Origin of the sequence: Paraburkholderia sp. GAS448 (genome assembly GCF_050435685.1) — a bacterium.
Classification (GTDB): domain Bacteria; phylum Pseudomonadota; class Gammaproteobacteria; order Burkholderiales; family Burkholderiaceae; genus Paraburkholderia.
In genome coordinates this window covers 511,908-566,985 of record NZ_JBNDKT010000001.1, presented here as the reverse complement: position 1 = coordinate 566,985, position 55,078 = coordinate 511,908, and the positions used below count along the sequence as shown (strand labels likewise).

Here is a 55,078-nt window from a genome sequence, read left to right as displayed (position 1 = left end):
ATTCGACGTTCGTCTGGCTAAAGCACGCACACAACGAAGAAGACGCCGCACACATTGGCCGTGCCCTCGTCGAACGCATCAATCAGCGCTGGAAAAGCGACCTGCAGGAGCGCTTTGGCCTTGAGAGCGCGCTTGAACTGCAGTTCGAGCGGCACTATCGGCGATTTTTCATGCCCACGATCCGCGGCACGGAAGAGGGAAGCAAGAAGCGTTATGCCGGACTCACCGTCCTGCCTGACGGCAGCGAGGACGTGGTCTATAAGGGACTCGAAACAGTTCGCACCGACTGGACCCCGCTCGCTCAACGATTCCAGCAGGAGCTGTATTTGCGCATTTTCAAAGAGCAGCCGTATCAGGAATACATCCGCGACTACGTCCATCGTCTGCTGACTGGCGAATTCGACGAGCTGCTGGTTTACCGGAAGCAGTTGCGCCGTCCGCTTGGCGAATACGAACGAAACGTGCCTCCGCACGTACGCGCGGCGCGCGCCGCCGATGAGTTCAATCGCAGGCAGGGACGCCCTCTTCAATATCAAAGAGGCGGCTGGATAAGCTACGTAATGACCGGTGCAGGACCGGAGCCGCTCGAAACGCTAAGCTCAGAGATCGACTACGAGCACTATCTGACCCGCCAGTTGCAGCCCATTGCAGACGCGATCCTTCCTTTGTTGCGTGACGATTTCCTCACGCTGACCTCGGGCCAGCAGCAACTCTTTTGAAGCGAGGTACGCACTGGGTCGTCAACAGCGCGTCGAGTCAGCGGAACAAGGCAGCCGTGAACGGCATCGATATGATTTGGCTCCGCTATAGTCTGGGCTTCACCGCCAACATCGAAGCCCCATGTCCCTCTCACTCCGAAACGTGCGCTATTTCATCGCCGTGGCCGAAGCGGAATCGATCACGGGCGCGACGCAGTCGCTCAATATTTCGCAATCGGTGATCACCGACGCCATCAAGGGCCTCGAAACCGAACTCGGTGCGCAGCTGTTCGTGCGCCACGCGCGCGGTATGGTGCTCACGCATGCCGGCCACCAGTTTCTGCGCCACGCGCAGCAGATTCTGGCCACCGTGCGCAACGCGCAGCAGGCGATGTCATCACGGCCCGACACCGTGAGCGGGCGGCTGAATATCGGCGTCACCACAATGGTGACGGGCTATTTCCTGCCCTATCTGCTGGACCACTATCGGCGGGTGTTTCCCAAGGTCCAGGTCAATGTGATCGAAGACCAGCGCGAATATATCGAGCATCTGCTGGTGAACGGCGAACTCGATGTGGCCGTGCTGATCGTGTCGAACATCGAGAACACTCAGGCACTCGAAACCGAGTCGCTTGTCACCGCTGCCTGGCGGCTCTGGCTTCCGGCCAATCACGCGTTGCGGGGACTCGGCAGTATTTCGCTGCGGGAGATCGCCGACGAAGCGATGATCATGCTCAAGGTCGACGAACTCGAAGACAGCACCACGGCCTGGTGGCGTGCCGCCGGCCTCAGGCCGAACGTGGTGATGCGCACGGCGTCGGTGGAGGCGGTGCGCAGCCTCGTCGCGACCGGCTCCGGACTGTCGATTCTTCCTGACGTGCTCTATCGGCCATGGTCGCTCGACGGCGACCGGCTCGAAGCACGCAACATCATGGAGGAAATGCCCAAGGTCGATATCGGGATCGCCTGGCGACGCGGACTCACACAGTCCGAAACGGCACAGAATTTCCTCGTCGTGGCCCGTGAACATACGCGCGGACACGCGAAATCTGCAATCTAGAAACGCGATATCACGCCATTCGCGTTCTGTTTTTTCGAATCGACGTGACTGCGTCGTGCCTGACTTCGGGGTAATCCCGAGGGTCTCAAGCTTTTTCGCAAAACGCTTCAATCTATGCCGGGTTCTGCCGCGTCAGTTGCATAGCGCTGCAAAAGCTTTACCCACATGGCTTCGGTCGACAAACCGGGCGGCTGCGACCCGCATCTGTGCATATCGGTGCGCGCAAATCATGCACATCGTTCGGATTTGCCGATGGCTCATATCTGCAATTCGGGCTAGCCGTCAAAAAAATCGTAACCCTAGAATCCATTCACGACCTCATCAATTGGCGCGTGTCTCGACAGCCAATCCGGCAAACGGTTCTTGCGCACCGAATACGCGTTAGCGCACACGCAGTACTTCACGACAGCGGCTGAAGCCTCGTTTCACTTTACGGCGATAACGCCACCAGGCGCCACCGTGGAAACAGCATTGACCGTGCAATATCGAAGCACACTGAAGCAGCGAACGGCAACAGCATGACCGGCAGCAAGACGCGCCGCCAAAGCGGGCGCGGCAGGCAACGCACTCATTTCCCAGTCAAGAGAGACAGATAGATGGAACACACCGTGCATACCAGCCTCCTGATCGGCGGCGATTTCGTTCCCGGTGAAGGCGCAGTCGAAGACGTTCTGAACCCGGCGACCGGAGACACCATTGCGCGTATCGCCGAGGCCTCGGTGGAACAGGTGCAGGCGGCTGTCAACGCCGCGAACCGGGCCTTCCCCGCGTGGGCGAGGACCGTGCCCAGGGATCGGGCCAACCTGCTGCTCAAGCTCGCCGACGCCATCGAGGCGTGCTCGACCGAATTCGCGCGGCTTGAATCGCTAAACTGCGGCAAACCTTATCTGGCCGCCCTCAACGACGAAATCCCCGCGGTCGCCGACGTGTTCCGTTTCTTTGCAGGCGCGTGCCGCACGCAGCACGGTCAGGTTGCCGGCGAATATTTGCCAGGTTATACCAGCATGGTGCGACGCGATCCGCTTGGCGTAGTGGCGTCGATCGCGCCGTGGAACTACCCGCTGATGATGGCCGCATGGAAGCTTGCGCCAGCCGTCGCGGCCGGCAATACCGTGGTGCTGAAGCCGTCCGAGCAGACGCCGCTCACGACGCTCAAGCTTGCCGAGCTCGTCGCGGCGATTTTCCCGGCGGGCGTCATCAATGTTGTCATCGGGCGCGGCGAAACGGTCGGCGCGCCGCTGATCGCGCAGCCTCAAGTGCGCATGATCTCGATCACCGGCGATATCTCGACCGGTCAAAGAATTCTTGAGGCGGCATCGCGGTCGGTCAAGCGTACCCATCTGGAGCTGGGCGGCAAGGCGCCGGTGATTGTCTTCGACGACGCCGACCTCGCGCAGGTCGTCGAGGGACTCCGCACGTTTGGTTACTACAACGCCGGGCAGGACTGCACTGCCGCCTGTCGCGTGTACGCAGGACCCAGGATCTACGAGAAGCTCGTCGCGGATCTTTCCAGCGCGGTCAGCACGATCCGCTTTGGAGAGCAGCATATGGAAGGCGTCGAAATGGGCCCGCTCATTTCGGAGCGCCAGAGAAACCGCGTGGCCAGTTTCGTCGAGCGGGCCGCGAGCCAGAGCCATATCGAAGTCACGACAGGCGGCAAGGCTGCCAGTTCACGCGGCTTCTTCTATGAGCCCACGGTAATTGCGGGCGCACAGCAGACAGACGAGATCGTGCGGCGCGAGGTGTTTGGTCCGGTGGTCTCGGTGACCCGCTTCGACGACACCGAGCAGGCGATCGCATGGGCCAACGACTCGGACTTCGGGCTCGCGAGCTCCGTGTGGACCCACGACGTCAACAAGGCGTACAAGGTCGCGTCTGAATTGCAGTACGGCTGCACCTGGATCAACACGCATTTCATGCTGGTCAGCGAAATGCCGCACGGTGGGATGAAGCGCTCGGGCTACGGCAAGGACATGTCGGTCTACGCACTCGAGGACTACACCTGCGTGCGTCATGTCATGGCGAAGTTCGAGTGATGCTCGCGTAGCGTTGCCTGGATGATTCAACGGCGACGACAGCGAGTGCCCCTGTCGTTAGCCCGAAGCAATGGTATTCCGCGCTCCGGTCGTTTTCGCCGGTGTCCTTTTTTGTCGCTCTACCTTCGCAGTCCAACCTAGCAAGAGGAAAATCATGGAACCAGTCCATAAGGCCGGCGATCCAGCCGCGCTTGATCATGACGCCAGGCAACTGCAAAGCATGGGCTACAAGCAGGAGCTCGCGCGCCGCATGAGCGGCTTTTCGAACTTCGCAATTTCGTTTTCGATCATCTGTATCCTCGCGGGCGGCATCACCGCCTTTCCGCAGGCGTTGAGCGCTGCCGGCGGTGCGTCGATCGGCATCGGCTGGCCGGTGGGCGCACTCTTCGCGATGGTCGTCGCGGCTTCGATGGCGCAGATCGCTTCGTCCTATCCGACGGCCGGCGGCCTTTACCACTGGAGCTCGATTCTCGGCAACAAGGGCTGGGGCTGGGCGACGGCATGGTTCAATCTGCTGGGTTTGATTTTCGTCGTCGCGTCGGTGAATTTCGGCGTGTACGATCCGTTCTTCAAAACCCTGATTGCGCCACTTCTCGGCATCAATCCCGACTCGCTGACGTTCTGGCATCAGACCGCGTTCATTGCGGCGGTAACGCTGAGCCAGGCATGGCTCAACCACGGCGGCATCAAGATCACGACGCTCCTGACCGATATCTCGGGCTATCTGATCTTCGCGATCGCCGTGATACTGACGCTTGCGCTGCTCGGCTTTTCAAAGACGCCCTTCGACTTTGGCCGGCTTGTCGACTTCACCAACTTCACTGGCTTCGATGGCGGCGCATGGCCCAAGCAGGGCATGCTGGCCGCGTTTCTTTCCGGCTTGCTGCTAACGATCTACACCATCACGGGATTCGACGCCTCGGCGCACACCTCCGAAGAAACGCACGATGCCGCGCGCAACGTACCGAAGGGCATGCTGCGTTCGGTGTGGTGGTCGGCGTTGTTCGGCTACATCATGGTCTGCGCGTTCCTGCTCGTGATGCCGGACATCAAGGAAGGCGTCAAGGCCGGTGGCGGCTTCTTCAACGCGCTGCTGGGCACCTTGCCGACGTGGTTGCGCGTGCCGCTTGGTATCGGCATTTTCCTGTCGAACTATCTGTGCGGCCTCGCGTGCCTGACCTCGTGCTCGCGGATGATGTACGCCTTTGCCCGCGACGGCGGATTGCCGGCATCGAACTGGCTGAAGAAAGTCAACGACAGGCATTGCACGCCGGGCGCCGCAATCTGGACTTCGGCGATCCTCGCCATTGCGGCGACGCTTTATGGCGACGCGTTTGCGGTGCTTTCGACCGGCAGCGCGGTCTTCCTGTATGTGTCGTACGTGATGCCTGTCGCGGCTGGAATTGGCGCGGAAGGCAAGACGTGGGTGCGCAAGGGACCGTTCAACCTCGGCATGTGGTCGAAACCGATTGCGCTGCTTGCGGTGCTGGGTGGCGCGGTGCTTGTGTATGTCGGGATTCAGCCGCCCAACCAGAAGGTGCTGTACATCAGCCTGATGCTGATCGCCGTGATGGCCCTCTGCTGGTATGGCCTTGGCGTGCGCAACCGCTTCGCGGGGCCGCCTGAGGTCAAGAGCGATATGACAGGAAACGTGGAAATCGCCAACCCCTGAGGACATTTTTGCCGGCGCCCACCACGAACACGTAGAGGAGCGTGGCGGGCGGGCGGCGCCGGCCACCGCCGGAACCAGCGGTCTGCGTTTCTGCTGCATCCAGGTCTCCACGTCCTCCGTATATGCGGTCAGGGCAGCGCAATCACGCGTTGCATCTTCCGGAGACCTGCAATGAAAATCTCGACCCTGTGCTCTGCTGTCGCGTTATCGATCGCCATGTCCAGCACCTTCGCGGCCGGCGAGGCGGTGGTGGTGGGCGGACAGGCGATGTACCCCACGAAAGACATCGTAGATAACGCGGTGAACTCTGCCGACCACACGACGCTCGTCGCGGCGGTCAAAGCAGCGGGCCTTGTGGACACACTGAAAGGCGCTGGTCCGTTTACCGTCTTCGCGCCGACGAATGAAGCGTTTGCAGCATTGCCGCCGGGCACGGTCGAAAGCCTCGTCAAGCCTGAAAACAAGGCAACGCTGACCAGCATCCTGACCTATCACGTCCTCCCCGGGCGCTATGACTTTCGCAAGCTGGACCAGGCGATCAAAGCCGGCGGCGGCAAAGCCGAGCTGAAGACGGTCAACGGCGAGACACTCACGTTCTCTGAAAACGGCCCGCACAACATCGTCGTCGCCGATGCAGCCGGACATACCGCCGCCATTTCCACCTACGACGTCTTCCAGAGCAACGGCGTCATCATGGTGGTCGACAAGGTGTTGATGCCGAAATAAGCCTGCACCTCGCCTGAAGTCAGAGGTTGGCTTGCCGCACTGCGCTGTCATTTCGGGCATCGAACGACGACTGGCCTGTACGTCCCGCGACACGATCAGGTAGACGTTTCTTCTGTCTTCAGGGGCCTCGCTGCGCCTCGCCGCCGCGCAACGAGCCCTAGCCTGGCGGCGTATCAACCTTGACGCATGATTGCGCGAGGTTCGCCGGAGAAGCATCATGGAAAAGGTCACGTTTAAAGTCATGCTGGCCTGCGCTGCCGCTTTGCCAGTCTTCCTTTCGACAGCTGCATTCGCACAAGGTGGAGGAAACGGAAACGGAGGAACGGGTGGCGGAAACGCTCACGGCGCCGCGACGGCCGGCATGACCTACCACGGCGACCCTGTTTCAAGCCCGTGGACCGCGATGCCCGGCAAAATCACCGGCAGCGCATGGGACACCGAAACAGGTGCAAAAACGATGTCGCCTGACGATATCGCCAAACAGGCAAAAGCCAGTCAGTGAGATCCTGTTCATCTGCCGGGCCTGCTGCTACGAAAAGGAAATCGAATTGCGGTCTTGCCCGGCATGGTGGTTTGGTGGGTACGCCCGTCCTGTCATCCCGTGCGGCGGTCCGTCGGCGACGCGAGTCATGCGGATCGCGACAGTGCGCGCGCCGCTCGCCGCATGGGGATGCGAACGCTTCGACCTGCCTGTCGAGTATTCCGAACATACCGGGAGTGCCGGATGGACGCTCCGCGCCTGTCCTACCCCATGCGATACTCACTACGCACGGCACCGCGCGCAAATACGCATGCAGGCCGCGGCCGCGAAAACAGGAGTATCGCGCTTGATAAACATACCGTCGTCTGCGATTTCGACATGGGGTGCAGCGGCCGTTTTCCTGAACGTGCTTCTGACACGTCTCGGCGTTCCCCTACCCGTTATCCCCGTACTCCTCTTTGCCGGGTCCGCGATAGCCGGTGGCCTTCTGTCGTTCTGGTATGTCCTGCTCGCAGCAGCCGGTGGCGCGTTGCTCGGTGACGGCGCCTGGTTCACGGCCGGACGCGTCTATGGCGGCCAGCTCATTGCCGCCCTCGGGAGGGTGTCACCCTTCGTCGAGAGCAAGGTCAGGAAGGCGCGCTCGCTGTTTGAACGATTCGGCGTGCCGCTTGTGTCACTGTCCAAATTCGTGCCGGGCCTCGCGTTCATCACGCCGCCTCTGATGGGCACGACACCCGTCGATCCGAAAATCTATCTCTCCTGGGATCTTGCCGGAATCGCAGTGTGGTCGACCTTCTGGCTGCTCGGCGGAGCAGCCGCGGAAAGCCAATTCCGCATGCTCGAGTCGTTCGCCAGGACACATGGCGGGACGCTCATTGACCTGCTCGTCGCGGTGTCGATCGCATACCTGCTTTTTCGCCTGATTCGGCGCTGGCAGTTCCAGCGTTGGCTTGCGCGTGCCCGGATTTCGCCCGAGCAGCTTCAAACGATGATGCGTTCAGCTTCGCCGCCCGTCATTCTGGACGCACGGCCGGAAGCCGTTCGAAATCAGCAGCCACGACAAATACCCGGCGCGCTACCTCTGGATCTGGGTTCGCCCGACAGGGTGAACGACGCGCTGCTCGCGCACGACATCGTTGTCTACTGCGTCTGCCCGAACGATGCGGCTGCACGAGACATCACGGAACAGATGTACCGCAAGGGCTTCAAACGGATACGCGCGCTGAAGGGCGGGCTGGATGCGTGGCAGCGACGCGGATACCCTGTCGAGCCGTCGTGGCAGCCTGCGGGCAAACCTCCGGGCAGAGTGCGCGGAGCGCGGCCTGCCGATGAAAGCCGCGAGGAAGTGACGCTAAGAAGCTTTGCTCCCAGACAGGCTAAACCACGCAGCGTAAAGTAGCGGCCCACGCGCTGCGTTTCGCCGGAAGATGATGTCTGCAAGACCTATTGATAAGCCTTTCCGAGCCAGGGTCCCCAGCCGGCGCCTTCGACCCTGAAGCGCGAGTACGTTGCGCTTTGCCCCGTGGGCGTGTCCGACGTGTCGTCGAGGGCCTTTAGATCGGTCGTGTGAAGTGCGAAGGCCTGCTGGTCGTCCGTGTCGATCGTCACGCGTCCGATGGGCTCCGCGCCGCCTTCGTGTTTCGACTCAAGTATTGCGAGGTAAGGGGTCAACCGCCCCCAGAATGAGGTTAGTTCTTCCTGCCGATAATCTGTCATGTAGTTCCTGGAAAGTGAGGCGCAGTGTACCCTACTGTGCCCCTCTTCCCGTCCTCGGGCAGAAAGACGGCGCAAATGCGGGCTGCGCACTACCCGTAAACATGCTGATTGGCGTCTGTCACAAAGGCGTGGTACAACTCACGCTTCGCGATTCTGTCGCGCTGTGCGACAGGCTGTAAAACACGGTTTGTGAAACACGGCGCCCGCGAAAAACGCATAACATTTACTGGATTAAAAATGGCAACAGGTATTGTGAAGTGGTTCAACGATGCAAAGGGTTTTGGCTTCATCACGCCGGACGGCGGTGGCGAAGACCTCTTCGCACATTTCTCTGAAGTCCAGGGAAGCGGCTTCAAGTCGCTGCAGGAAAACCAGAAGGTGAGCTTTGAAGTGAAGCAGGGACCGAAGGGCAAGCAGGCCGCGAACATCCAGCCGCTGTAACCCGCCGAAACGCTCCTGTCAAAGCAGATGGCCCGCTTTTGCGGGCCATCTGCTTTTCACAACCTAGATCTCTTCGCCCAATTGCCGGATACGCCGGCCGGGCACATGGGACATAAGCGTTGCAATGATCTCCGCGGCCGTGCTTTCCGCCGGCACGACACGTCGACATGCGTCCGGCTCGGTCGGCAGCGACCATTCGACAACGCGGTACGGACGCCCCCAGGGCGGCTCAAACGCGTCGGATATCGTGCATGTCTGGGTCGCAAAGCCGCGCTGTGCGCTGGACATCGCACGTAACTGTTTCCGCACATCGTCCTGAACCATCGTCGACCTCCGTTTTGGCTACGCATCGTTTCACTTCGACCGCCCCATGGAATGCGCGCGTTGGATGAAAGCGCCGCCGGTGCGCTAGCGGCTCAACAGGGACCAAGGGATGGTCGCCGCAAACAATTAAGCCAGCCTTAAAATCATCGCGAGGAAGGCTATCGACGGCGCTATGCGGGAGATGTTACGAATCGTGACTTCAGCGTGAGCGGGTAAGTGCGCTATGCGGCCGCCTTGCCTGGCCAGGAGCACCCGCTTACCTGCGGCCGGAAGGTTGTGGTTCAGGCCGATGCCACACACAAAGGGGCGTTGCCCGGCGCGCCCTTAGGTGGACGCGCCGCGTACAGGACGACGCAGGTCAGGCCACCGAGCTGGCAGCCGCCTCCACCGTGCCCGAGGACTTGCTGGCAGCAGCCTTCTTCACGGCCGGCTTCCTGCCTTTGGCCTTGACTGCTGCTGTCGAGGGACCTTTCTTCGCAGCGGGCTGTTTGGCCTTCGGTTTGCCAGCCGCGCTCTTTCCGGCCGCAGCCTTTTTGGCTGAAGCACCTTTCTTCGCTGCCACTTTCTTCACCGCGCTCTTCTTTGCAGCGGTCTTCTTTGCAGCGGTCTTCTTTGTGGCAACTTTCGCCTTGGCAACAACCGCCGTATCGGCGGCAGCGCTTGCGGCATCAATCAGGAATTTTGACCTGTCCTTGACGTTCTTGATCCAGGCCGGGGGCCGGGCATGCCCACTCCAGGTAGCGCCCGTCTTTGGATCACGGTACTTTGGCGGCAACTTGCCCTTGGTCGCCGCGGCCTTAACCTTGCCGTTGACAACGCGTCCGCTTGCGGCCTTTACGCGCTCCCTGCGCGCTTTTGCCTTTGCCTCGATGTCCTCGGTCGTCAAGCCGTGCTTAAGCATGATCTCGCGAATCTGGTCGAGGGCCGCCTGTGCGCGTCTGGCGATAAGAGCTTCGGCCTGAACCTGAAGCTTCTTCATGCGTGCCTGAATCTGTTCGAGCGTGGCCATATGCGCCTCCTTTTTGGGTTGAATGGACGCACTATGCCACGGGTAACACTTAGGTAACAGAAAATCATCGAATTAATGGCGCTTTGACGCAACGGATTCGCGTCAATGTGCGTTCTGTCTCCAGCCAGATAAGACCTGCTTACGGACCGTTAACGCAGACCAATAAGGCATTCTGCTTTAAGGCGGGGGAAGTTAAAGCGAATTCCCTTGAACCCTGGCTTTGAATGAGAAACACCCGGTAATAAAGTGCTGAGCGCCATCGGGTGCAGATAGCGCTCCTGCTACTCGCCGTCTGAGACGTTCAAGCGATACGCAATCCGTGAGCGGGCAGGATTTCCTGCGTGACGACAAAGCGGTGCTCTTTCACTGCATCATGAAAGCGCCGGTAATCGCTATTTTCAAAGGCAGGCGTCCATGCCGGCCGAATGTCACCGTCGTCATCGGACCGCAAGCCCGTCGCCATGAACTTCCAGGAATCGACTCCCTTGGCGACATAGTCGGGAATGCGCTCCTTCAGGCCCGGTATCGTACCTTCCAGCACGGTCTCGCACACTTTGCGAAGCCGTAGGAGCTCGTCGTCGTTATTGTTGTTTGCAAGCAGCTTATAAAGCGCTGCCTTTACATCGGCCGGCAGCCCCCCTTGAGACTCGAAATCTTCGCGTCCCGCGACGAATGACTGAACGACGCGGCATGCCATATCGGCCGCGCTGATGAACTCTTCGGGATTGCTCCTCTCGATCAGATCGCCTTTGCCGTCGACGTAGCTCCACTTTGCCGAAGGCAGGTCGGGATAATGCAGTGCAGCGCCGTGGCCCAGGGGCAATGCCCTCGCCAGCACGTCACGCTGGATATCTTCGATGAGATGCCGGGTCATCTGCTCAAGATGCGACAGCCACTTTTGATGGGTGCAGTTCTCGGCATTCAGGCTCTTGACGCGGTTGAGGTCGCTTTCGATTCCGGAAAACCCCTGATGCGCCCAGGTATCGACGTAGCTGTGCAGCGTCACGCCAAGGCGATGCAGCGCGTTATCCGCCTGCCTTTGTCGAAGCGCGCGTCGAACCACATCGCGCGCAACGCTGCTATCGGGGCGGCACACCGCCCGTTCTTTCAACGTATCGCCCTCGCCGGCCGGCAGGAAATGGAATGGCGTCCACACGAGGCGGTTCTTGTCATCTTCCGTATTGGAATAGTCGAAGAGCTTGTGAGCGGTCGCGAAGCGCTCAAAGATCTCGCCACCGGAAAACCGCAGAATTCCCGGCGTGGTCGCGTCGTCGACGTACTGGCAGGCGTGGGCTACCGTCAACGCCTGCCCGGCTGGCAAACCGCCGACACGCGCGACGATGTACACCACGCCATAGTGGAAATCGATGTTCATCTGGAGTCTCCTGATGCGGATGCGAGTTGACGTGAGACGTCGCACGCCCGCCGCGCGAGCATTCCTGCCGACGAATCGAAACCCGCCGCATTACGTCATATGAGTGAGACGATCAGGAACGATCAGAGTTGAAAACCCGCTTCCAGTCAGCGTATCGCTAACTGGATCTCGATGCACGTCATCCATGACGCAGGCCTCGCTGCCCGATCAAAGCCGCAGTCCGTTCAGAAACTGATACCAGAGTGTCCCGATGGGATTCGCGAAAGCCTTGTGCGGATGATCGTCGCCCGTCGCGGAAGCGGTCGCCGGCTCCTGCGGTTCCTTAGCGACTGAAGCGGCAGGCGCGACGGCGGCCTGCCGCGACACATGGAGTGCCAGCACGCTATCGGCGATCTGGGCCGCCTGCTGAACCTCGCAGTCGTGTCCGATCAGCACGCCGAACACCACATCGCGGTTGTAGCCCTCTTCGGCAAAGCGCATCGCCAGCGCGACCATTTCGGCATAGGCAGCCTCGGCGGCAGCCCGGGCGGCCGCCTCGCGTTCGGCCTGTTCGCGCTCGGCCTGCTGCCGCGTGCTCTCCCAGCCGCGCATCTGCTCAGCGAAGACCGCGTCATAGACCTGACGTTGCGACGCATCGGAAAGAATGGCGTACGCATCCTTGATTTCCTGAAACGCGGCGCGTGCGGCATCCTCACGGCCGGCGTTGCGGTCGGGGTGCCACCGCATCGCCGCCTTCCGGTATGCGCGCTTGATTTCATCCGCGGTGGCGTTTTCCTGCACACCGAGCATGTCGTAGAGGGTTGCCATTGCCTGTCCGTCCTGAATCACGTTGCGAGCCATCGTAGCATGCGAAGAGTGACGTTCCGTCACAGCGGCCCCGTCCAGCCCGTTGGGGCAGAACTTATCCCCACTTTTTGTTAGCAAGGCTGTGGACAACCTGGTTACATATGCCGCAAGTGCATGACGCGAAACAGCTATCGATGTCCGTCTCAAACTCAGGCGGTCCCTGCCAGCACGCGCGTTTTTGGCGCGCTAACGTGCGGCATGCTCCACGTAAGAAACTGCCGATCATCAACGGAGACAGCCATGAGTCACGACCTCAAATTCTGGATGGTGCCAGGGGCACCGACGCCCGTCGGGCCCTTCTCCCATGCCACCGAGTCCGATGGCTGGGTCTTCCTCACGGGCCAGATGCCCACCTCGCCCGACGACGACCACGCCCCGCTACCCGAAGGCGTCGTCGCGCAGACAAAACGCGTGATGGACAACCTGGCGCTCGTCCTTCAGGGCCTTGGCCTCGGTGTGGAACATGTCGTCGCCGCGCGCATTTTCCTGACCGAGTTCAAGCGCGACTACGGGTCGATGAACGACACGTACCGCGCGTATTTTCCAAACGACGCGCTGCCTGCGAGGACCTGCATCGGCGTAACCGGTCTCGCGCGCGACGCGCTCGTCGAGATCGACTTCATCGCCAGAAGGCCGCCGCACGGGCTGTAGCGGGCAATATAGGGCCGTTACGTCGGGTTACGATTGACGCATCGCTGTTTCACCTGTGTCTGACGGCGACTCATAGACTTCGAGCCGTAGTCACTGACACCGCACTCGATGCGTAAGGAGAAACAGATGAACAAGAAGATCCTTGGAGCAGCACTTGGTCTTGCCGTGCTGGCGGCATCATCGGCGGCATCGGCGCATGTCGATGTCGCTATCGGGCTCGGCGTGCCCGGACCTGTGGTGTATGCGCCCGCGCCGCCTGTGTACGTCGCGCCCGCGCCTGTGCCGGTCAGCTACGTCGGCTATGAAGACTGGCGGGCGCGTCAATGGCAGGAACGCGAGTGGCGCGAGCGTCAATGGCGCCGCGACGAGTGGCGGGAACATGAATGGCGCGAGCGCCACGACGGCTGGCGCGGGTATTGACCAGGCACAGCCAGATGCCTGGCCTGCCTCGCGGCAGCGTCCGCAACGGCGAGGCCATGCGCTGCCGGCGACCTTCGAGGGTTGCTGGCAGCGCACTCGACCTATCCCCACATATTGAGGCTGTGGACAACCTGCGCACACCTATCCCAAGTATCTGACGCAGAACGACTAACCATCGCCGTATGCAGCGCAGGCAAGCGCGGCATAGCGTCCGGGAAACATCCTCGTTACCCTCGATACCGCTGGACCAGCTCCTCGCTCAGCACGCCATCCATGGCCACGCCTTCCAGGCGGGCCGTCGTTTTCCTGAGCCCGCCGACAAACGACCGCACACTCTTCGGCGCTTCGATATACGTCGGGATGCGGACTTTCAGCGCGTAGCCCTCGTCGCTCAATGCAGCCAGTGTGCCGTCCAGATGCTCGTGTCCAATCAGACAGTGGTCCTTCACCCTCTGGCGAAACAGGGTCTTCGGCGCGAGTTCGTCGCGATAGACCAGCACGGTGTCGACTTCAGGCAGCAAGGTTGGAATGCCATCGCTCCACACAGCGACTGAGCGCAGCGCGCCGTCCACCTTGAACATCATGATGCGCGGCACAAACACCGATTCGCCGAGTTCCGACTGCACGTCGGCTAGCGCATGGTTCCAGCGCCAGATTGCCTCGAGCTTCGCTTCGGGCAGGGACACACACGCAGCCTGCGCTGTCTGTCGCGGCAGGATGCTCTCATAGCCGAACGCGTTGCCGCGGTTCCAGCCCGCAAGGAACCCTTCTGTCGAATAGGGACCGGTGCCCATCCCGTTCATCTGGGGATCTTCGATCTGCGGCCTGAATCGTTCGACGAATGCGCGCACTTCGGGCTCGGCTTCGAGACCGAATACGTGAGGCCGGAAGTAGTTCAGGTTGAACGCGATGCGCTTAAGGACGTCTGGCTGCGATTCGTCGCGCTCAAATGCAAAGACGAAATACACGCCTGTGTCGCCGTTCCGGTACACCGCGCTATCGTTGACTTCGTAGTTCCTGCGCTTCCTGAACCACGCTTCGATGTCCTGACGGGCAACCGGAGTCGGAAAAGAAAAATAGAGGTCGTAGCACATGGCGGATCATTCCTTTCGCCGCAATCAGATGACTGGCGTGGATCACTTTGTAATGTCATCCAGAATATCGGCTCTTACACGCCAGGCTTGAGGTCGCTCTTGATGCGTTGTGCGTGCCCTCCCACACTTCCTGTGAAAATCCCGGTTTTGCCCTTTACCGGTATCACACGCTTATGACTGTTGCTGCCGGGTTCGCCCCGTTCCAAACCCTTGCAGAGAACTTGATGCCCCACGCGATGGCCAATCGCGGTGACGGCTCGCACGATACTTCGCATCTTCAGCGGGTATGGAAAAACGCCGATTCTGGCGTCGATGGGCGGGCGTGCAGCAAGGGTTGACGCAGTTTCGCATGCGATCGAGCCGCACAGCTTTTCGGCGGCGGTCGTGCCGGAGACTCGCGTCTGGTGATCAGACGGCGACAGGAAGCCGCCTCGCACAGCTCAGACAGGAACGGCTGCGGCGCTTTCTCGACGAGTTCATCGACGAGATCTGAAGCGCCGCAGGCCTCATGGTCTTTATTTCGACGCTGTCGACACCAGTACAGGCTTGTCGCGATAGAGGTCCGGAAACAGGCGCTTCAGATTCGCTATCTTCGGCATGTCGTTGATGACGATGTACATCGAGTCGGGGTGAAGCGTCAGATAGTTCTGGTGATACCCCTCGGCGGGATAGAAGGCCTTGAGCGGGTCGGTCTTTGTCACGATCGGCGCCGGAAAGGCGTGCGACTTGTCGAGCTGGGCGATGTAGCTTTGCGCGATGCGCTTTTGCACGTCGTTGGCCGGGAAGATCGCCGAGCGGTATTGCGTGCCGGAATCCGGCCCCTGGTGGTTCAACTCCGTCGGATCATGCGCAACCGAAAAATAGACCTGCAACAGGCGGCCATAAGTGATCTGCGACGGATCGTAAGTGATCTGCACAGATTCCGCGTGGCCGGTCTGTCCGGTGCTGACGGTTTCGTATTCGGCCGTGGCGCGCTCGCCGCCCGCATAGCCGGACACCACGTTGGTCACGCCGCGCACGTGCTGGAACACGCCCTGCACGCCCCAGAAGCATCCGCCCGCGAGTACCGCCGTTTCGGTGTGCCCGCCTGTTGCCGGTTCATCCACCGCAGGAGGGGCGATGACTACGGCCGATTCGGCGGACAACGCTGGCCGCTCTGCCACCGCCAGCGCGACGGCGCACAGTCCCAGCGAAATTGCGACGGCGACGACCCGTGAGCGGGTCGATTTGCCGGCAGGTTGAGTCAAAAACTTCATGATGCACGTCCTCGTTCAAGGCGCCGCTTTTGCGTAAACCGCGGCCGGCGCGGGACCGGTTGTTGACAGGAAGCAGGAAAGTGGAAACGGAAAGCCCGTCATAAGCATCCGCTTCACACCGCCTTGGGCGTAAAGGCCATCGCAAGGCCGTTCATGCAATACCGCAAACCCGTCGGCTTGGGCCCGTCGTCGAACACGTGCCCCAGATGTCCGCCGCAGCGACGACAATGCACTTCATCGCGCGTCATGCCGAACGACGTATCCGTCTGCGTCACGACGGCGTTGTCCAGCGGTTGCCAGAAACTCGGCCAGCCTGTGTGGCTGTCGAATTTCGTCTTCGATGAAAACAGGTCAAGTTTGCACCCCGCGCAGGAAAAGATACCCGTCCGATGCTCGGCGTTCAGCGGACTGCTGTAGGGACGCTCCGTCCCCGCCTCGCGCAGCACGTGGTACTGCGCGTCGGTCAGCAACTTGTGCCATTCGGCGTCGGTATGGGTGACCTCGTAGGACACGCTCGTCGCCGCATGCGCTGGCGCGGCGCGAAACAGACTCCATGCCGCAGTCCCGCCAGTGAGCGTCGCGAGGCCACATACCTTGAGGAAAATCCGTTTGGTGCGTTTCATGATATTCATCCGGAAGTGTCGAGGGTCATGGACCCCATGAAGCCCATGCCCCCTGAACCTTTAGACCGCCGCGCGCGTCATTCGATACCGCTCCGCACGTTTTCATGCTGGAACCGTCGAAGCTGGAGCGCCCGTGATATTGAGTCGCGCGACGCCCCGTTTAATGACAGAAAGCCCGAAAGAAACTCGATGCTGCGCGCCGCACGCCCGCCGAAGTGAAATATCCGGAAATCCGCTGGTCGAACGTCTTGGGAATAAAGCAGCAGATCCCGGCGTTCTCGTGTAGAACGTGCCGGGCTCACTGCCGCTTCGGCGCACTCTTTTTCGAACAGCTTTCATCGACGCTCAAACCACCAGACGAAACTACCGATGAATACCCAGGCCAATTCCCGCCACACCCATGCCTCAGGCGACGCGCAGCCACAGGTTCAGTCGCAATACACCCGCACCGCGATGCTTCTTCACTGGATCATCGCGGTGTTGATAATCGGCAACGTCATATTAGGTCTGAGCGCGGATTCGTTGCCGGACGACTGGGTCCGCCCCGTCATTGATACCCATAAGTCGATCGGTATTACCGTACTCGGCCTCGCGCTGATGCGTATCCTGTGGCGGGCATCGCACCGGCCGCCGCCGCTGCCGCGCGATTTTCCGCGCTGGGAACGCGCCGCTGCCCATGTCGCACACTTTCTGCTTTATCTGCTGATGATCGGCTTGCCGCTATCCGGCTGGATGCACGATTCGGCCTGGAAAGACGCCGCGACGCATCCGATGAGTCTCTTCGGCCTGATCCCCTGGCCGCGCATCGGTCTCATCATGAATCTCGACCCTGCCGTGAAGGAACCGCTGCACAACCAGTTCGGCGCGCTGCATACGTGGCTCGGTTACGCACTGTATGCGTTGCTGGCGATGCATATCGGCGGTGCGCTGAAACATCAATGGATCGACCGTCAATCTGTCCTCAAGCGGATGGTGCCGTGACAACAGAAGTCGAATGTCCCGTCGAAACGACGCGCTCCGCAGCGGCTGCGAACAATTGTGCGAAGCGTCGGAAAATATCGCTGGAAGAAACGCTGGCGCTCGCATCGCCGCGCATCCTGCCGCGTCCTGCCACGTTCCTCGGCGTGCTGATTCATTGCAGCGTCGTCGTGCTGTGGCTCGTCCTGTTCGCGCGAGCGTTCTTTCTGCATGGCGTGGTAGCGTGGTCGACAGGTATTGCCTATGTCGTCTACGACACGCTGCTGCTTGCGTTCGTCACGCTGAAAACGTTGCCGCTCGTCCGGCCGGTGAAAGCGCCCGGGGACCCTCTGGACCCGCATGACGCCCGGGAGCTGCCGGGCATGGGCGTGATCGTCGCATCGCATAACGAGGCGGCCGTCCTGCCCGTCACGCTCGCCGCATTGCTGAAACAGACCCACGGTCCCGCCCAGATCGTGATCGCCGACGACGGTTCCACCGACGGCACACACGAGTTGCTCACCCGCCGCTTCGGGCTGACTGCGCCGGTCGAGGGCGAACTGAGCGCGCCGAGTTCGCTCTACCCGAATCTCTACTGGCTGCGTGTGCCGCACGGCGGCAAGGCGCGTGCGCTGAATGCCGCGATCGTGCTGATGACGACCGAAACGGTGATGACGGTCGACGCCGACACCCTGCTCGCCGACGACGCCACGTATGCGATGCGTGCCGCGTTCGCCGCCAGTCCGAAGCTGGTGGCGGCAGCGGGAATCCTCGTGCCGGTGTGCAGCAAAACCGTGTCGGGCCGGCTATTCCAGTGGTTTCAGACGTACGAATACATGCGCAACTTCATCGCACGGTTTGCGTGGATGCGTGCCGACAGCCTGCTGCTGGTCTCGGGCGCATTCGCTTCGTTCCGGCGCGACGCGCTGATTGCGGTGGGCGGTTTCGATCCGCAATGTCTGGTGGAAGACTACGAGCTGATTCACCGGCTGCGTCGTCATTCCGTGGATCACGGGCTCGGGTGGGACGTGCGCGTGGTCGGCAATGCGCATGCGCGCACGGATGCGCCCGGCACGCTCGGCAGTTTCCTTCGGCAACGCCGGCGCTGGTTTGCAGGCTTTTTGCAGACCCAATACTGGAATCGCGACATGACGGGCAATCCGCGCTACGGCGTGCTAGGCATGCTGATGCTGCCGGTCAAGGCAATCGACACCATGCAGCCGATCTACGGGCTGACGGCGTTCGCGTTGCTGCTCGGCTTCGTCTTTGGCGGGCACGGCGCGATCGTGCTGTCGATTTTCAGCGTAATCGGTCTGAAAACGGCAATCGACCTGGCGTTCTATCTCTGGTGCGTGCATGTATACCGGCGCTGGACCGGCGATCGCGCGGGATCGAGCCTGGGGATGGCAATGGCCGCCGCAGTGGCGGAACCGTTCACGTTCCAGTTGATACGGCATGCCGGCGCAACGCTTGGCTGGCTGCATTTTCTGCGCGGCGGGCGGTCGTGGGGAAAGCAGCGACGCTCGGGGCTGGTGGCGTCGCCGGATGAAAACTGATGCAGGAGCGAGGGAAATTGACAGTCCGTAGCCCGTGGACCACTATCTTTCCGCCAGCTACATCGCGTGCTGTCCCTATGGAGGTCATTGCCGCCATGTCCACCGACTCAACCCCATCCTACGTCGTCCAGCTGGAAAGCCGCTTCGATTTCGATGCGACCGTCGAACGCATTACGCAGGCGCTGACATCGCGCGGCATGACCATCTTCGCCGACATCGACCAGGCCGCCGCCGCGGAAAAGGCCGGCACAGCCCTGCGCCCTACCCGTCTGATCCTGTTCGGCAACCCGAAAGGCGGCACGCCGATCATGGTCGCCCATCCTCACGCGGCGCTGGAGTTGCCGCTCAAGGTAGTGGTCTGGCAGGAGGGGACGGCGCCCGTGTGCGTCGACTACCTGGAGCCAGGTGCCCTGCTGACCGCGAGCTACGGCGTCGATCCGGCATTGACCGGAGGCTTTCAGCAGGTGACTCAACTGCTGACTCACGCGATTGAATGACGGCTCGTTCGGCGGCTTCGGGGTTGGCCGACCGCCGCAGCGTAATGAACACGACGACGCCAGACCTACAACGGCGCCAGATCAAACCCGCTCGCCGGGTTCAGGAAACAGGCACGACCGAAACCCCCAAAAACAGAAACTTTCAACCAATATGGCTCGTGTATGCTGACTAGACGACGCTTTCCGTAATACGGCAGAAGAATTCGGAAAACGCGAAGTGGCTCACGAGATTCAGGCCACGGTCGTCGCCCCAGTTCGTGCTGTCGCGGCAGTCTTTCATGGGCGGCGAAATGACGGAAACGGCAATGGCATCGATGCCCGGTGCTTCCAGCGACTCCGGCCGGCAAAGCGCAATGAGTGAGCCGCAACGCCTGACCGTGCGACACCTCAGCGTCTATCGCTATTCGGAGCCGGTGAGCTTTGGCGAGCATCGAATGATGTTCCGGCCGCGCGCGAGTCACGATCTACGCCTCGTCACCACAGATCTGCTGATCACGCCGACACCGGCGCGGCTGCACTGGCTGCACGACGTGTTCGACAATTCAGTCGCCGTCGCGACGTTCTCCGGTAAAGCGACGGAGTTGCTCTTCAAAAGCCAGGTGACGCTCGAACACTACGAATCGCCGCTGCCCGACTATTCGCTCGAACCGTACGCCGCGACATGGCCGTTCGCGTACACCAATGAGGAAGCGTCGGATCTGGTGAATGCGCGCAACCGCGAGCACCCGGACGACGAAGTCGACCTGTGGGCACGCAGATTCATCGCCCCGGCCGGCAGGACTGGCACGATGGCGCTATTGCGTGCAATGACGCTGGAAATCAAGAACGAATTCTTCTACGTGAGGCGTACCGAGAAGGGCGTCTATCGTCCGGCCGATACCTTGCGGCATCGCAGCGGCAGTTGCCGCGACTTCGCGGTGCTTATGATGGACGCGGTGCGCTCGCTCGGTCTCGCTGCGCGGTTCGTCAGCGGCTACATCTTCGTGCCCGATCACGAGGCGACGCAGGGTGGCGGTGCGACCCACGCGTGGCTGCAGATTTACCTTCCGGGTGCGGGCTGGGTCGACTTCGACCCAACCAACAGCATCATTGGCAACCGGCATCTGATCCGCGTTGCAGTCGCATGGAATTACTACCAGGCGTTGCCGCTCTGGGGCACCTGGCATGGCGCCATGCACTCGTTTCGCGGTCTTGATGTCGAAGTGAGCGTGACCGAAGAAAGCTGATGCCGCAATGCACTCTTAACTGGAAAAGGTTGTTCCGATGAAACTCCGCGTTGGCTATGAACTGGTCTACGAGTGCGCGCAGCCGACACCGATGTTGTTGATGCTGAACACGCACTATTCCCGCGTGCAGGACGTCTTGAGCGCCGATGTGCTGAGAGTCGATCCGCCTGTGCCGATCACCCAGTACCGTGATGGCTTCGGCAATCTGTGCAGCAGGATCGTCGCGCCCCAGGGGTATATTTCGCTGTCCACGACGGCGCTCCTCAACATCTCGGACCGTCCCGAGACACTCGAGCCCTATAGCTATCAGGTCCCGGTCGAAGCGTTGCCGGACGAATGTCTCGTGTTCCTGCTCGGCAGCCGCTACTGCGAGACCGATCTGCTATCTGACGTTGCGTGGCAGCTGTTCGGGAAATCGCCGCCGGGGCGCGACCGCGTGCAGGCGATCTGCGATTACGTGTTTCGCCACATCACCTTCGGCTATGACTTCGCCCGGCCGACCAAGACCGCATTCCAGGCCTGGCAGGAACGCAAGGGCGTGTGCCGCGACTTCGCGCATCTCGCGGTGACGCTGTGCCGCGCGATGAACATCCCGGCGCGCTACTGCACCGGCTATATCAGCGATGTCGGCACACCTCAGCCATGGAGCGCGATGGATTTCGCGGCGTGGTTCGAAGCGTATGTGGGCGGCTCGTGGCAGACGTTCGATCCTCGCAACAACGTGCCCCGCATCGGCCGCGTGCTGATGGCGCGTGGACGCGACGCCGCCGACGTCGCGATCAGCAACACGTTCGGCCCGACGAAGCTCGTCAAGTTCGACGTCCACTGCGCGCCGGAGTGAAGCGAGGCTCTACGTTGACGTAAGGTGCGGCGCTTACGCGACCCGCAATCCGAGTTCCGCCACCAGCAGCGCAGCCTGCGCGTGAGAGATGGTGGCGCCCTGAAACTGCGCGGCATCGGTGAGCCGCAGACCGCCCAGGTCTGCGTCGCGCAGATCGGCGCCCGCAAAGCGCGCATTCTTGAGGTTCGCATCGCGCAGGCTGCCGCCCTCGAAAACCGCATCGCGAAAGTCGGCACCCCCGAGGTCGGCATCGGAGAAATCCAGCCGTTCCAGCGTCGCTTTCCTGAACGAGATGCCGCGCAGATCGGCGCCAATCAGCAGACATTCGAAGAACTGCAGGCCCAGCGTCGACGTCTGTTCGAAGCTGGCCCCCGTGAGCTTGCTTTCCCGGAACGACACTGACGCCAGCTTGGCGCGGCGCCAGTTCGTGTTGTTGAGGTCGCAGGCGCGAAAGCTGGCGTCGTGCAGGTCGGCAGAGCCGAAGTCTGCCTGCCTGGCGCGACAGTTGCGCCACTGGGTTCCCGACAGCGTGGCCCCGAAAAACGACACTTCGACGAACGAGCAGCGCGTGAACTGGCAGCCACTCAGGTCAAGCCGCGAAAGATCGGCCAGTTCAAAATCGCAGTCTTCGAAGACCGCAGGACGAGGCGCGTCCGCAAGCAGTTTCTCGAGCTGCGCACGGTCGAGGGTTGTCGATGCGACGGTGGTGTCCGCTGGCGATTGCCTTTGATCATCCCTGAGGGATTCCGGTTGGACCGCGGGTTGGATCGGCTCCGAGGCCGGGAAAAGTTCGTGGTTCATGGTCGTTTGGAGGGCGCGGCGCATCGGAATCGGGCGCCACATCGTTCGGTGACAGGAACCATTCTAAAGGCTGCCTGCCCGAATGCTCCGGATCTCCGCTCAGCGGATGTCCGTCGATGCCGGAGCAGGCAGTCAAGGGTTATTTCAGGCCGTCGATAATACGCGCCATTTCCGTCTCGCCAAATGCGCGCATGGTCGAGGTGCGCACATTGCCCAGTTGCGCCAGCACCAATCCGAGGCGCGTCACCGTCTCATCGTCAGGGGCGTCGACCGCAATCACGAGGTCGTACTGACCGAGCGTCCAGAACAGGCTGTTCACCTTGACGCCCATTGAACCCGCGACCTCCTGGAACGCCTTTGCCCGCTTGATGGTGTCCTTTGACGTGCGGGCACCCTGATCCGTCCAGTTAACCAACTGAATGTATGTAGCCATGTCGTCCTCTCACAAAAGTATGGCCATGTTCCACGCCCATCCGGGCATGCAGCACGGACCGAACTACACCGGCCAGGCATGACGTCGTGCGGGGTCAGTGCTCCAAAAACCTGATCGAACCATTTCGGCGAGTCGAATCCGGCAAGCCAGCTTCAACATGAGAATCGGGAGCTAGGTGACTTGAAGTATAGGAAGCCGCTGGTGCGGCAACGTGACCGATCGGCGGCAGGATTGAGATAGATCACGGCGACTGCCGGGCGAAGCGCGGCGCCCTCATGAACCACCGGCAGACGACAGAAAGCCAGCGCAAAAAAATGGCCGCAGTATGCCTGCGGCCACCTACCCCCTAACGCGCGCGACTTCTGTGAGCCGCGTCTACTTGGTCGTCTCCAACGACTTTGGCCCCGTGTGTTATCCCCGTATAGTTATCGTTTGGACACACTTAGTTACGTTTGGTTACAGTCTAGTCGCTTCTATGCGGCGCGCTATTATGGTTTTCCTTAATCGTATGATCCCGGACGTAAACGGCCAACGGCCCGTCACGGCATCGATCGCCGTGACGGGCCGTTGGCCCTTGGCCGTAGTGCTGATCTCAGCTGGTCAAACCCGCCTGGATTTTCGACGCGACATCTGCCGGCACCCACTGTTTCCACATCTCCGGATGAGCGCGCATGAACTGGCTTGCCATCGTCTGGGCGTCGAGCTTCTTTACGCTCATGTCGAGGATGGTCGCGTTCAGGAAGTCCATCGGAAAGTGGACCTTCGTGAAGAGCGTCATCAGGTCAGGCTCGGCGTTGTAGAACGGTGTCGATGCGCCCACCGTTACGTGCGACACCATATACGACGACGCGCATTGCTGCGTGCTGCTTTCGTCGCGCAGCGTCTGCCAGCACGCGTCGTTGAACGGCGGCATTTTCAGCTCGGTGAGCTTGTACTTCGCCATCAGCGCGGCCGGTCCCCAGTAGTAGAAGAGAATCGGCTTGCCACGCGTGTAGGCGGACGCGATCGCCGCATCGAGCGCGGCGCCCGTGCCGGGCCGGAAATTCGTGTATGAATCGTCCAGCTTGAGCACCTTCAGAAGACGCGTGTTCACGCGTTCGCAATCCCAGCCGCTCGGGCAGTTGAGAAAGCGTCCCTTGTTCGGCTCTTCGTCATCCACGAAGACGTTTTTGTACTTCGGCAGGTCCGCAACCGAAACGAGCCCGGGCGCCAGCGGCTTGATGCCGCGCGCGGGATCGCCTTTCACCACATAGTCGGGAACGAACCAGCCTTCTTTCGTGCCGCCAGGCAGCGTATCGCCGACCAGCTTGACGCTGCCGGACGAGACCGCCTTCGCGGTGATCTCGCTGCGACCGGTCCACTGCTCGGCCCAGACCTGCAAATCATTGTGCGCGAGCGCCGTTTCGGTCGCCGCGGTGCTGCCCGGCACGACGTCGGTCTTGCAGCCGTAGCCCTTTTCGAGAATCTGCCGGAGCACCTCGGTCGCGAACGATCCGCTTTCCCACGTGATCCCGGCGAAGTGCACCGTCTTGCCGGAACTGCACCAGTTGCCGGCTGCGTGAGCCGTGCCCGCCGCAAGCAACGCGATGGCGACGCAGGCCGCCCGAATTTGTCTGAATCGCATGACCAGATGTCTCCTTCCTGTCTAAACGTCTTTTGGGTGACTCGCATGACGAGGCGAGCATCGCGATTGTGCTGCCCGCCCAACCGGCCGATGAATCGATGTTTAGTGATCCCGGGTATGAGCCAGACTCAACTTCGGGTTTCTACGGGCTTCGTGACGAAACGGTGTGTACCGAAAAGTCGCCCGCGCGCGGCCGCAGTGTCGAGTACGTTTTGATCATTGATCAGACGATGCCGGCGCCATTCTATTGCGCATCAAATGGCTTGCCGCTTTTATGCGGTGGTGCGACAGTCAGGGGGCCGGCCACGCCGGCTCGCCAGCCGGTCGATCGCGACCGGCCGCCCCTGACATTCCGCCGAGTACGCCATGACTCCCGGCATCACGGCCTTCGATCCAGACAGGCAACTGCTGCCCTTTCGCGAATCGCTGATGGCCATGCTGGGCGTGGCCTTCGTGGCGATGCTCGTGGCGCTTGACCAGACCATCGTCGGCACCGCGCTGCCGCGAATCGTTGCCGATCTCAGGGGCTTCGACCTGTACGCGTGGGTCGCCACGGCCTACATGCTCGCGTCGGTCATCACGATTCCCATTTTCGGCCGGCTGGGCGACATCTTCGGACGAAAGCCTTTTCTGGTCGCGGCAATCGTCGTCTTTACCGTCGCCTCGGTGTTGTGCGGCATGGCCACCAACATGTTGTTCCTAGTGATTGCGCGTGGTCTGCAGGGCATCGGTGGCGGCATCCTGATCGGCACGATGTTCGCCACCGTGGCCGACCTGTTCCCCGATGCGAGGCTGCGCCTGCGATGGCTCGTGTTCGTTTCGACGGCGTTTGGTGTCGCGAACATCGTCGGGCCGACGCTGGGCGGCATGCTGACCCAGTACGGCGGCTGGCGTCTCGTGTTCTTCGTCAACGTGCCGATCGGCGTCGTGTCCCTGCTCTTCGTGCTGCGCTTCCTGCCGCACCTGCGCCACGAGCGCGGGGGCGGCCCTGTCCAGCTCGACTGGCTCGGCGCGTGCGTACTCGCTGTGACCTTCGGCGCGCTGCAACTGCTGATCGAACTGTTCCCGAAGGAGGGAATCAGCCGGCCGACGATCGTGCTGGGCGCTGTCACCCTCGCCTGCGCGCTGATATTGCTGCTCTGGGAAAAGCGCATGAGCTACCCGATCGTGCCCGTCGACATGCTGCTCGACCGACGGCTGGCTGCGCTCTTTGCGATGGCGGTACTGGGCGGGTTCGCCCTGTTCTCGCTGGTGTTCTACGTCCCGCTGTTGTTCCAGGGCGGCTACGCGATGTCCCCGCACGACTCCGGCATGCTGATCACCCCGCTGCTGCTCGGCACGACTGTCGGCAGTGTGCTGAACAACCGGATCGTCACACGCGTGCGGCGAGCGAATGCGATCGTGTACGTGGGCTTTGGGCTGTTCGCGCTCGCCTGCCTGTGCCTCGTCGCGCTGAACGGCACGGAGCCTCATTTCGTCTGGATGTCATGCATGGGCGCGAGTGGACTCGGTCTTGGCCTCGTCGCGGCCAACCTGACGATCTTTTCGCAGCAGATCGTCCCGCGCGATCATATCGGCGCGGCCACTGCGTTGCTGCAATCGCTTCGAACATTCGGCGGGATGCTCGGCACGGTGATGACCGGTGCGGTGCTGGGTCATCTGTACACGATGGGCGTGCATCGCTCTCTGGATTCATATCAGGCGACGCAGTGGTTCAAGTCGTTCGCGAGTCCGGAACTGCTGATCGACCGCGCCGAACAGGCCGCGTTGATCGAGCGGCTGATCAACGCGGGTCATGCCGGTGATGCGATGATGAACTCGGCCCGCAACACGCTGGTGTCGTCGATTCATATCGGCCTCGCCCTTGCCACCGCTGCGGCGTTAGCCGGCCTGTGCCTTGCCTGGTTCGTGCCGCCGGTGCGGGTCGGCCACGCTGAAGCCGACGTGCGCGACAACCAGCCCGGCGCTCCGTAGCGGAAAGCGCAGCCAGGCGGATGGTGAGGGGTATCGCGCGCGGCGTCACCTATCATGGGTGGGAACGCCTCGTGGTCTCACGCCGATCGCGGATAACGCAATCCTTTCCACAACGGTACAGGGCGCCGGCGCGCCGCCTCACTGCGGCGCCTGCGACGTTGGCCGCATGCCACGAACGGCCATCGCCATGCGAAGGAGGTCTGCAATGAAGTTCATCGTTCAATGGGACGGCGATCCAGCCGCGCAACCGACTGCAATCGAGCGCTTCATGAAGACCGGCGGCCGTCCGCCGGAGAACGTCACGATGCTGGGCCGCTGGCACGCGATCGGCAAGCTGTCGGGCGTGGCGATCGTCGAGGCGACGGACGCCAGCGCGCTCGCAGCCTGGGTCCTCGAATGGGGCGACCTGTTCAGGTTCACGACCGCACCCGCCTTGAGCGACGAGGAACTGGGCGCGGCGCTGGCCGCCCATCAGACGGCATCGAAGCAGGCATGACGGCGGCGGAGACAACGCTTCCTGGCAGCGCGCCTGCAACACCGCGGCGCGCTGCATCATTGTGCACTTGCGCATGGGGAGCAACACGCAGTACCCTGGAGCGATACTGAGGCACTGGAGCTTTGCATGACCGAGCAAGAAACACTGCATCCGTTGCGCCCTTTCCTCAAGAACTACGTCTGGGAGCATGGCCGGATCGGGACACGTTATCTCGACTGCACGGACGGCGAAGTCGGATTCGACGAAGGCAAGAAATCGCGTTTCGCCGCAGAAAAATACCTCTACGTGCCGCTCGGCAAGGATGCCGTCGACGATGCGCAGCCGCCGGCCCCCGCGGTCCACGAGGCGGGACTCGCGCGCTTCCTGCGCGCGGCCCAGTCAGGCAAGCCCGACGACGCAGGCTCGGCCGCCGAAGTTCAGCGCGCGGTGCAGGACTGTGTCGAGCTCGGCGTTTGCAGCGCCTATCAGCACGATGCGCGGCAGGCGCTTGCGCTCTACTCGGCAGAAGCCATGTTCGACGATGAGATCCATGCCGCGGTTGTCGGCGATATCCGTCGTATGTATGGAGGCATGCGCGAACAGCTGGCGCTCTATGACTTCACCGTGCTTTACGGCTTGCCGGCACCGCTCCTGTTCGGCGACGCGCCGTTCATCGACTGGCGGGTGCGCACGAGTCCCGCGCTGCCTTACGTTTCGCTGCCGCTTGGACCTTACGCCTTGCTGGTGGGCGCGCCTTCGGGCAGGACAAGCCGGGTCGCGCCGGTGGTGTGGAAGCAGGCTGGCGGCCTGGGTCCGCTGAAGGACCATAACCGGCTCATGGTGGATCAGGCGCGTCTGTGGCTGGTGGCCACGACCGACGATCAACTCGTCGCACTGCACGAACGCTTTGCGGTGCCTGGACCGGATGAAGCGGCGCAGGCTTGAGCGCTTCGGGCGAGGTGCGCTATCGCTCGCCCAGCGCCGCTTCCAGAAAGTCGACGAAGACCCTGACCCGCGCGGACATTTGCAGGTGCTGCGGGTAGACCGCGTAGATATCGGCGCCTGGCGTCCGGTAGTCCGGCAGCACATGCACAAGCTGTCCCGAGCGCAGATAGCCGGCGATATCCCACTCCGCGCGCATCAGGACGCCGTGGCCATCGAGCGCCCACTTCACCGCGATTTCGCCATCGTTGGTCGTCAGGTTGCCCCGCACGCGGACCGTCTCAGTCTTTTCCCCCAAGCCGCGCCCGCTGGTGAGGCGCCAGACGCCATAGCCGTCGTCGCCCTGCCGGATGCCGATGCAATTGTGCCGGGCGAGGTCCTGCGGACTTTTCGGCGCGGCCCGTCTGGCCAGATACGCGGGCGCCGCGCACAGCAACCTTCGGTTCGGCGCGATCCTCCGCGCAATCACACGCGCATCCGGCGGCTCGCCGAAGCGGATGCAGACATCGTACGCGTCGTCGCTTGGCGGCGGCGGGTCCACCGATAGCTGCAACTGCACATCCACCTCCGGAAACTTCCGCACGAAGCGCGAGATCACCGGCGCAACGTGACTTCGCCCGAAGCCAAGCGTCGCGTTGACTCTGAGCAGGCCCTGCGGCGCCGCGCGCGCGCCGCCGAGCAGTTGGGCAAGCTCGTCCATCTCGCCGAGAATCCGGCGCGCGCGCGTCAGGTACAGCTCGCCTTCCGGCGTCAGACTCATGCGCCGCGTGGTCCGGTTCACCAGCGCCACGCCCGTGCGCGCCTCCATCTGCGACAGATGTTTGCTGACGGCGGCGGTGGACAGACCCAGCTCGCGCGCCGCGGCGCTAAGGCTCGCGCAGCCCGCCAGCACAGAGAAAAACCCGAGGTCGTCGGGTTGAATCGGGGACATCATGGCGGCCCTGACCGTTAACCTGAAGTTAAAGACGGTTTAAGTCTAGCAGCGTTCCTTGAGTGCGATTGTGGTTCAGGATAAGCCCAACGTTCATCAATACCGGAGACAACACGATGAAAACCTGGCGCATCGCAACCATTCCCGGCGACGGCATCGGCAAGGAAGTCGTGCCCGCAGGCCAGCAGGTTCTTGAAACCCTCGCGAAGCACAGTGGCACGTTCCGCTTCGAGTTCGAAAACTTCGACTGGGGCGGCGACTACTACCGCGAACACGGCGTGATGATGCCCGCCGACGGCCTCGACGCGATCCGCGACAAAGACGCCATCCTGTTCGGCTCGGCAGGCGATCCGCACATTCCCGATCACATCACGCTATGGGGTCTACGCCTGAAGATCTGCCAGGGCTTCGATCAATACGCGAACGTGCGCCCGACCCGCATCCTGCCCGGCATCGACGCGCCCCTCAAACGCTGTGGCCCGAAGGATCTCGACTGGGTGATCGTCCGCGAAAACTCGGAAGGCGAATATTCCGGCGTCGGCGGGCGCGCGCATCAGGGGCATCCAATTGAAGTCGCCACCGACGTGTCGATCATGACGCGCGCCGGCGTCGAGCGGATTCTTCGCTTCGCTTTCCGGCTCGCGCAGTCGCGTCCCCGCAAGCTGCTGACGGTGGTCACGAAAAGCAACGCGCAACGCCACGCGATGGTGATGTGGGATGAGATTGCACTGCAGGTCTCGAAAGAATTCCCGGACGTGAAGTGGGACAAGGAACTCGTCGATGCCGCGACGGCGCGCATGGTGAATCGTCCCGCCACGCTCGACACGATCGTCGCGACCAACCTGCATGCCGACATCCTCAGCGACCTCGCCGCGGCACTGGCGGGCAGCCTCGGCATTGCGCCGACCGCGAACCTCGATCCGGAACGCCGCTATCCGTCGATGTTCGAACCGATTCACGGCTCGGCCTTCGACATCATGGGCAAGGGTCTTGCCAATCCGGTCGGCACATTCTGGTCGGTGGTGATGCTGCTCGAACACCTGGGCGAAGCGGGCGCCGCGCGCACGGTCATGGACGCGATCGAACGCGTCACCGCCGACCCCGCACTGCATACCGGCGACCTCGGCGGCAAGGCCACCACTGCCCAGGTCACCGAAGCCGTTTGCGCCTACATCGCGGCACACGCAGGGGTGACGTCGCAGGCAGCGTGACCCGCTGGCTACAACAGGTCAATGAAACAGCGGGTCGCATCGTCAACCGTCGAGCAGGTCGCGGTGCCACGCGCAGCCGCGCCTGTCGCGCAGCGGGTAACCGACACGAATGAGCGACACGAATGAGCGACAGAGCGACACGGATAAGCGACACAGATAAGAACACCCCCGGATGGACACATCACGGACGAAATCGTGGCCGACCGCGCGACCCGGTTCGCGCCCGATACATGGAGACAGACATGGCAACCGATCTACAGGCTCGTGTGGTACGCAAGCTCACGTGGCGTATTTTGCCGTTCGTGATGCTGCTTTATTTCGTCAGTTTTCTTGACCGGGTGAACGTGGGCTTTGCAGCCCTCACGATGAACCAGGATCTCGGCCTCACGCCGACGATGTTCGGCCTTGGCGGCGGCATCTTCTTTCTCGGCTACTTCCTCTTCGAAGTGCCGTCGAACCTGATCCTCCACAAGGTCGGCGCGCGCATCTGGATTGCCCGCGTGATGGTGACATGGGGACTGGTCTCGGCAGCGTCGGCATTCGTGGTCGGCCCGAATTCCTTCTACACGATGCGCTTTCTGCTCGGCGTCGCTGAAGCGGGCTTCTTCCCCGGCATCATTCTTTACCTCAGCCAATGGTTTCCGGCACGGCAGCGGGCGCTCGCGGCCGCGGCGTTCATGGCGGCCGCGCCGCTGTCGACCGCCATCGGTTCGCCGATCTCCGGCGCGCTGATGCAGATCCCGACGATCGCTGGCCTGAAGGACTGGCAATGGCTTTTCATCATCGAAGCGATTCCCGCGATCATGCTTGGCTTCTGCGTGCTGAAAATGCTGACGGATTCGCCCGACAAGGCCAACTGGCTCGCCAGCGACGAAAAAGCCTGGCTCATCAACACGCTGCGTGAAGAGCGCGCGAGCCGGCAAGCCGAAGCGGGACACGCCGAAGGCGCGCTGCATGCGCTTCGCGATCCGCGCGTCTGGGTGCTGGCGTTGATCTATTTCGGCACGTCCGCCGGGCTTTATACGCTCGGCCTGTGGGCGCCGCTGATCATCCGGCAGTTCGGCTTCAGTTCGCTCGGTACGGGCGCACTGAATGCGATTCCGAGCGTGATTGCGGTCGTCGGCATGGTGTGGTGGGCGCGCCATTCCGATCGTACGGGCGAACGCACGTGGCACGTCGTGATCCCCTGCGTCGCGGCGGGCGTCGGACTCGCCTTCGCCGGCATTGCGCAGACGGCGTTCGAAGTCGTGCTGGCGCTGGTCGTCGTGAACGTCGGGATCAGCGCCGCGAAGGCACCGCTGTGGGCCATGCCGAGCACGTTCCTCTCGGGTGCGGGAGCGGCCGCAGGGATTGCGATGATCAACTCGATCGGCAATCTTGGCGGCTTCGTCGGGCCGTTTGCGATCGGCTGGCTGAAGTCGGTGACGGGCGGCTATGCGGCGGGCCTGTATGTCGTTGCGGGCAGCCTGGCCGTATCGGCCATGCTGACGCTGATGATCGGGCGGCGGGGATATCGCGCAGCGGCAGTCACCCGGTAGCCCGGCTGACTAATCCTCAGGCCGGAACGAGCCGGGCTATCGGACTGGCACAGGAAGGGCGCCGCATGCGGCGCCCTTTCGTTTCCGTGCCGCGTATTGCAACGCGGTCAGCTCACATCAGAGGTTCAGATCTCAACCCTGGCACCGAGTTCGATAACCCGGTTGGTCGGCAGTTTGAGAAAGGCGGCAACATTGCCGACGTTATGCAGCATCACGGCGAACAGGCGCTCGCGCCAGAGCGCCATCCCCTTGCCGTGCTTCGGCACCACGGTCGCGCGGCTCAGGAACCAGGAGCTCTGCGACGGCTCGAATACGATGCCGTATGTCTTGCAGGTTGCCAGCTCGCGCGGCAGGTCGACTTCGTCCATAAAGCCGTACGTGACCGTCACCTGGTAGCAATCCCGGCCGAGCGGCTTCACCGCTACCCGATTGCGTTCATCGACCCAGGGAATCTGGGCACTCGCCACCGTCAGGAACACGACGCGCTCGTGAAGCACGTGGTTATGCATCAGGTTGTTGATGAGCGCATGCGGTACGGCGTTCGGATCAGGCGACATGAAAATCGCGGTACCCGGAACGCGCGCAGGCGGATTCTCCAGCAGCCTGTCGAGATACGACTTCAGCGGCGTGGTGCCGGCCCTTGCCCGCGCTTCGGACAGCATCATCTCCCAGCCGCGCCCCCAGGTGGCCATCACCGTGAACGCGACGAGCCCGATCACCAGCGGGAACCAGCCGCCGTCGGTGATCTTGAGGAGATTGGCCGAGAAAAACATGCCGTCGATCACGAAGAAGAACACCGTCGCGAACACACACAGCAGCCAGTTGTAATGCCACGCATAACGCACGACAAAGAACGTGAGCATCGTGGTGATGAGCATCGTCCCGGTGACGGCGATGCCATAGGCCGATCCCAGCGCGGTCGACGAGCCGAAGCCAAGCACGGCGGCCACCACGGCGATCAGCAGGGTCCAGTTGATGCTCGGGACGTAGATCTGGCCGATTTCCTTAGACGACGTGTAGATGACGTTCATCCGCGGCAGGAACCCGAGTTGCATCGCCTGGCGCGTCATCGAGTAGGCGCCTGAAATGACCGCCTGCGACGCAATCACGGTCGCAACTGTCGACAGCACGACCATCGGATAGAGCGTCCATGCCGGGAACAGCCGGTAAAACGGGTTCTGCAATGCGGACGGATCGGCAATCAGCAGCGCGCCTTGACCCAGGTAGTTCAACGCGAGCGCCGGGAACACCAGCGCAAACCAGGTGAGCCGGATCGGACGCGCGCCGAAATGGCCCATGTCCGCATACAGCGCCTCGGCCCCTGTCAGCGAAAGCACGACCGCACCCAATGCAACGAACGCGAGCCAGCGGTGATGCAGGCAAAATGCAAGGCCCGTAAACGGATCGAGAGCCCTCAGGATGTGCGGCGCGTCCATGATGTTGGCGATCCCTGCCACGGCCAGGACGACGAACCAGATCACCATGATCGGGCCGAACACCGCACCGATGCCTGCCGTGCCACGCCTTTGAGCCAGAAACAGCGCAATCAGCGCCACCAGCGTAACGGGTATGACATAGGTCTTCAGCATGGGGGCCGCGACCTCCAGTCCTTCCACCGCGCTCAGCACCGAGATGGCCGGCGTGATCACCCCGTCACCGTAAAAGAGCGCAGCCCCCATGACCCCGACGGCGAGAAGCGTATGCCGCAGCCGCGGCTTGCTGGCCACCGACGATGCCGCCAGCGCCAGCAGCGCCATGATTCCCCCTTCGCCGTGATTGTTTGCGCGCAGGATGAGGGCCACGTATTTGAGGGAAACGACCACCGTCAGCGACCAGAAGATGAGCGAGACGATCCCGATCACGTTCGCGGCATTCAGCTGGAGTCCGTTGGCTGGGTCGAATACGGTTTTCAGCGTATACAGCGGACTGGTGCCGATGTCGCCGTAGACCACGCCGAGGGCCGCCAGCGCCAGACCCATGACGGCCGGCCGATGGGGGCTCGGCTCACCGACAGGGTCAGCGTGAGAGGCCGCGGATGCAGGATGTCCCATGTCTCCTCCCTCCAGACTTACGCCTCCGCCGGCAAAGGCACAGTACGGGCCTCTGACGCGCGGAGCAAAGATCGCGGGCTTGCTGACCGGTCTTGAGACCATCCGAAAGCCGCCTGTATTGTCGGGCGATTGCTGGTTTTGCTATCCGTCGTTGATCGAAGTATAGGGAAGCGTCGCCGGAAAAGCTGTATGGCAAACGAGAATGTGCATTCCCCATTTGCACCATGCCCTCGTCAACCGGGCGACGGCCCGGACTGATGCGCCCGGTCGGAGCGGCGCCCGCTCCCGGATCGACTGGCGTCTCTCTCGCTGGTACGGGGCACCAGCCGCGATGTACCGCGCATAGACACCACGATGTGTCGACGAAAAGCGCGGCTTCGATGTGATAATCGCCACTTCCTCACACGTGGCCGTCGCCGCCTGCTGCTCATGCTGCTTGCCCTGAAGGCTTTCATCGTTCCTGTCATCGTCGCCTGCGCGATGTTCATGGAGAGCGTAGATGCCAATGTGATCGTCACGGCATTGCCCGAAATGGCGCGCGCGTTCGGGCGCGATCCGGTCACGCTCAAGATTGCGGTGACCAGCTACGTACTTGGGCTCGGCGTCTTCATTCCAGTGTGCGGCTGGCTGGCAGACCGCTTCGGCGCGCGCACCGTGTTTCGCACCGCGATCGGCATTTTCGTCGTGGGTTCGCTGTTGTGCGCGGCATCTACCTCGCTCATGACCTTTACGCTTGCGCGCTTCGTGCAAGGCGTCGGCGGCGCGATGATGGTGCCGGTGGGGCGCATCATCATCTTTCGTGTCGTCGAGCGCTCGGAGTTCATTCGCGCGATGAACTACCTGAGCGTGCCCGCGATGCTCGGGCCGGCGGCGGGTCCGCTGCTCGGCGGCTTCATCACCACCTACCTGCACTGGCGGCTGATTTTTTTCATCAACATCCCGATCGGCATTCTCGGCATCTACCTCGCCAGCAAGCACATCAAGAACACACATGAGCCGCATCCGGGACCGCTCGACTGGCCGGGCTTCGTGCTGTCGGCGGGCGGCGCCTCGCTGTTTCTGCTGGGACTGTCGCTGGTCGGCGGCGAACTGGCTTCGGGCACGACGGCGCTGACGATGACAGTCGGCGGCGCGGCGATGCTCGGCGTCTACGTGCTGTATGCGCGACGCGTGTTGCGGCCACTCCTCGATCTGCGGTTTTTCCGCGTGCCTACCTTCCAGGCGAGCGTGCTTGGCGGGTCGCTGTTCCGGGTCGGACTCGGCGCAGTGCCATTCCTGCTGCCGCTCGTGTTGCAGGAAGGGCTCGGCATGAGCGCTTTCCAGTCGGGGTTGATCACGTGCGCGTCGGCCTTCGGCGGCATGTTCATGCGCACCCTGGCCGCGCGCGTCCTGCATCGCTTCGGCTTTCGCACCGTGTTGATCTATAACGCGGCGTTCTCCGGTATCGCGATCGCGGCGTGCGGCGCCTTCTTTCCGGGTACGCCGACATCGGTGATCTGGCTGGTCGTGCTGCTTGGCGGCTTCTTCCCTGCCCTGCAGTTCACGAGCCTGAACTCGATGACCTATGCACAGATCGAACCTCGCGACGTCGGCCGGGCGACGAGTCTTGGCAGCGTCGTGCAACAGATTTCGCTTGGCCTTGGCGTCACCGTGGGCGGTATCGCATTGCAGGTCACACGCGCATTGCATGGCCATCCGACGATTACATGGTCCGATTTCTGGCCATCATTCGTTCTAATGGGGCTCTTCTCGTTCGCGTCGATTCTGGTGACAAGGCGGCTCGCGCCCGATGCGGGCGACGAGATTGCACGCGGCAAGCGCGTGGATACCGATGCGAAACGGTAGCCGCGGAATCTGGATATTTGGTCTTCGGCGATACGGCCGCTGATGAGCGGTGAGACCGTTCGTCATCTTCGGTGTGAAGGGAGATCGCGTGATCTTTAGCAAGGCTTTCTTCGACCTTCAGTTGCAGTTCGCGCAAAACGTCGTCCGTTTGTCCGGGCTACCCCTCGCGCGGGTGCTGCTCGACTACACGAACCTGTACGTCCGCTTTGGCCTCGGCCGCGCATTCGACCGCGACCATCCGGTCTGGCTGCAATACCTGGCTGGCCTGCAACACACGGACGATATCGACGGCTGGACTTATCGCTTCTTCCTCAGACGGCCGTGCGATGTACCGCCACCATCGATTGTGGCGACGTTCGGCTGCTTCTCGTACGCGTTATCCACGGACGGGTACATCCGCCTTCACTTTCAGAATGCCGAAGCGACGGGACGTTCTCCGCTAGACATCAAGTGCCTTGCGGCGCGGATGGAGGAACTGCGCTCGCTTTTTCAGCATGTCGATTGTACGCAGCCGGCAATACTGCGGGTTGCAGGTGTGTCGTGGCTGTATAACGTTCCCGCCTACCGGCGCCTTTTCCCGGCGTCGTATCTGGAGAGCGCCAGGCTAGCGGGTCCACGGTTTCGCAATCTGCCGCTATGGGGTCAATTTCTGGATCGGCATGGAGCAGTCAGGCAAGGCATGGTTGCGCCGTTTTTAGCGTGCCTGTCCTGTCAGGCTGACATGGACGACATCGCCCGGTGCTTCCCGCTTCAGGCTCTTGCGGTGGAGGCGCCGGTGTCCGACTTTCGCGACTTCTACGAAAGCCAGCGCGGCGCGTAGAAGGTCCGCACGTCCGGAATCAGCTCTTCTCAAGATCTTTCCAGAGTGTCCTGTCAGGAGCGCTCGACGTCACGTTTGTATCGGATCATGGCAACATACGCAGATCTTGTTTCCATCTGGATCGCGAAAATACGCGCCGTAGTAATGCGGATGATATCGAGTCCTCAAGCCGGGTGGCCCGTCGCACAAAATCAACCCTGCGACGCGTAAGAGTGAACAGCAAGACATGATGGTGCCACACGATGGATCGACAAATGAGCGCTAGCAGGATTGCAGAGCCGGCCGCAGCAGCCTGGATGCCCATTGCCATCGCCGAGCATGGTGTGAGGCGCTTTGGCCCGGGCGAAAGCAACCCTCGCATCGTCGAGTACAACAGTCAGACCAATCTTGCAGGTTACGACGACAAGGTTTCATGGTGTTCGTCGTTTATCAACTGGTGTCTCGTCAATGTCGGAATCCGGGGGACAGGCTCTGCTTTGGCCCGTTCGTGGCTTGATTGGGGAGTGAGCCTCGACAACCCCGTGTATGGGTGCATTGTTGTGCTGACGCGAGACCATCGCTCAAGCTGGAAGGGACACGTCGGCTTCTATCTTCGGCACGACGCCGAATATATCTATCTGTTCGGCGGAAACCAGCGGCAGGAAGTTCGCGAACTCGCCTATGCCCGCACCCGGGTCCTCGGATATCGATGGCCTGACGCGTCGTCGTTCGAGCGGCGATGACGGGCGCTGTGGGGTTGCGGTCTGCCCATGATCCGGGGATCATCGGAACAGCATCGCAGCCTGGCCCATCAGCCAGCGAGAGTCGCGCGCTTTGGCCTGTTGAGCAACTTTGTGCTGCGCTATCGAAAGCCCTTTCATCATCGAGGAAGTGATCTTGCGTGTCGGCCGACCCGTTAAAGCGTTGCCCCGACCGCTGTGCGATTATTGCGGCGCGCACGCCGTACTTACGCGGGCAGGCGACGAGGCGTACCCCTATCGCGAGGATCACGGACCGGTATGGCTCTGTGCGCCTTGTCAGGCGTGGATCGGCGTGCTCGCGCGAAGCACGCGCAACATCCCGCTCGGCCGGCTCGCCGACGCACAACTCCGTGACGCAAAGAGCCGTCTGCACGACACGCTCGAACCACTCGTTGCCGGCAAGGTTCGCCGCGATCGCGTCAATGCCTTTGAGGCGCGTGCCAGGGCGATCCGCTGGGTGTCGACCGAGTTGGGCTTCGATCCGCTACCGCCGAATATCCACGCGCTTTCGCTCGACCAGTGCCAGCAGGCGATCCAGTACGTCGAGACGTTCATTGCGAATCGCCGGAACGCCTCCGGGAGCGGTGGGGTTTGAACGTTTTGCCAAGCCGGTCTTGTCGTATCGGCAGCAGACTATCCATCGTCTCCCTGCGAGGACAATTTCCCTGGTGCCGCTCAATGGTCTGCCGCGACTTCTCGCACCGACGCGCGGCCGGGTACCTTGCACACGCGCAAGTAGTTGCATTGCTAACTACATCGATATAGGCTTGTGTCATGTTCGATCATTGCCTCTACTTCAACACCTCGGCGCTTGCTCGCAGACTCGAGCGGGAATGGGCCGACGCATTCGAGCCTTTTGACCTGACACCGCCTCAAGGTTTCATGCTCCGCGCCATCATCGACAGGCCGGGAATGCTGCAGCGTGAACTCTCGGAGCAAATGTCGATTGCAAGGCCGACGGCGACGCGGGCGATGGACGGCCTCGAAGCGAAGGGGTACATCGAGCGGCGCCGCACCGCGGACGACGGCCGCGGGGTTTCCGTCTTCCCGACAAGAAAGGCGATTGGTATCAAGGTTGCACTGAATGGCGCCAGCAATGCAGTAACGGCCAGGCTCAAGGCGACGCTCGGCAATGCAAAATTCGCGGACACCGTGACCAAAGTGCGGGGCGCGCGCGAAGCGCTCACTTAAGCGCTTCTTTTTTGGTCCGTTTAGTTGCATAGCTAATTATCTGGAAAGCGCATGGCGCATTGGGACGCATTGACAGCAGGAATTTCACCATGAAACGAATTGGCGCCTTCTTTATCTCGACCTGGCTGGCTGCCGCGATCCTGTACTTTGGCCAGCATTCGATGGCCCTGATCGCGTTAAGCGGTGTGGTTGCGCTTGGCGGCTTCGATTTGCTGCGCCCATAAGGCCGCAGCCTTTTCCGCGCGGCTGCGCTCGCCCGGCCTGCACACCTCACGCGCGCGTCACATAAAGTCAGTTGCTTCAACGACTTGCTCCTTCTTCACGCAGGTTGTCCACACGCTTACGAACAGATTCTGTGGACAACCCGTGCCGGCAGACCCGCACCTGCCTGCCATCCTGGTGAAATGGTCGCATAAACGATATATACTGTTTATATTGTTTATCTGAAGGAGATGGCTATGAGCGACCCCGTGATCAAGAAGCCGACGAAGAAAGCGTTTCACTTTCCGACTGGCGCGGAAGACAACGCATCCGCTGAAGCAAAGCCGGCGGATGCAGCGCCAAAGGTAGCCGTAAAGGCGAAACCGGCTGGAAAGCCGAAGGCGGCCGTAAAGGCAAAACCGGCAGCAGCACCCAAGGCAGAACGCCGGAAGCGCGCGGCGGCGGCTGAAGCCGCGCCGGTTAGCGCGACTGCTGAAGAGAAGTCAAAGCGCGTGAAGAAGGAAAAGGTCGTACGCGACAGCTTCACGATGCCCAAATCGGACTACGCGAAAATCGCGGCCTTGAAGGAGAAATGCCTCGAAGCCGGCGTGTCCGTGAAGAAGAGCGAGTTGTTGCGGGCCGGGCTGTTGCTCCTCGAGTCGGCGCCGTCCAAACGGCTGCTCGCTGCGGTTTCGGCCGTCGAAACGGTCAAGACGGGACGGCCTGCCAGGTCATAACGGCAGTTGTATCGCCTGGACGGTACACGCTTTATCGGCGCGCCTGGTACTCGTGCATCCACGAAGCGTGTACCCACTGCCCGCGAACGTCCGCGTTGCTCGAAATACTGCATGCGCATAAATCAATGCCACACGTAATCGGCCGACTATCATTCCGCTCGCATCAAGCGGAAGCATGTGCTTACGTCTTCATGTCAACCCAGATCCGCCCCCAGGCGGTCGCGTAGGTCAAGGCCTGCTCACCGTCGTAAAAGTAGTCGAGGGCGCTGAAGCTTTGAGGCGGGCGCTCAGGATGCTCAATGATCAGGTCTGCCGCATGGAGACCGTCGCGAGCTGGCGCGGCGCTCGCCTTCAGTCGATATCCTCGATGTGTAGTGAGCATAGGTATCGTCATGTTCGCTTGCTCGGGCTTCCCGCGATCCATCGGAGAGTGGGAGTACCCGTCCTTCGTGAAAGGAGCTTGATTATCACGATGCCCCGTTACTTTTCAGTGACGGTCGACGAGCTTCCCGCAATCTTTGCTTAGGCGTTTTCCCTGCAACTAGCCACCAACACGTTCTGCACTTCGACCCCTATTGCAGATCTGCCCCTGCCCGTCGGGCACCTGCGACAAGCGCTGGTTTTATGAGGGCCATCCTCGTAATGTTCACGGCCAGTCGTGTTAATTCGCGTGACAGGCCGCAGAAAGACACCACTATTTGGAACAGCCTCTCGCCGCGCATGCGCAACAGAAGAGTGCCTCTAGCGAGCTTTCATGGTGCATTGCACCATTCCTTCATTTTTCCAGTATAGTTAGCGAATACACGGTGTCTTCCCTACTGCAAGAGGCATCTCACAAGGAGTGCCCATCGCATTTGCCAGCGGCGCGCTCCACGCGCGCAGGCAAGGAGAGATCAAGATGTTCGATGCCGAAATCGCAGCTACGCTACTCAACCGGTGGGATCGCAAGCCTGCCACCGCCGACCGCGAGACTTATCTCAATCTGTTGCGCGAAGGCAACCTGGACTTTACACATCAGCTTGGTGCGGTCAGCAACCCGGACGCGACAGACGCAGGTCAATTCAATATCGAGTCGCTCGTTTTCGTCGATGGCTCTCGCGCGTTGCGGATCAAAGCCCCTGATATCGCGCCGGGCTGGACGCGATGGGCTGCGCTCGAACCGCCGGTGGATGTTCCTGAAGTCGCTCACGCGAAGTGAGCACTCGTATGCCTGTGCACGTTCGTGCGTGGCAAATTCAAAGGCAAAGATCGCCGAGGTACGCACAATCCGGCCAGCGGGTTCGAACCGCGTGGCCCGATCATGCGCGTCAGCGACGAATCAACGCGCGCGCCGCCGCCGCGGCTTGCGTTCTGCCCAGATCACGCGCGACGAAGTGCGCAATCTTGCGGTCCGCGAGATTGACGGTCACGTAGTCATTGGGCGCTTTCGTGTGGGCGCCATCTGAAGCCGAATGGTATTCGACACGAAGCTGGGTCGCTGTCACGACGATGCGCAGGTAGCCATAGTTACTGTCATCGTAGTTTTCCAGCACCACCTGATCGGTGTCGGCCGAGGCTGTCTGTATGACCTGCGGCGCGCGGAGCGCAGGGCTGCCCGACGGTGCGAGCTTTACCAGACCGTGCCCACCGTTTCCGCACACGATGTAGGGAATCTGGGTGCCGTCAGCACTTCGCACTCGCGTGAACCGCTGATAGCTGTGCGCATGACCTGACAGGAACGCGTGCGGCCAGACGCCGTTCGCGCGGCACACCTCGTCTATCTGGGCAAGCATGTCCGCGCTCGATCCGTGCCCGCCAGCACAATAGGGCGGGTGATGGTCCGCTATCAGCAAGGCCCCCTGGTAGTTTTCGGCCTTGACGCGCTTGAACGCAGCATCGAGGAAATCGAGCTGGCTTTTGCCGATATTGCTGTCGGCGATCACGCCAGGGTCCTCCAGCGTATTGCTGTAGAGCGCCAGCACTCGCACAAATGGCGCATCGAACGTAAAGAACACGCCAGGCTGGATCTGCGCGGTGCGCGACAGGCCGCCCGCCTCCGGCGTCACGCCAAACGTCTCGGCGCAGAAGTTGCGCAACCATGCAGCGAGGCTTGTCGCGTATGCCTCGGGCGACACCATGCCATCGTGATTGCCCGCACACGCGAGGATCGGCGCCGGATAGTTCCGATAGGGCTCGTAAAACTGATCGTAGTAGTACCTGCCTTCACCGAAGCTGTACACCACGTCGCCGAGCAGCCATGCAAAGCGTGGAATTTCGCCCGAGCTTGCCTCGGTGAAGTCTGCGGTCATCTTGTCCGCTACTTCGTTCTGCGTGGCGGGACCTTTTGTGCTGCCGCAATCACCCACTGCGTGGAACACGATTTGCCCAGATGCGACGATCCGGTCGATCTGCGTGGCGTCGCCGCCGAGCACCTGCGCGAGGGACAATTGCGGCTCGACGCCTCCTCGCGGCGCAGGAAACGGCAGGGGAAAGAGCTTGTGCTCGGCGTTGAGTTTGTCGATCTCCTTGTATGCCGCGTCATCGGACGGATGAGGCACCCTGAACACCGTGGGATCTGCCGTCGGCTGCGGCTGCGCGAACACCGGCCGCTCCAGCATCCGCGGCGAGAAAGGCGTTTGCGCGCCTGCACTGTTCTGCTTTGCGCGCGATATCATGGAAGAAGCAGGCGTCTTCTGTTTGGGTGTCACGGTGGCGGTTGCCTCGCGTCCCTTTCGACTTTCTTTCCTGCCAGTTTCGTTTGTCTTCGATTTCGGTTTCGACGTCGGTTTTGCCGGCATACACGACTCCTTAACTGGAAAGATCGGCCAGAACCCACGAACCTCGCAACGATGGTCGGTGGCCGTGAGTACGACAGATGCGCAGGTGGAAAGTGCCATTTCCGAACCAGCCCGTTTGACAGGGCGGGAACGGCGGTTTGCGATGGTGTCCTGGAAGCCATCGACCACGTAGCGCGCGACGAAGGCAAAACCGTGCTCGTGCTCGACACCGTGACCGGAGGCGACGCCGAGCGATGGTACGAAAGGGCCGGCTGGCAGCGCGCGGGCATCGTGCCAAAATACGGACTGATGCCCGATGGCGGTTTCTGCGGCACGACGTTTTTCTACAAGCATCTCTGACGCAGACGGGCAGGAATCTGCCACATTTTTAGCGGGTCCGCGCCGTGCGGTAAGCTCTCACTTTCTGGTCTATAACCACTATCAATGTCAGACGAGTTCGAAGTCCATGGCCCCCACGACCACGCGGTCGAACATGCCGGCGCGCATACCGCCGACCGGGGCGCCGCGCGCATCGCCGTGATGACGGCCATCCTCGCAAGCATCGGCGCGATCTCTTCGTACCAGAGCGGCGCCAACGAGAATCTCGCGCTGTTCTACAAGAACGAAGCAGCCATTCGCAAGACCGAAGCGGCCAATCAGTGGGCCTACTATCAGGCGAAAGGCGAGAAGCAGAACCTGGCCGAACTGGGCGCAGCGCTTAGCGATCCGTCATCCGAAGCGCACGCGCGCTTTGTGGCGGACGCGCAGCGCTACAAGTCCGAAAAGGAGCCGATCCGGGCGCACGCGGAGGCGATCGAAAAGGAAGTAGAAAAGGACAACGCCGCCAGCGAATCCCTTCTACACCAGCATCATCGATGGGCGCAGGCGACGACGTTGATCCAGATCTCCATCGCGCTCGCGGCCATCACGCTGCTCACCCGCAAGAAATGGATGCAGCGGATGTCGGTTGGCGTGGCCGCCCTGGGGATCGCTGTCTGCGTCGCGGCCTTTCTTGGCGTGTGACGCACCGCGCCGCGCAAAAGACTCGCGTCGACGGCGTTTTCGCCCCGGCGCTATACGCCCCACCTTAGCGCCGGTGTGTGTACCGCGCTGTCCCAATGCTTCGTCATCTCGTCGTCGAGCACACAAAGGGTGATCGACGCGCCCGCCATCTCGAGCGAAGTCGTCAGCGCGCCCACCTGCGCGCGTGCGATTTTCAGATCGCGCTTTTGTAGCCACGTGTGCGTTGAATTGAAGAGAAGATAAAGCTCGCCAAGCGGCGTGCCGCCAAGGCCGTTTACGAGTACGAGCAATTCCGCCCCGGCGGTTGGCTTGAGATCGTCGACGATAGCCGTCAGCAACTCCCCGGCAATCGTATCGGCCGACGCGAATTTTGCGCGCCGCCTGCCCGGCTCGCCATGAATGCCGACGCCGACTTCGATCTCATCGTCGCCGATCTTGAACGTCAGCGTGCCGGCAGCCGGCACCGTGCAGCTGGTGAACGCGACGCCCATCGAGGCCGTATGCTTGTTGATCCGGTCGCCAAACGCCTTGCATTGCTCCAGACTCGCGCCGCTTTCGGCCATGCTGCCGACCAGCTTTTCGACGATCACCGCGCCCGCAACTCCGCGCCGTCCTGTCGTATAGCTGGAGTTCTCCACCGCGACGTCGTCGTTGATGAGGACCATCGCATTCGGCACCTCGGACATCTCGGACGCCATTTCGAAGTTCATCAGATCGCCCGAGTAGTTCTTCACGATGAACAGCACGCCAGCACCAGTATCGACGGCCTTGGCGGCCGCCATCATCTGGTCCGGTGTCGGCGACGTGAAGATCTGCCCCGGACAGGCGGCGTCGAGCATGCCATAACCGACAAACCCTGAATGGAGCGGTTCATGCCCTGAGCCGCCGCCCGATATCAGCGCGACCTTGCCAGGCTTCAGGTCCTTGCGTCTGACGAACACCGGTTCGTTGTTGAGCACGACCAGGTCGGCGTGGGCAGTGGCGAATCCCGACAGACTTTCGGCGAGAAAATCGTCGACGTGGTTGATGAATTTCTTCATGGTCTCCGCTCCTTTACGCTCTGTTTTGCGCGAGACGCGCACACACCGCCGCAATCATGATCTGACTGGAACGCGCGCCAGGATCGATGTGTCCGCGCGAACGCTCGCCAAGAAACGATGCCCGACCTTTTGTCGCGAGCATGTCACGCGTGGCCAGCATGTTCTCCTCGGCCACCGGGGGCAGCGCGTCGAGTATCATGCGCGCGGACGCGCCAACTGCCGCCAGTTCATCGAAACGCCGCGCGACCGGGATCAGAACATCCATCATCGTCTTGCTGCCGACGCCCGTCTTTCCTCGCTGACTGACCGCATCCACGCCCGCTGAAAAAAAGCGCGCAAATCCGCCAACATCCATCGCATTGTCCGCGGTCGCCTTCGACATGCCGCTTAGCAACGAATAGAACAACGGCCCCGACGACCCGCCCACCGTCGACAGTACCTTGCCCGCTGCCAGGTCGAGCGCAGGGCCGAACGCCTCGCTTTCGATTTCCGTGCGCACCGCGAGCAGCGCCTCCATGCCGCGCAGCAGGTTGAAGATGTGATCGCCGTCGCCAATCTGCTGGTCGAGCAGGGCAATTTCGTCCGTGTGCTCTTTCAGCGATGCGTATGCGGCGTCGATACACGCCATGACCGTTTTGCCGTTCATGTCGGAATCCTCCTGCCGTCGGCACGGAAATAGAGAAGGCTGCGCGGTGGCAATGAAACGCCCACCGACTGCCCGGGAGTGAAATTGCGTTCGGCGACAGTTGTCGCCACCACCGCGGTTCCTTCGCGGTCGAGAATCAATAGATGCCGCAGCGGCGAATATTCGAGTACTTTAAGATTCAGCGCGTCGCGTGCATCGCGCGCATTGCCGTCGTGCAACACGATGTCCTCCGGACGGATCGCGACGGTCGCGGTGCCCGCCGGAACCGCCGCGGAATCGAACAGCGCCGGCGGCAACAGGTTGATGGGCGGTGAACCGAGACGCTGCGCGGCGCCCAGCGAAATGGGGTTGCCGTACACCTCGCGCGGCGTACCCAGTTGCACCAGACGACCGTGTTCGAGAATGCCGATGCGATCCGCGAGCGTCGTCGCCTCCACCTGGTCGTGCGTGACGTAGATGATCGTCGCGCCGATCGTGTGATGCAGGCGCTTCAGCTCGATCCGCAGTTCTTCCCGCAACTTCGCATCGAGCGACGAGAGCGGCTCGTCCATCAGAAACGCCTTGGGCTGACGCACCAGCGCGCGTCCGATCGCCACGCGCTGCATCTCGCCACCGGAGAGATGGGTCGCCATGTTGTCGAGCTTCGATTCCATATGCAGCATCTCCGCCACCGCCTGCACGCGCGCACGCACCTCCGCCTCGCTGGTGCGCCTTCTCGGCGATCGCAACGGGAAGGCCAGATTGCCGAACACCGTCAGATGCGGATACAGCGAGTACTGCTGGAAAATGAATGCGACGTCGCGGTCGGACGGGTGAACGCCTGTCGCCGCCTCGCCGTCGATCAGCACGTCGCCCGCTTCGGGCCGCTCGAGCCCGGCGACCAGACGCAGCGTCGTGGTTTTGCCCGCGCCGCTTGGCCCGAGCAGCACGAGGAACTCGCCGTCCTTGACATCGATCGACAGGTCGTCCACTGCGACGATGTCGCCGAAGCGCTTCGATACGTTGCGCAGTTCGACCTCAGCCATGAGCGTCTCCGTTTGCGGGAATCGTATGTGCGGCGCCCGGCAGCAGGCGTCCTGTTTCTGCGTCGTAGAGCAGCGTGCGCTCCTTGCGGAACGACAGGCCGACCGGGGAGCCGGCGGGGCGGCCATCATCCTTGCCGGCACGCACCCGCACGACGCCCAACGCGGTTTCGATCACGAGTACCTGATGCGAGCCGAGATATTCGTCGGCGATGACCTTTCCGCGCAGCAGGCCTTGCTCCTCGATAACGATGTGTTCCGGCCGGATCCCCAGCAACACGCGCGCGGCGGCCCCATCGCAACGCGGTACGGGAACGGCCGCGCCGTGCAAGCTCACCTGCTCGTCACCTGCAGCGACGCCGCCATCGACCGGCAGAAAATTCATCGGTGGACTGCCGATGAAATTGCCGACAAACACGGTTGCAGGAAAGTGATAGATCTCGTGCGGCGGTCCTGCCTGGAGCACTTCGCCCTTGTTCATCACGACAATGTCGTCAGCCATCGCCATCGCTTCGCTCTGATCGTGCGTGACGTACACCGTCGTCGCGGCGAGCGTGTTGTGAAGCTTGCGCAGTTCGAGACACATCAGCTCGCGAAAATCGGCATCGAGCGTGCCGAGCGGCTCGTCCATCAGGAACGCTTTCGGCTGCCGCACGATCGCGCGCCCAAGCGCGACGCGTTGCCGGTCGCCGCCGGACAAGCCGCCAGTCTTGCGATCCAGAATGTCGCCGATTCTCAGCATGCGGGCGGCCGCATCCACCCGCTTCGCAACCTCGTCGCGCGACAGGTGTTCGTTTTTCAGCGGGAAGGCGATGTTGTTGCGCACGGTCATATGCGGATACAGCGCGAACATCTGGAAGACAAAGGCGATGTCGCGCTGCCGCGCGCGCAATGCGGTCACGTCTTCGCCGTCGATCAGGATCTGGCCGGATGTCGGCAACTCGAGCCCGGCGATCATCCGCAGCGTCGTCGTCTTGCCGCAGCCAGAAGGACCGAGCAGCACGACAAAGCGACCGGCGTTGATCGTCAGACTGGTGTCACGCACCGCGACGAAATCGTCGAAGCGTTTATGAAGGTTGGCTAGAACGATCGTGGACATGGCTCAGTCAGGAAAATGGCTGGTGACGACGAACGCAAGCGCTCCCGCCAGAATGACCGGAAACGACCAGGTGAAGAGCGCGAGCGAAAACGGCTGCACAAGCATCGCCACGCCGAGCCCGATCAGCACGGTCGACGCGCCTTCGCTATAGCCGCGACGCAGCAGACGCCCACGCAACGGAACAGTTTCTCGTTTCATTTGCGCACCGCTCCAAAGGTGATGCCGCGCAGCAGATGCTTGCGCAGCACGACGGTGAAGAAGAGGATCGGCAGCACGAACAGCGTCGTGGCGGCGGCAACCGCAGGCCAGTCCTGTCCGCCTTCGCCGATGATGAACGGGATGAAAGGCGGCATCGTCTGCGCATCGCCGCTTGTCAGCAGCGACGCAAATGCATATTCGTTCCACGCAAAGATCAGGCAGAAAATCGCGGTGGCCGCGATGCCGGTGATCGCCTGCGGCAGCACTACCTTGACGAAGGCCTGCAAGCGCGTATAGCCGTCGACGAGCGCCGCCTCTTCGTATTCGCGCGGAATCTCGTCCATGAAGCCCTTGAGCAGCCAGACCGCCAGCGACACGTTGACCGCCGTGTACAGCACGATCATGCCCAGATAGCTGTCGCTAAGCCCTAACGCGCGGTACATCAGGTAGATCGGAATCGCGACCGCTATCGGCGGCATCATCCGGGTCGACAGGATGAAGAACAGCAGGTCGTCGGCTAGCGGCACCCTGAAACGCGAGAACGCATAGGCAGCCAGCGTACCGAGAAACACCGCCAGAAAGGTCGAGCCGAAACCGATCACGAGCGAATTCACGAAACGCGGCAATACCTTGGATGGCCCGGCGATCACCATATTGCGCTTGCGCACATCGCGCTCGTACCACGTCTGTGCCGGCGGCAGACTCGCGATGAACTCCGGCGTCTGGCGCGAGCGGATCGTGAAGAGATTGACGTAGCCTTCCAGCGACGGCTGAAACAGCACGACGGGCGGATAGGCAATGGCGTCTTCCTGGGTCTTGAAGCTCGTCAGAAAGATCCACACCATCGGCAATGTGGCAATGAGTGCGTAGCTGATGACGACGACGGCCGCAAACCGCTTGCCGCGCGGCGAAGCCGCCACCACGGAGTGTTGGGAGGTGGTCGGTCTCATCGCTGTTTCACCCGGTTGAGCGCCTTGACGTAGATGTTCGCCGCGCCAAAAACAGTGACAAACAGAATGATCGCGAGGGCCGACGAGTAACCTGTCTGCCATTTTTCAAACGCTGCACGCTTGAGCGTGATCGACACGGTTTCAGTCACCGACCCCGGTCCGCCCGATGTCAACAGGTTCACCATGTCGAACATCTTGAAGTTCTCGATGCCGCGAAACAGCACCGCCAGCATCAGGAACGGCAGCGTCATCGGCAGCGTGATCGACCAGAACTGACGCCATGGCGTCGCACGATCCACTTCGGCAGCCTCATAGATATAGTCCGGAATCGAGCGCAGCCCCGCGAGGCAGATGAGCATCACATAAGGCGTCCACATCCACGTGTCGACCATCACGATCGTCCATGGTGCGAGCCCCACGTCGCCGATCATCTGGAACGAACCGGGCGGGACGCCGGTGAAGAAACTCACGATGTCGTTGAAAAGACCCGTTTGCGGCTGCAGCAGAAACGTCCAGAAGTTGCCGACTACCGCGGGCGACAACATCATCGGCAGCAGGATCAACGTGGTCCAGAAACTATGGCCGCGAAACTGCCGGTTGATCAGCAACGCGAGGCCGAAGCCCAGCAGCACCTCCAGCCCCACCGACCAGAACACGAAGCGCGCCGTGACCTGCATCGCGTACCAGATGTCTTCGTCGGTCAGAATATCGACGTAGTTGTCGATGCCGACGAAACGTGCCGGCACGCTCGGCATATTCGACTTGAAATTCGTGAACGACAGCCGCAGCGCCCAGATCAAGGGAAAGATGTTGATCGCGAGCAGCAGCAGGATGGTCGGAAGAATGAACAGCCACGCGATGGTCCTGTCCGACAGCCCGCGCAGCCGCATCGCAACGCGTCCTGATGCGCGGGACTCGAGACCCTGCGGTGGAAAAGGCTTGTTTGCCAACATGCCTGACTCCTTTAAGCGAATCAGCGACGATCTCGCCGACCGTCGCCGATCCAGTCCGGAACCGCGCTAGTACTTGCCCTCGGCCTTGAAGACCTTGTCCCAGTCTTTAACCAGCAGATCAAGCGCTTCCTTGGCGCTACCTTTGTCGGCCACGACGTAGTCATGGACGCGCTTCTGCATGTCGAGCAGCAGTTCGGCATAGGCGGGCTCGGCCCAGAAGTCCTTGACGATCGCCATCGACTTCAGGAACGCGGGGGCAAAAGGCGCACTCTTTGGAAAGTCCGGCGCGTCGACCACCGACTTCGCCGCCGAATAACCGCCTAACTGCCACCACTTCTTCTGCACATCGGGCTGCGCGAACCACTTGATGTATTCAAGCGCGTCTTCCTTGTGGTCCGAGTACGACACGACCGAGATGCCCTGTCCGCCCAGTTGCGTGAACTGCCTGGTCTCACGCGGGTTCACGAAGAAGCCGATCTTGTCGCCGCCGACGTTCGGGTCCTTGTAGAGTCCTGGGAAGAACGCAAACCAGTTCATCTGCATGGCGACCTGACCAGACTTGAATGCATCGAGCCCTTCCTGCATGTACGCGTTCGTCATGCCTGGCGCTGTGCAGCACTTGTAGAGAGCCTTGTAGTACTCAAGCCCCTTGATCGACCCAGGCGAGTTGACGAAGCCGTCAAGGTGATACGGCTTTTTCGGGTCCTCGTATTCGAAACCGAAGTTGTAGAGCGCATTCGTCACACCCATCGTGATCCCTTCCGAACCACGTTCAGTAAAGATATAGGCGCCGTACACCGTCTTGCCGTCGATCTTGCGCCCCTGGAAGAACTCGGCAGTCTGCTTGAGCTCATCCAGCGTGGCCGGCGGTTCGAGTTCGCGGTGATATTTCTGCTTGAACTCGGCGCGCAGTTCCGGCCGCGCGAACCAGTCCTTGCGGTAGGTCCAGCCGACGGCATCGGCCATTGCCGGCAACGCCCAGTAGTTCGGTGTGTTCTTCGGCCACTCCGAATAACCGACGACCGTCGCGGGCACGAAGTCGTCCATGGATATCTTGTTCTTCGCGAAGAAATCGTTGAGCTTGACGTAGTGGCCATTCACCGCCGCGCCGCCGATCCACTGGCTGTCGCCGATGATCAGATCACACAGTTTGCCGTGCGAGTTGAGTTCGTTGATGAAGCGGTCGGCGTAGCTCGTCCATGGGACGAACTCGAACTTCATCTTGATGCCGGTTTTAGCCGTGAAATCCTTCGACAGTTCGACCAGTGCGTTGGCCGGGTCCCAGGCCGCCCAACACAGTGTCAACTGCTTGCCCTGCGCATGCGCGCCCGTTGCGATGCCGAGTCCCAGCGATAGAATGGCCGCCGCCATCACCCTTGCTGACGTAAGACGTAACATTTGTCTTCTCCTTGTCTCTCATGGGTCTCCAACCTGACGTCAATCAGCGTCCATGCGCCGGGCGCTGTGTTTCGGCTCCAGCGGATTCAGAAAGCAGTCCGCGTGTCGCGAGCTTCAGGCATGCGCATTCTCACGAAGATAGATTCGGGTTTCCGGCGTCGGAATGGCGAGCGCGCCACGGACGTCGTTAAGAAAATTGATGGCGGCGAGGCCGGCCCAGTGAACGATGCCGCGCACATCCTGATCGAGGATCACGTCGATGGCGCGTTCGGACAGCTGCGCGCGGGTCTCCGCGGTGCATTCGTGACCGATCAGAACGAGGTGCGACTTGTCGCCGGATTCCTGCAATGCCGTCGCGATGCCGGAGATGCCGCCGCCCGTCGCATAGACGCCGACCAGATCCGGGTGACGTGCGAGAAGGCCCTGCACCGCGAGCCCCGCGCCATCGTCGTCTTCGGCGAAGTCCGGCTCGGCAATCCAGCGCAGGTTGCGAAAGTCCTCCTCCAGCACCTGCGAAAAGCCGGTGCGTCGTTCAAGTTGATCGTGCAGCCTCGACGACGCCGATAGAACGGCCACCGTGCCGATTCGAGAGCCGAGAAAGCGGCCCATCAACAGTCCGGCGGTGCGCCCGGCAATCCGGTTATCGACGCCGACATACGCAGCGCGGCGACTTCCAGGCAGATCGGAGAACACCGTGACCACGGGCACGCCCGCTTCGCTCATATCCTCGATGAGGCGTTCCACCCAGGGGTAATCGAGCGGCACGAGCACCAGTGCGTCGTAATCGATGACCTGTTCGGCGAAAGCGACGGTGTCGCGCTGAGTGGATAAATCAGAGCGGTAAAACGACGGCATGATGCGGTGCTCGCGAAAGAAGCTGGCGGACAGCGCGATGTCGCGCTCGACGTGATCGAGAAAGCGCGAATTGACCTGAGGGAGAACGAAGGCCACGCGAAACGTAGTGACTTTGGCGGGGCGACCGCGGCTTGCGCGTTCGTCGCGCAGGGCAGCCAGCGCGAGATGGACGCGCTCTGCCGTTTCCGGACGCACGGCCTGGTCGTCGCGCAGCACACGATCGACCGTGGCCACGCTAACGCCCGCACGACGCGCAATCATCATACGTGTAGCCGGCATGTGTCTCCTCCGGTGCCGAGCCAGAAGCTATTTTGTTTAATCAAGGTAGTTTTTCCTGCGGGAAATGCAAGCTTTTTTACTGCGATAAATGCATCATTTTTGACAGGATCAATGACGCGCCATTGAGCACGAGCCGTCACCGTTATGCAGGAAATGTTTAAAGCAGAGGATGATGCGCCGCAGGAAAGGCCCGAATCACAGGCATACGCGGAGACGAACCGCCTGCTGGAAGCCGCCGCGGAACGCGTCGGTATGCTGATCGACAGCAGACCGGCGTAACACGCTATCGAAGGCCGCCCGAACGGCTGGCGGCCTGCGCCTGGTTCACCGGCTTACCCGCAAGCGGCAACGCGATGTGCGCCTCGAGCCCGCCGCCTTCACGCGGCAGGAACTGCAACGTCCCGCCATGCAGGCGCGCAATGCGCTCGACGATCGCCAGCCCGAGCCCGGTGCCGCCCGAATGTCCCCGTGCGTTCCGGCCGCGACTGAACGGCGCTTTCAGTTGCTCGAGTTCTTCCGCCGCAATCCCCTTGCCGCGGTCGCCGATCGCCGCGTGCGCCACCTCCGCCTCAGTCCACGTGCGCACCGCGAGCCCTGTGCGGCCATATACGACTGCGTTCTGCATCAGGTTCATCAACAGCCGCATCATGGCGATCGGACGAAACGCGAACATCGGCATATCACCGAGCGACAGTTCGAACTCATGCCCCAGTCCCGCGAAATCCGCGGCAAGCTGACCGATCAGTGCGTTGAGGTCGCCCGGCTGGGCGACTTCGCGCTCGCCGCTGCCGGCGTAGTCCATGAACTGCTGGAGGATCGTGTCGATCTGGTCGAGATAGCCTTCCGCCGATGCGACAAACGAGTCGTCTCCGCCAGGCGGGATGGCCATCGCCATCGCAAGCCGCAGCTTGGTCAGCGGCGTGCGGATGTCATGCGAGACGCCCGCCAGCATCAGCGCGCGCGTCGCTTCGGCCTGCTGCAACGCCTCGGTCATCTGGTTGAAGGCCGTACTGACCTGCGCGATTTCGGTCGGACCGTCAGTGGGCAGCGTCACAGGCGCCTCGCCTGCGCTCACGTGCCGCGCGGCCCTCGCGAGTTCCTGCAACGGGCGGTTGATGCGCTGCTGGATCAGATAGCCGGTCAGCGCCGCCAGCAGCGCAAGGCCGAGCGACAGCGCGATCGCCGTCGTCATGCCGCTCGTCTGCGCATCTTCGTTCATCGACAACGCGATCCACCAGGGCGTGCCCGCGACGTGCACGCGCATCCACAGGCGCTGCCCGTCCGCCGTCTGCCAGCGCACTGGCATGTCGGCGGGAAGATGCTTGCGCAGTTCTTCGAGAAATACGTCGCGCTGATACGTGCGGTACAGGTTGAGCAGACTCGGTGGCGCTTCGGTCACCGCGTTCGCGGGCGGCTGCGGCTGACCGTCCAGCCGCGCTGCAACCGCATGGCCCACGTCGGCCGGCATGGGCGCGAGGATACGGTCGAGCGTCATCACATAGTCGGCGAAGACCTCCGCCGCGCGTTCGATACGCGGACGCTGTATGTAGTGCAGCAGCACGCCTAACGAACACACCAGGGTCAAGGCGACGAGTGCCACCAGCAGCGCGATGTTGCGCGCGAGCAGCGAACGCGGAAGCATGAGCCGCCTCATGGTTCGATATCCGCCATCAGCATGTAGCCGACGCCCCATACGGTCTTGATGAAACGCGGCTTCGACGGATCGTCTTCGACGATCTGGCGCAGCCTGAGCACCTGCACGTCGATGCTGCGATCGAGCGCGTCATGATCGCGGCCACGCGTGCGCGCGATCAGGTTGTCGCGGCTCACAGGCCGGTTCGGCGATGACCCGAGCGCATGCAGCAAGAGCATCTGCGCCGAATGAATCTCGACGGATTCGCCCGCGCGCGTGAGCATCTGCTTGCCGACATCCAGACAGAAATCGCCAAAGCGAACCTTGTTCGATGTAACGGTCGGCTCACCCGCTGCCATCTTCTGCCGGCGCAACAGCGCGCGGATGCGTGCCACGAGTTCGCGCGGCAGAAACGGCTTCGCGAGATAGTCGTCGGCGCCCATTTCGAGGCCGACGACCTTGTCGACCGGATCGCCTTTCGCAGTCAGCATCAGGATCGGCAATGTCTGGCCTTCGGCGCGCAGGCGGCGGCACACCGAAAGTCCGTCTTCCGGTTCCATCATCAAATCCAGCACCAGCAGGTCGAACGGCTCGCGCAATAGATAGCGGTCGAGCCGCTTGCTGTCGGCCACGACGCGCACCTCGAAACCCTGCCCGGTCAGAAAGCGCTGCAGCATGTTGCGCAATTCGGCTTCGTCGTCGAGCACGATGATCTTTTCTGGTCGATCCATGTGCGGGCTCCTTCCATGCCTGATCGGTTCTGGCCTGCCGTCTCCTGTCCGCTGCGGCTTCGTGCGCGGCGCGGCACGCGGCGTGCCGGAGCGGCACGACATCAGGAATGAACGCGAACGATGTCATCATGATAGGCCGCAAACGCAGGCGCGCCGCCTCGACGGCGGCTTCGACGATGTCCTTGCCTGGTTTGCGGCGATGGTCGGCATTGACGGGCGACAGTGTGCAGGTCGTCAACCTGGTCGGCCCAGGCACACGCACCCCGCGACCACGCCGCGTCACGACGGCAGACTATCAACCCGACGTCGCGTGCTGACGCATGAAGTCTTCGATCTGCGGCAGCGTCACGTATCCGCCTTTCTGCGCATCGATCTCATCGAAATGCTGCGCCACCATCGGCATGCCGGCGGCCGCCTGGGTCTTCGTCAGCTTGCCGTCGTGCGTGGTGTTCGCCGTCGAGAAGCGCATCTGCAATTGCTGTATCGCTCGCTCCATCCGCGGCGAACCGCCCATCGGCTGGGCAGTCGTCTGGGCCATTACCCCTGTCGTCACGATACACAAGGCGAGAATTGCCAGCGTCAGTTTCATTGCTTTCTCCGTGCTCTGTCCAACGCTCGTCGCCTGCGAAGTGCGGCGATCCGATCGATGGCAGGCCGAATCTTAGGACTCCCGCCTCACGAATGCGATTGCAAAACCGTGACGAATCATGTCGCCGTATGTCACGGCTGGTCGCAGGGTTTCCGCGTCAAAACACGCGACATCAAATGAAATAACTTGTCGCTCCACATTCGACGCACCGTTGCGTATCGTTCACTCCGTCGACGCCACAAGCGTTCGAACAGACCGCTTCAGCGGCAACACGCTGTGAGCCCATCGGCGGAGCGCCTCGCTAACGCGAAGACGCACACCGCCAGTGAATGAATCCGGAGTCCGAAAGTGAACATGAACATTCGTCTGATCAGTATGTCGGCCGTCGCGGCAGCCAGCCTTGCCTTCTCATCGGCCGCGTTTTCGCGCACGGTCGTGTATGTCACGCACCCCATGCCCGTCGTCATCTACACGCCGCCTCCGCCGCGGCCAGTCTATTACTACGCGCCGCCGCAACCGACCTACGTAGTGCCGGCTACGCCAGTGGTAACCGTTCCGGTGCCGGCACCCAAGCCGACTTCGACGTACATGGCCGCGTCCGTACCGATGCCGGTGCTCGTGCCCGCCGGGTACGCAGTCGTGCGCGCACAACCGGCTTACGCCGTCGTGCCCGCCGCAAACGTCACCTACGCACAGCCGACGATGGTCGCCATGCCGCACTAAAGGCAAGCGACGTCACGCCGGGTATCGAACGTCAAGACGGTCGATATCGACAGCTGCGGCGAACTGACGCACGGCAACCCTGCACTAACGGCTCCGATGGGCATTTACCTGAGCGGTTTACCAGGAAACCCTAAAGTGCCCGGGGTCAATGCCGTTAAGAAGTG

58 protein-coding genes and 3 pseudogenes (1 of these 61 running past the window's edge) are annotated in these 55,078 nt (G+C 61.8%); 32 read left to right on the top strand and 29 right to left on the bottom strand.

The genetic code is table 11. The annotated features are described in order from the left end of the window. The 7 genes from P3T23_RS02705 to P3T23_RS02675 form a co-directional block, all read left to right on the top strand. Window positions 1-719, top strand: partial view of a DNA polymerase II gene (locus P3T23_RS02705; protein WP_429314633.1) — the end only. 1,660 nt of this gene lie to the left of the window's left edge; the window shows 719 of its 2,379 coding nt (coding positions 1,661-2,379); its start codon lies off the left edge, out of view; the stop codon is at window positions 717-719. A 121-nt stretch (window positions 720-840) separates the two neighbouring features. Continuing rightward, window positions 841-1,758 carry a LysR substrate-binding domain-containing protein gene (locus P3T23_RS02700; RefSeq protein WP_429314632.1) on the top strand — a complete coding sequence of 306 codons (918 nt, stop codon included), beginning with the start codon at window positions 841-843 and terminating at the stop codon, window positions 1,756-1,758. A gap of 596 nt (window positions 1,759-2,354) precedes the next feature. Then, complete coding sequence (locus tag P3T23_RS02695) at window positions 2,355-3,794, top strand: gamma-aminobutyraldehyde dehydrogenase (RefSeq protein ID WP_429314631.1); 1,440 nt, start codon at window positions 2,355-2,357, stop codon at window positions 3,792-3,794. A gap of 154 nt (window positions 3,795-3,948) precedes the next feature. Further along, the gene (locus P3T23_RS02690; protein WP_429314630.1) at window positions 3,949-5,466 is read left to right on the top strand and encodes an amino acid permease; all 1,518 of its coding nucleotides are present in this window, start codon (window positions 3,949-3,951) and stop codon (window positions 5,464-5,466) included. Window positions 5,467-5,637: 171 nt separating this feature from the next. Then, window positions 5,638-6,192, top strand: a complete 555-nt coding sequence (locus P3T23_RS02685; RefSeq protein ID WP_429314629.1) for a fasciclin domain-containing protein — start codon at window positions 5,638-5,640, stop codon at window positions 6,190-6,192. Between the two features lie 217 nt (window positions 6,193-6,409). After that, complete coding sequence (locus P3T23_RS02680) at window positions 6,410-6,694, top strand: hypothetical protein (RefSeq protein ID WP_429314628.1); 285 nt, start codon at window positions 6,410-6,412, stop codon at window positions 6,692-6,694. 325 nt (window positions 6,695-7,019) lie between these two features. Next, a complete protein-coding gene (locus P3T23_RS02675; RefSeq protein WP_429314627.1) occupies window positions 7,020-8,072 on the top strand; it encodes a VTT domain-containing protein in 1,053 nt (350 codons plus the stop codon). A 44-nt stretch (window positions 8,073-8,116) separates the two neighbouring features. Here P3T23_RS02675 and P3T23_RS02670 read toward each other — a convergent pair whose 3' ends face one another. Further along, complete coding sequence (locus tag P3T23_RS02670; protein WP_429314626.1) at window positions 8,117-8,389, bottom strand: hypothetical protein; 273 nt, start codon at window positions 8,387-8,389, stop codon at window positions 8,117-8,119. A 237-nt stretch (window positions 8,390-8,626) separates the two neighbouring features. Between P3T23_RS02670 and P3T23_RS02665 the strand changes: the two genes are divergently transcribed. Next, complete coding sequence (locus tag P3T23_RS02665) at window positions 8,627-8,830, top strand: cold-shock protein (RefSeq protein WP_133665733.1); 204 nt, start codon at window positions 8,627-8,629, stop codon at window positions 8,828-8,830. Between the two features lie 63 nt (window positions 8,831-8,893). Here the strand turns inward: P3T23_RS02665 and P3T23_RS02660 are convergent, their stop codons facing one another. The 4 genes from P3T23_RS02660 to P3T23_RS02645 all read right to left on the bottom strand — a co-directional run bounded on the left by P3T23_RS02660 (window position 8,894) and on the right by P3T23_RS02645 (window position 12,345). Next, the gene (locus P3T23_RS02660; protein WP_429314625.1) at window positions 8,894-9,154 is read right to left on the bottom strand and encodes a DUF2866 domain-containing protein; all 261 of its coding nucleotides are present in this window, start codon (window positions 9,152-9,154) and stop codon (window positions 8,894-8,896) included. A 358-nt stretch (window positions 9,155-9,512) separates the two neighbouring features. Next, window positions 9,513-10,163 (bottom strand): H-NS histone family protein, encoded by a 651-nt coding sequence (locus P3T23_RS02655; protein WP_429314624.1) that lies wholly within the window; start codon window positions 10,161-10,163, stop codon window positions 9,513-9,515. Between the two features lie 301 nt (window positions 10,164-10,464). Continuing rightward, the gene (locus P3T23_RS02650; protein WP_429314623.1) at window positions 10,465-11,538 is read right to left on the bottom strand and encodes a DUF6765 family protein; all 1,074 of its coding nucleotides are present in this window, start codon (window positions 11,536-11,538) and stop codon (window positions 10,465-10,467) included. Window positions 11,539-11,745: 207 nt separating this feature from the next. Then, window positions 11,746-12,345, bottom strand: a complete 600-nt coding sequence (locus P3T23_RS02645) for a J domain-containing protein (RefSeq protein ID WP_429314622.1) — start codon at window positions 12,343-12,345, stop codon at window positions 11,746-11,748. A gap of 279 nt (window positions 12,346-12,624) precedes the next feature. Between P3T23_RS02645 and P3T23_RS02640 the strand changes: the two genes are divergently transcribed. Further along, window positions 12,625-13,035 carry a RidA family protein gene (locus tag P3T23_RS02640; RefSeq protein ID WP_429314621.1) on the top strand — a complete coding sequence of 137 codons (411 nt, stop codon included), beginning with the start codon at window positions 12,625-12,627 and terminating at the stop codon, window positions 13,033-13,035. A 126-nt stretch (window positions 13,036-13,161) separates the two neighbouring features. Continuing rightward, entirely contained in the window at window positions 13,162-13,455 is a 294-nt protein-coding gene (locus tag P3T23_RS02635) for a hypothetical protein (RefSeq protein ID WP_429314620.1), read from the top strand. Between the two features lie 227 nt (window positions 13,456-13,682). Here P3T23_RS02635 and P3T23_RS02630 read toward each other — a convergent pair whose 3' ends face one another. The 3 genes from P3T23_RS02630 to msrB form a co-directional block, all read right to left on the bottom strand. Next, entirely contained in the window at window positions 13,683-14,549 is an 867-nt protein-coding gene (locus P3T23_RS02630; RefSeq protein ID WP_429314619.1) for a hypothetical protein, read from the bottom strand. Between the two features lie 515 nt (window positions 14,550-15,064). Beyond that, window positions 15,065-15,805 carry a peptide-methionine (S)-S-oxide reductase MsrA gene (gene msrA / locus P3T23_RS02625; RefSeq protein ID WP_429314618.1) on the bottom strand — a complete coding sequence of 247 codons (741 nt, stop codon included), beginning with the start codon at window positions 15,803-15,805 and terminating at the stop codon, window positions 15,065-15,067. Window positions 15,806-15,918: 113 nt separating this feature from the next. Further along, a complete protein-coding gene (gene msrB / locus P3T23_RS02620) occupies window positions 15,919-16,428 on the bottom strand; it encodes a peptide-methionine (R)-S-oxide reductase MsrB (RefSeq protein ID WP_429314617.1) in 510 nt (169 codons plus the stop codon). Between the two features lie 369 nt (window positions 16,429-16,797). Here msrB and P3T23_RS02615 point away from each other — a divergent pair, with 369 nt between their 5' ends. The 5 genes from P3T23_RS02615 (at window position 16,798) to P3T23_RS02595 (ending at window position 21,505) form a co-directional block, all read left to right on the top strand. After that, a complete protein-coding gene (locus P3T23_RS02615; protein WP_429314616.1) occupies window positions 16,798-17,409 on the top strand; it encodes a cytochrome b in 612 nt (203 codons plus the stop codon). Further along, a complete protein-coding gene (locus P3T23_RS02610; RefSeq protein WP_429314615.1) occupies window positions 17,406-18,941 on the top strand; it encodes a glycosyltransferase family 2 protein in 1,536 nt (511 codons plus the stop codon). The genes P3T23_RS02615 and P3T23_RS02610 overlap by 4 nt, the downstream gene beginning before the upstream one ends. Window positions 18,942-19,018: 77 nt before the next feature. Beyond that, complete coding sequence (locus tag P3T23_RS02605; RefSeq protein WP_429314614.1) at window positions 19,019-19,438, top strand: DUF302 domain-containing protein; 420 nt, start codon at window positions 19,019-19,021, stop codon at window positions 19,436-19,438. 353 nt (window positions 19,439-19,791) lie between these two features. Next, window positions 19,792-20,664: a transglutaminase family protein gene (locus P3T23_RS02600; RefSeq protein ID WP_429314842.1), complete on the top strand. Its 873-nt coding sequence runs from the start codon at window positions 19,792-19,794 to the stop codon at window positions 20,662-20,664. Window positions 20,665-20,701: 37 nt separating this feature from the next. After that, window positions 20,702-21,505, top strand: coding sequence for a transglutaminase-like domain-containing protein (locus P3T23_RS02595; RefSeq protein WP_429314613.1), 804 nt, complete (start codon window positions 20,702-20,704; stop codon window positions 21,503-21,505). Window positions 21,506-21,538: 33 nt separating this feature from the next. Here the strand turns inward: P3T23_RS02595 and P3T23_RS02590 are convergent, their stop codons facing one another. From P3T23_RS02590 to P3T23_RS02580, 3 genes are all read right to left on the bottom strand, one after another. Then, a complete protein-coding gene (locus P3T23_RS02590) occupies window positions 21,539-22,306 on the bottom strand; it encodes a pentapeptide repeat-containing protein (RefSeq protein WP_429314612.1) in 768 nt (255 codons plus the stop codon). A gap of 139 nt (window positions 22,307-22,445) precedes the next feature. Continuing rightward, window positions 22,446-22,739, bottom strand: coding sequence for a GYD domain-containing protein (locus P3T23_RS02585; RefSeq protein ID WP_429314611.1), 294 nt, complete (start codon window positions 22,737-22,739; stop codon window positions 22,446-22,448). 592 nt (window positions 22,740-23,331) lie between these two features. Continuing rightward, window positions 23,332-24,363 carry an ABC transporter substrate-binding protein gene (locus P3T23_RS02580; protein WP_429314610.1) on the bottom strand — a complete coding sequence of 344 codons (1,032 nt, stop codon included), beginning with the start codon at window positions 24,361-24,363 and terminating at the stop codon, window positions 23,332-23,334. A 366-nt stretch (window positions 24,364-24,729) separates the two neighbouring features. On the opposite strand from P3T23_RS02580, the gene P3T23_RS02575 reads away from it, so the two are divergent. The 3 genes from P3T23_RS02575 to P3T23_RS02565 all read left to right on the top strand — a co-directional run bounded on the left by P3T23_RS02575 (window position 24,730) and on the right by P3T23_RS02565 (window position 27,757). Next, window positions 24,730-26,337: an MFS transporter gene (locus P3T23_RS02575; RefSeq protein WP_429314609.1), complete on the top strand. Its 1,608-nt coding sequence runs from the start codon at window positions 24,730-24,732 to the stop codon at window positions 26,335-26,337. A gap of 205 nt (window positions 26,338-26,542) precedes the next feature. Then, the gene (locus P3T23_RS02570) at window positions 26,543-26,833 is read left to right on the top strand and encodes a DUF3303 domain-containing protein (protein ID WP_429314608.1); all 291 of its coding nucleotides are present in this window, start codon (window positions 26,543-26,545) and stop codon (window positions 26,831-26,833) included. A gap of 126 nt (window positions 26,834-26,959) precedes the next feature. Further along, window positions 26,960-27,757 (top strand): hypothetical protein, encoded by a 798-nt coding sequence (locus tag P3T23_RS02565; protein ID WP_429314607.1) that lies wholly within the window; start codon window positions 26,960-26,962, stop codon window positions 27,755-27,757. Between the two features lie 19 nt (window positions 27,758-27,776). On the opposite strand, the gene P3T23_RS02560 is transcribed toward P3T23_RS02565, so the two are convergent. After that, complete coding sequence (locus P3T23_RS02560) at window positions 27,777-28,688, bottom strand: LysR family transcriptional regulator (RefSeq protein WP_429314606.1); 912 nt, start codon at window positions 28,686-28,688, stop codon at window positions 27,777-27,779. 113 nt (window positions 28,689-28,801) lie between these two features. On the opposite strand from P3T23_RS02560, the gene P3T23_RS02555 reads away from it, so the two are divergent. Beyond that, on the top strand, window positions 28,802-29,896 hold the full coding sequence (locus P3T23_RS02555) for a tartrate dehydrogenase (RefSeq protein WP_429314605.1): 1,095 nt from the start codon (window positions 28,802-28,804) through the stop codon (window positions 29,894-29,896). Window positions 29,897-30,138: 242 nt separating this feature from the next. Beyond that, window positions 30,139-31,434, top strand: a complete 1,296-nt coding sequence (locus P3T23_RS02550; protein WP_429314604.1) for an MFS transporter — start codon at window positions 30,139-30,141, stop codon at window positions 31,432-31,434. A gap of 125 nt (window positions 31,435-31,559) precedes the next feature. Here P3T23_RS02550 and P3T23_RS02545 read toward each other — a convergent pair whose 3' ends face one another. Next, window positions 31,560-33,485, bottom strand: coding sequence for a potassium transporter Kup (locus tag P3T23_RS02545; RefSeq protein WP_429314603.1), 1,926 nt, complete (start codon window positions 33,483-33,485; stop codon window positions 31,560-31,562). 429 nt (window positions 33,486-33,914) lie between these two features. On the opposite strand from P3T23_RS02545, the gene P3T23_RS02540 reads away from it, so the two are divergent. After that, a complete protein-coding gene (locus P3T23_RS02540) occupies window positions 33,915-35,330 on the top strand; it encodes an MFS transporter (RefSeq protein ID WP_429314602.1) in 1,416 nt (471 codons plus the stop codon). Between the two features lie 88 nt (window positions 35,331-35,418). Next, window positions 35,419-36,150 (top strand): hypothetical protein, encoded by a 732-nt coding sequence (locus tag P3T23_RS02535; protein WP_429314601.1) that lies wholly within the window; start codon window positions 35,419-35,421, stop codon window positions 36,148-36,150. Between the two features lie 69 nt (window positions 36,151-36,219). Here P3T23_RS02535 and P3T23_RS02530 read toward each other — a convergent pair. Next, window positions 36,220-36,336 (bottom strand): annotated as a pseudogene (locus P3T23_RS02530) (VOC family protein); the annotation flags it as partial. A 68-nt stretch (window positions 36,337-36,404) separates the two neighbouring features. Here P3T23_RS02530 and P3T23_RS02525 point away from each other — a divergent pair. The 5 genes from P3T23_RS02525 (at window position 36,405) to P3T23_RS02505 (ending at window position 39,019) form a co-directional block, all read left to right on the top strand. Further along, the gene (locus P3T23_RS02525; protein WP_429314600.1) at window positions 36,405-36,872 is read left to right on the top strand and encodes a TIGR02594 family protein; all 468 of its coding nucleotides are present in this window, start codon (window positions 36,405-36,407) and stop codon (window positions 36,870-36,872) included. Window positions 36,873-37,026: 154 nt separating this feature from the next. After that, a complete protein-coding gene (locus P3T23_RS02520) occupies window positions 37,027-37,485 on the top strand; it encodes a zinc-finger-containing protein (protein ID WP_429314599.1) in 459 nt (152 codons plus the stop codon). A 179-nt stretch (window positions 37,486-37,664) separates the two neighbouring features. Then, entirely contained in the window at window positions 37,665-38,081 is a 417-nt protein-coding gene (locus tag P3T23_RS02515) for a MarR family winged helix-turn-helix transcriptional regulator (RefSeq protein ID WP_429314598.1), read from the top strand. Window positions 38,082-38,170: 89 nt separating this feature from the next. Next, the gene (locus P3T23_RS02510; RefSeq protein WP_429314597.1) at window positions 38,171-38,305 is read left to right on the top strand and encodes a hypothetical protein; all 135 of its coding nucleotides are present in this window, start codon (window positions 38,171-38,173) and stop codon (window positions 38,303-38,305) included. Window positions 38,306-38,539: 234 nt separating this feature from the next. After that, window positions 38,540-39,019: a hypothetical protein gene (locus P3T23_RS02505; protein WP_429314596.1), complete on the top strand. Its 480-nt coding sequence runs from the start codon at window positions 38,540-38,542 to the stop codon at window positions 39,017-39,019. 181 nt (window positions 39,020-39,200) lie between these two features. Here the strand turns inward: P3T23_RS02505 and P3T23_RS02500 are convergent, their stop codons facing one another. Then, window positions 39,201-39,401, bottom strand: a complete 201-nt coding sequence (locus tag P3T23_RS02500) for a hypothetical protein (protein WP_429314595.1) — start codon at window positions 39,399-39,401, stop codon at window positions 39,201-39,203. 516 nt (window positions 39,402-39,917) lie between these two features. Here P3T23_RS02500 and P3T23_RS02495 point away from each other — a divergent pair. Continuing rightward, window positions 39,918-40,217, top strand: a complete 300-nt coding sequence (locus P3T23_RS02495; protein ID WP_429314594.1) for a hypothetical protein — start codon at window positions 39,918-39,920, stop codon at window positions 40,215-40,217. Window positions 40,218-40,326: 109 nt separating this feature from the next. Here P3T23_RS02495 and P3T23_RS02490 read toward each other — a convergent pair whose 3' ends face one another. Further along, window positions 40,327-41,673 carry a metallophosphoesterase family protein gene (locus tag P3T23_RS02490; protein WP_429314841.1) on the bottom strand — a complete coding sequence of 449 codons (1,347 nt, stop codon included), beginning with the start codon at window positions 41,671-41,673 and terminating at the stop codon, window positions 40,327-40,329. On the opposite strand from P3T23_RS02490, the gene P3T23_RS02485 reads away from it, so the two are divergent. The 3 genes and pseudogenes from P3T23_RS02485 to P3T23_RS02475 all read left to right on the top strand — a co-directional run bounded on the left by P3T23_RS02485 (window position 41,672) and on the right by P3T23_RS02475 (window position 42,798). Next, a complete protein-coding gene (locus P3T23_RS02485) occupies window positions 41,672-41,968 on the top strand; it encodes a hypothetical protein (protein ID WP_429314848.1) in 297 nt (98 codons plus the stop codon). The genes P3T23_RS02490 and P3T23_RS02485 overlap by 2 nt on opposite strands. Continuing rightward, window positions 41,953-42,135: pseudogene (locus P3T23_RS02480) on the top strand (GNAT family N-acetyltransferase); the annotation flags it as partial. The gene P3T23_RS02485 and the pseudogene P3T23_RS02480, both read left to right, overlap by 16 nt. An 84-nt stretch (window positions 42,136-42,219) precedes the next feature. Beyond that, window positions 42,220-42,798 carry a DUF4337 domain-containing protein gene (locus P3T23_RS02475; protein WP_429314593.1) on the top strand — a complete coding sequence of 193 codons (579 nt, stop codon included), beginning with the start codon at window positions 42,220-42,222 and terminating at the stop codon, window positions 42,796-42,798. Window positions 42,799-42,848: 50 nt separating this feature from the next. Here the strand turns inward: P3T23_RS02475 and dhaK are convergent, their stop codons facing one another. The 13 genes and pseudogenes from dhaK to P3T23_RS02410 all read right to left on the bottom strand — a co-directional run bounded on the left by dhaK (window position 42,849) and on the right by P3T23_RS02410 (window position 54,191). Then, window positions 42,849-43,838 (bottom strand): dihydroxyacetone kinase subunit DhaK, encoded by a 990-nt coding sequence (gene dhaK, locus P3T23_RS02470; protein WP_429314592.1) that lies wholly within the window; start codon window positions 43,836-43,838, stop codon window positions 42,849-42,851. 13 nt (window positions 43,839-43,851) lie between these two features. Continuing rightward, window positions 43,852-44,484, bottom strand: a complete 633-nt coding sequence (dhaL, locus tag P3T23_RS02465; protein ID WP_429314591.1) for a dihydroxyacetone kinase subunit DhaL — start codon at window positions 44,482-44,484, stop codon at window positions 43,852-43,854. Then, window positions 44,481-45,509: an ABC transporter ATP-binding protein gene (locus tag P3T23_RS02460; protein WP_429314590.1), complete on the bottom strand. Its 1,029-nt coding sequence runs from the start codon at window positions 45,507-45,509 to the stop codon at window positions 44,481-44,483. Before P3T23_RS02460 ends, dhaL begins: the two co-directional genes overlap by 4 nt. After that, a complete protein-coding gene (locus P3T23_RS02455) occupies window positions 45,502-46,605 on the bottom strand; it encodes an ABC transporter ATP-binding protein (protein ID WP_429314589.1) in 1,104 nt (367 codons plus the stop codon). The genes P3T23_RS02460 and P3T23_RS02455 overlap by 8 nt, the downstream gene beginning before the upstream one ends. A gap of 3 nt (window positions 46,606-46,608) precedes the next feature. Then, window positions 46,609-46,803 (bottom strand): hypothetical protein, encoded by a 195-nt coding sequence (locus P3T23_RS02450; protein ID WP_429314588.1) that lies wholly within the window; start codon window positions 46,801-46,803, stop codon window positions 46,609-46,611. Then, window positions 46,800-47,753, bottom strand: a complete 954-nt coding sequence (locus tag P3T23_RS02445) for a carbohydrate ABC transporter permease (RefSeq protein WP_429314587.1) — start codon at window positions 47,751-47,753, stop codon at window positions 46,800-46,802. The genes P3T23_RS02450 and P3T23_RS02445 overlap by 4 nt, the downstream gene beginning before the upstream one ends. Then, window positions 47,750-48,706 (bottom strand): carbohydrate ABC transporter permease, encoded by a 957-nt coding sequence (locus P3T23_RS02440; RefSeq protein WP_429314586.1) that lies wholly within the window; start codon window positions 48,704-48,706, stop codon window positions 47,750-47,752. Before P3T23_RS02440 ends, P3T23_RS02445 begins: the two co-directional genes overlap by 4 nt. Window positions 48,707-48,772: 66 nt before the next feature. Further along, window positions 48,773-50,104 (bottom strand): ABC transporter substrate-binding protein, encoded by a 1,332-nt coding sequence (locus P3T23_RS02435; protein WP_429314585.1) that lies wholly within the window; start codon window positions 50,102-50,104, stop codon window positions 48,773-48,775. A 114-nt stretch (window positions 50,105-50,218) separates the two neighbouring features. After that, entirely contained in the window at window positions 50,219-51,238 is a 1,020-nt protein-coding gene (locus P3T23_RS02430; protein ID WP_429314584.1) for a LacI family DNA-binding transcriptional regulator, read from the bottom strand. 283 nt (window positions 51,239-51,521) lie between these two features. Then, window positions 51,522-52,880: an ATP-binding protein gene (locus P3T23_RS02425; RefSeq protein ID WP_429314583.1), complete on the bottom strand. Its 1,359-nt coding sequence runs from the start codon at window positions 52,878-52,880 to the stop codon at window positions 51,522-51,524. Window positions 52,881-52,888: 8 nt separating this feature from the next. Continuing rightward, window positions 52,889-53,602: a response regulator gene (locus P3T23_RS02420; RefSeq protein ID WP_429314582.1), complete on the bottom strand. Its 714-nt coding sequence runs from the start codon at window positions 53,600-53,602 to the stop codon at window positions 52,889-52,891. 88 nt (window positions 53,603-53,690) lie between these two features. Then, window positions 53,691-53,810: pseudogene (locus P3T23_RS02415) on the bottom strand (efflux RND transporter permease subunit); the annotation flags it as partial. Window positions 53,811-53,897: 87 nt separating this feature from the next. Then, window positions 53,898-54,191, bottom strand: a complete 294-nt coding sequence (locus tag P3T23_RS02410) for an EF-hand domain-containing protein (RefSeq protein WP_429314581.1) — start codon at window positions 54,189-54,191, stop codon at window positions 53,898-53,900. A 354-nt stretch (window positions 54,192-54,545) separates the two neighbouring features. Here P3T23_RS02410 and P3T23_RS02405 point away from each other — a divergent pair, with 354 nt between their 5' ends. Then, window positions 54,546-54,914 (top strand): hypothetical protein, encoded by a 369-nt coding sequence (locus tag P3T23_RS02405; protein WP_429314580.1) that lies wholly within the window; start codon window positions 54,546-54,548, stop codon window positions 54,912-54,914. Window positions 54,915-55,078 lie beyond the last annotated feature (164 nt).

Bases quoted from the DNA above. Each gene is read 5' to 3' on its own strand.
- P3T23_RS02700 (WP_429314632.1), top strand. From the start codon at position 841: ATGTCCCTCTCACTCCGAAACGTGCGCTATTTCATCGCCGTGGCCGAA.
- P3T23_RS02695 (WP_429314631.1), top strand. From the start codon at position 2,355: ATGGAACACACCGTGCATACCAGCCTCCTGATCGGCGGCGATTTCGTT.
- P3T23_RS02690 (WP_429314630.1), top strand. From the start codon at position 3,949: ATGGAACCAGTCCATAAGGCCGGCGATCCAGCCGCGCTTGATCATGAC.
- P3T23_RS02685 (WP_429314629.1), top strand. From the start codon at position 5,638: ATGAAAATCTCGACCCTGTGCTCTGCTGTCGCGTTATCGATCGCCATG.
- P3T23_RS02680 (WP_429314628.1), top strand. From the start codon at position 6,410: ATGGAAAAGGTCACGTTTAAAGTCATGCTGGCCTGCGCTGCCGCTTTG.
- P3T23_RS02670 (WP_429314626.1), bottom strand. From the start codon at position 8,389: ATGACAGATTATCGGCAGGAAGAACTAACCTCATTCTGGGGGCGGTTG.
- P3T23_RS02665 (WP_133665733.1), top strand. From the start codon at position 8,627: ATGGCAACAGGTATTGTGAAGTGGTTCAACGATGCAAAGGGTTTTGGC.
- P3T23_RS02660 (WP_429314625.1), bottom strand. From the start codon at position 9,154: ATGGTTCAGGACGATGTGCGGAAACAGTTACGTGCGATGTCCAGCGCA.
- P3T23_RS02655 (WP_429314624.1), bottom strand. From the start codon at position 10,163: ATGGCCACGCTCGAACAGATTCAGGCACGCATGAAGAAGCTTCAGGTT.
- P3T23_RS02650 (WP_429314623.1), bottom strand. From the start codon at position 11,538: ATGAACATCGATTTCCACTATGGCGTGGTGTACATCGTCGCGCGTGTC.
- P3T23_RS02645 (WP_429314622.1), bottom strand. From the start codon at position 12,345: ATGGCAACCCTCTACGACATGCTCGGTGTGCAGGAAAACGCCACCGCG.
- P3T23_RS02640 (WP_429314621.1), top strand. From the start codon at position 12,625: ATGAGTCACGACCTCAAATTCTGGATGGTGCCAGGGGCACCGACGCCC.
- P3T23_RS02635 (WP_429314620.1), top strand. From the start codon at position 13,162: ATGAACAAGAAGATCCTTGGAGCAGCACTTGGTCTTGCCGTGCTGGCG.
- P3T23_RS02630 (WP_429314619.1), bottom strand. From the start codon at position 14,549: ATGTGCTACGACCTCTATTTTTCTTTTCCGACTCCGGTTGCCCGTCAG.
- msrA (WP_429314618.1), bottom strand. From the start codon at position 15,805: ATGAAGTTTTTGACTCAACCTGCCGGCAAATCGACCCGCTCACGGGTC.
- msrB (WP_429314617.1), bottom strand. From the start codon at position 16,428: ATGAAACGCACCAAACGGATTTTCCTCAAGGTATGTGGCCTCGCGACG.
- P3T23_RS02615 (WP_429314616.1), top strand. From the start codon at position 16,798: ATGAATACCCAGGCCAATTCCCGCCACACCCATGCCTCAGGCGACGCG.
- P3T23_RS02605 (WP_429314614.1), top strand. From the start codon at position 19,019: ATGGAGGTCATTGCCGCCATGTCCACCGACTCAACCCCATCCTACGTC.
- P3T23_RS02600 (WP_429314842.1), top strand. From the start codon at position 19,792: ATGAGTGAGCCGCAACGCCTGACCGTGCGACACCTCAGCGTCTATCGC.
- P3T23_RS02595 (WP_429314613.1), top strand. From the start codon at position 20,702: ATGAAACTCCGCGTTGGCTATGAACTGGTCTACGAGTGCGCGCAGCCG.
- P3T23_RS02590 (WP_429314612.1), bottom strand. From the start codon at position 22,306: ATGAACCACGAACTTTTCCCGGCCTCGGAGCCGATCCAACCCGCGGTC.
- P3T23_RS02585 (WP_429314611.1), bottom strand. From the start codon at position 22,739: ATGGCTACATACATTCAGTTGGTTAACTGGACGGATCAGGGTGCCCGC.
- P3T23_RS02580 (WP_429314610.1), bottom strand. From the start codon at position 24,363: ATGCGATTCAGACAAATTCGGGCGGCCTGCGTCGCCATCGCGTTGCTT.
- P3T23_RS02575 (WP_429314609.1), top strand. From the start codon at position 24,730: ATGACTCCCGGCATCACGGCCTTCGATCCAGACAGGCAACTGCTGCCC.
- P3T23_RS02570 (WP_429314608.1), top strand. From the start codon at position 26,543: ATGAAGTTCATCGTTCAATGGGACGGCGATCCAGCCGCGCAACCGACT.
- P3T23_RS02565 (WP_429314607.1), top strand. From the start codon at position 26,960: ATGACCGAGCAAGAAACACTGCATCCGTTGCGCCCTTTCCTCAAGAAC.
- P3T23_RS02560 (WP_429314606.1), bottom strand. From the start codon at position 28,688: ATGATGTCCCCGATTCAACCCGACGACCTCGGGTTTTTCTCTGTGCTG.
- P3T23_RS02555 (WP_429314605.1), top strand. From the start codon at position 28,802: ATGAAAACCTGGCGCATCGCAACCATTCCCGGCGACGGCATCGGCAAG.
- P3T23_RS02550 (WP_429314604.1), top strand. From the start codon at position 30,139: ATGGCAACCGATCTACAGGCTCGTGTGGTACGCAAGCTCACGTGGCGT.
- P3T23_RS02545 (WP_429314603.1), bottom strand. From the start codon at position 33,485: ATGGGACATCCTGCATCCGCGGCCTCTCACGCTGACCCTGTCGGTGAG.
- P3T23_RS02540 (WP_429314602.1), top strand. From the start codon at position 33,915: ATGCTGCTTGCCCTGAAGGCTTTCATCGTTCCTGTCATCGTCGCCTGC.
- P3T23_RS02525 (WP_429314600.1), top strand. From the start codon at position 36,405: ATGAGCGCTAGCAGGATTGCAGAGCCGGCCGCAGCAGCCTGGATGCCC.
- P3T23_RS02515 (WP_429314598.1), top strand. From the start codon at position 37,665: ATGTTCGATCATTGCCTCTACTTCAACACCTCGGCGCTTGCTCGCAGA.
- P3T23_RS02510 (WP_429314597.1), top strand. From the start codon at position 38,171: ATGAAACGAATTGGCGCCTTCTTTATCTCGACCTGGCTGGCTGCCGCG.
- P3T23_RS02505 (WP_429314596.1), top strand. From the start codon at position 38,540: ATGAGCGACCCCGTGATCAAGAAGCCGACGAAGAAAGCGTTTCACTTT.
- P3T23_RS02500 (WP_429314595.1), bottom strand. From the start codon at position 39,401: ATGCTCACTACACATCGAGGATATCGACTGAAGGCGAGCGCCGCGCCA.
- P3T23_RS02495 (WP_429314594.1), top strand. From the start codon at position 39,918: ATGTTCGATGCCGAAATCGCAGCTACGCTACTCAACCGGTGGGATCGC.
- P3T23_RS02485 (WP_429314848.1), top strand. From the start codon at position 41,672: ATGGAAGAAGCAGGCGTCTTCTGTTTGGGTGTCACGGTGGCGGTTGCC.
- P3T23_RS02490 (WP_429314841.1), bottom strand. From the start codon at position 41,673: ATGATATCGCGCGCAAAGCAGAACAGTGCAGGCGCGCAAACGCCTTTC.
- P3T23_RS02475 (WP_429314593.1), top strand. From the start codon at position 42,220: ATGTCAGACGAGTTCGAAGTCCATGGCCCCCACGACCACGCGGTCGAA.
- dhaK (WP_429314592.1), bottom strand. From the start codon at position 43,838: ATGAAGAAATTCATCAACCACGTCGACGATTTTCTCGCCGAAAGTCTG.
- dhaL (WP_429314591.1), bottom strand. From the start codon at position 44,484: ATGAACGGCAAAACGGTCATGGCGTGTATCGACGCCGCATACGCATCG.
- P3T23_RS02460 (WP_429314590.1), bottom strand. From the start codon at position 45,509: ATGGCTGAGGTCGAACTGCGCAACGTATCGAAGCGCTTCGGCGACATC.
- P3T23_RS02455 (WP_429314589.1), bottom strand. From the start codon at position 46,605: ATGTCCACGATCGTTCTAGCCAACCTTCATAAACGCTTCGACGATTTC.
- P3T23_RS02450 (WP_429314588.1), bottom strand. From the start codon at position 46,803: ATGAAACGAGAAACTGTTCCGTTGCGTGGGCGTCTGCTGCGTCGCGGC.
- P3T23_RS02445 (WP_429314587.1), bottom strand. From the start codon at position 47,753: ATGAGACCGACCACCTCCCAACACTCCGTGGTGGCGGCTTCGCCGCGC.
- P3T23_RS02440 (WP_429314586.1), bottom strand. From the start codon at position 48,706: ATGTTGGCAAACAAGCCTTTTCCACCGCAGGGTCTCGAGTCCCGCGCA.
- P3T23_RS02435 (WP_429314585.1), bottom strand. From the start codon at position 50,104: ATGTTACGTCTTACGTCAGCAAGGGTGATGGCGGCGGCCATTCTATCG.
- P3T23_RS02430 (WP_429314584.1), bottom strand. From the start codon at position 51,238: ATGCCGGCTACACGTATGATGATTGCGCGTCGTGCGGGCGTTAGCGTG.
- P3T23_RS02425 (WP_429314583.1), bottom strand. From the start codon at position 52,880: ATGCTTCCGCGTTCGCTGCTCGCGCGCAACATCGCGCTGCTGGTGGCA.
- P3T23_RS02420 (WP_429314582.1), bottom strand. From the start codon at position 53,602: ATGGATCGACCAGAAAAGATCATCGTGCTCGACGACGAAGCCGAATTG.
- P3T23_RS02410 (WP_429314581.1), bottom strand. From the start codon at position 54,191: ATGAAACTGACGCTGGCAATTCTCGCCTTGTGTATCGTGACGACAGGG.
- P3T23_RS02405 (WP_429314580.1), top strand. From the start codon at position 54,546: ATGAACATTCGTCTGATCAGTATGTCGGCCGTCGCGGCAGCCAGCCTT.